Annotated in this window: 52 protein-coding genes and 3 pseudogenes (1 of these 55 cut by a window edge); 26 read left to right on the top strand and 29 right to left on the bottom strand. The window is 66.3% G+C overall.

What is annotated here, in order from left to right:
* Window positions 1-531 precede the first annotated feature (531 nt).
* Window positions 532-2,025 (bottom strand): CoA-acylating methylmalonate-semialdehyde dehydrogenase, encoded by a 1,494-nt coding sequence (locus ABZO33_RS24165; RefSeq protein WP_414538100.1) that lies wholly within the window; start codon window positions 2,023-2,025, stop codon window positions 532-534.
* Window positions 2,026-2,096: 71 nt separating this feature from the next.
* Window positions 2,097-3,443: an aspartate aminotransferase family protein gene (locus tag ABZO33_RS24170; protein ID WP_046854153.1), complete on the bottom strand. Its 1,347-nt coding sequence runs from the start codon at window positions 3,441-3,443 to the stop codon at window positions 2,097-2,099.
* Window positions 3,444-3,562: 119 nt separating this feature from the next.
* Between ABZO33_RS24170 and ABZO33_RS24175 the strand changes: the two genes are divergently transcribed.
* From ABZO33_RS24175 to ABZO33_RS24195, 5 genes are all read left to right on the top strand, one after another.
* Window positions 3,563-4,480, top strand: a complete 918-nt coding sequence (locus tag ABZO33_RS24175) for a LysR family transcriptional regulator (protein ID WP_414538101.1) — start codon at window positions 3,563-3,565, stop codon at window positions 4,478-4,480.
* Between the two features lie 85 nt (window positions 4,481-4,565).
* Window positions 4,566-5,228, top strand: a complete 663-nt coding sequence (locus ABZO33_RS24180) for a TetR/AcrR family transcriptional regulator (protein ID WP_414538102.1) — start codon at window positions 4,566-4,568, stop codon at window positions 5,226-5,228.
* 9 nt (window positions 5,229-5,237) lie between these two features.
* The gene (locus ABZO33_RS24185) at window positions 5,238-5,822 is read left to right on the top strand and encodes an IMPACT family protein (protein WP_414538103.1); all 585 of its coding nucleotides are present in this window, start codon (window positions 5,238-5,240) and stop codon (window positions 5,820-5,822) included.
* Window positions 5,823-6,269: 447 nt separating this feature from the next.
* Window positions 6,270-6,956, top strand: coding sequence for an SDR family oxidoreductase (locus ABZO33_RS24190; RefSeq protein WP_414538104.1), 687 nt, complete (start codon window positions 6,270-6,272; stop codon window positions 6,954-6,956).
* 87 nt (window positions 6,957-7,043) lie between these two features.
* Complete coding sequence (locus ABZO33_RS24195; RefSeq protein WP_414538105.1) at window positions 7,044-7,994, top strand: adenosine deaminase; 951 nt, start codon at window positions 7,044-7,046, stop codon at window positions 7,992-7,994.
* On the opposite strand, the gene ABZO33_RS24200 is transcribed toward ABZO33_RS24195, so the two are convergent.
* The 3 genes from ABZO33_RS24200 to ABZO33_RS24210 form a co-directional block, all read right to left on the bottom strand.
* Window positions 7,991-8,701 carry a transcriptional regulator gene (locus ABZO33_RS24200; protein ID WP_414538106.1) on the bottom strand — a complete coding sequence of 237 codons (711 nt, stop codon included), beginning with the start codon at window positions 8,699-8,701 and terminating at the stop codon, window positions 7,991-7,993. The genes ABZO33_RS24195 and ABZO33_RS24200 overlap by 4 nt on opposite strands.
* A 640-nt stretch (window positions 8,702-9,341) precedes the next feature.
* Window positions 9,342-10,523: a multidrug effflux MFS transporter gene (locus ABZO33_RS24205; RefSeq protein ID WP_414538107.1), complete on the bottom strand. Its 1,182-nt coding sequence runs from the start codon at window positions 10,521-10,523 to the stop codon at window positions 9,342-9,344.
* Between the two features lie 171 nt (window positions 10,524-10,694).
* On the bottom strand, window positions 10,695-10,892 hold the full coding sequence (locus tag ABZO33_RS24210) for a heavy-metal-associated domain-containing protein (RefSeq protein WP_414538108.1): 198 nt from the start codon (window positions 10,890-10,892) through the stop codon (window positions 10,695-10,697).
* 146 nt (window positions 10,893-11,038) lie between these two features.
* Between ABZO33_RS24210 and ABZO33_RS24215 the strand changes: the two genes are divergently transcribed.
* The 5 genes and pseudogenes from ABZO33_RS24215 (at window position 11,039) to ABZO33_RS24235 (ending at window position 16,422) form a co-directional block, all read left to right on the top strand.
* Window positions 11,039-11,425, top strand: coding sequence for a hypothetical protein (locus tag ABZO33_RS24215; protein WP_414538109.1), 387 nt, complete (start codon window positions 11,039-11,041; stop codon window positions 11,423-11,425).
* A gap of 54 nt (window positions 11,426-11,479) precedes the next feature.
* Window positions 11,480-13,879, top strand: coding sequence for a heavy metal translocating P-type ATPase (locus ABZO33_RS24220; protein WP_414538110.1), 2,400 nt, complete (start codon window positions 11,480-11,482; stop codon window positions 13,877-13,879).
* Window positions 13,876-14,280: a Cu(I)-responsive transcriptional regulator gene (cueR, locus tag ABZO33_RS24225; protein ID WP_023631307.1), complete on the top strand. Its 405-nt coding sequence runs from the start codon at window positions 13,876-13,878 to the stop codon at window positions 14,278-14,280. The genes ABZO33_RS24220 and cueR overlap by 4 nt, the downstream gene beginning before the upstream one ends.
* A gap of 351 nt (window positions 14,281-14,631) precedes the next feature.
* Window positions 14,632-15,564, top strand: a pseudogene (locus ABZO33_RS24230) (cache domain-containing protein); the annotation flags it as partial.
* Window positions 15,565-15,693: 129 nt separating this feature from the next.
* Window positions 15,694-16,422, top strand: coding sequence for a methyl-accepting chemotaxis protein (locus ABZO33_RS24235; protein ID WP_414538147.1), 729 nt, complete (start codon window positions 15,694-15,696; stop codon window positions 16,420-16,422).
* Window positions 16,423-16,488: 66 nt separating this feature from the next.
* Here the strand turns inward: ABZO33_RS24235 and ABZO33_RS24240 are convergent, their stop codons facing one another.
* Both ABZO33_RS24240 and ABZO33_RS24245 read right to left on the bottom strand, forming a co-directional pair.
* Window positions 16,489-17,265: an AraC family transcriptional regulator gene (locus ABZO33_RS24240; protein ID WP_414538111.1), complete on the bottom strand. Its 777-nt coding sequence runs from the start codon at window positions 17,263-17,265 to the stop codon at window positions 16,489-16,491.
* Between the two features lie 59 nt (window positions 17,266-17,324).
* Window positions 17,325-18,602: an acetyl-CoA C-acetyltransferase gene (locus tag ABZO33_RS24245; RefSeq protein WP_046854143.1), complete on the bottom strand. Its 1,278-nt coding sequence runs from the start codon at window positions 18,600-18,602 to the stop codon at window positions 17,325-17,327.
* 115 nt (window positions 18,603-18,717) lie between these two features.
* Here ABZO33_RS24245 and ABZO33_RS24250 point away from each other — a divergent pair, with 115 nt between their 5' ends.
* The 7 genes from ABZO33_RS24250 to ABZO33_RS24280 all read left to right on the top strand — a co-directional run bounded on the left by ABZO33_RS24250 (window position 18,718) and on the right by ABZO33_RS24280 (window position 25,370).
* Complete coding sequence (locus ABZO33_RS24250; RefSeq protein WP_414538112.1) at window positions 18,718-20,070, top strand: 3-oxoacyl-ACP reductase; 1,353 nt, start codon at window positions 18,718-18,720, stop codon at window positions 20,068-20,070.
* Window positions 20,071-20,072: 2 nt separating this feature from the next.
* Entirely contained in the window at window positions 20,073-20,924 is an 852-nt protein-coding gene (locus ABZO33_RS24255) for a MaoC family dehydratase (RefSeq protein ID WP_414538113.1), read from the top strand.
* A gap of 56 nt (window positions 20,925-20,980) precedes the next feature.
* The gene (locus tag ABZO33_RS24260; protein ID WP_186520977.1) at window positions 20,981-21,286 is read left to right on the top strand and encodes a MazG-like family protein; all 306 of its coding nucleotides are present in this window, start codon (window positions 20,981-20,983) and stop codon (window positions 21,284-21,286) included.
* Window positions 21,283-22,032: a methyltransferase domain-containing protein gene (locus tag ABZO33_RS24265; protein ID WP_401112006.1), complete on the top strand. Its 750-nt coding sequence runs from the start codon at window positions 21,283-21,285 to the stop codon at window positions 22,030-22,032. Before ABZO33_RS24260 ends, ABZO33_RS24265 begins: the two co-directional genes overlap by 4 nt.
* Before the next feature lie 20 nt (window positions 22,033-22,052).
* A complete protein-coding gene (locus ABZO33_RS24270) occupies window positions 22,053-22,685 on the top strand; it encodes a DUF4136 domain-containing protein (RefSeq protein ID WP_414538114.1) in 633 nt (210 codons plus the stop codon).
* A 19-nt stretch (window positions 22,686-22,704) separates the two neighbouring features.
* Complete coding sequence (locus ABZO33_RS24275) at window positions 22,705-23,265, top strand: DUF4136 domain-containing protein (protein ID WP_414538115.1); 561 nt, start codon at window positions 22,705-22,707, stop codon at window positions 23,263-23,265.
* 149 nt (window positions 23,266-23,414) lie between these two features.
* Entirely contained in the window at window positions 23,415-25,370 is a 1,956-nt protein-coding gene (locus ABZO33_RS24280; protein ID WP_414538116.1) for a pilus assembly protein TadG-related protein, read from the top strand.
* Here ABZO33_RS24280 and ABZO33_RS24285 read toward each other — a convergent pair.
* The gene (locus tag ABZO33_RS24285; RefSeq protein ID WP_414538117.1) at window positions 25,355-27,991 is read right to left on the bottom strand and encodes an ATP-binding protein; all 2,637 of its coding nucleotides are present in this window, start codon (window positions 27,989-27,991) and stop codon (window positions 25,355-25,357) included. The two genes, ABZO33_RS24280 and ABZO33_RS24285, sit on opposite strands and share 16 nt — an antisense overlap.
* The gene (locus tag ABZO33_RS24290) at window positions 27,988-28,431 is read right to left on the bottom strand and encodes a TadE/TadG family type IV pilus assembly protein (RefSeq protein ID WP_414538118.1); all 444 of its coding nucleotides are present in this window, start codon (window positions 28,429-28,431) and stop codon (window positions 27,988-27,990) included. Before ABZO33_RS24290 ends, ABZO33_RS24285 begins: the two co-directional genes overlap by 4 nt.
* 75 nt (window positions 28,432-28,506) lie before the next feature.
* Here ABZO33_RS24290 and ABZO33_RS24295 point away from each other — a divergent pair, with 75 nt between their 5' ends.
* Window positions 28,507-28,977 carry a prepilin peptidase gene (locus ABZO33_RS24295; RefSeq protein ID WP_414538119.1) on the top strand — a complete coding sequence of 157 codons (471 nt, stop codon included), beginning with the start codon at window positions 28,507-28,509 and terminating at the stop codon, window positions 28,975-28,977.
* A gap of 113 nt (window positions 28,978-29,090) precedes the next feature.
* On the top strand, window positions 29,091-29,873 hold the full coding sequence (locus ABZO33_RS24300; RefSeq protein ID WP_414538120.1) for a response regulator: 783 nt from the start codon (window positions 29,091-29,093) through the stop codon (window positions 29,871-29,873).
* Window positions 29,874-29,915: 42 nt separating this feature from the next.
* On the opposite strand, the gene ABZO33_RS24305 is transcribed toward ABZO33_RS24300, so the two are convergent.
* From ABZO33_RS24305 to cpaB, 8 genes are read right to left on the bottom strand one after another with little or no spacing between them, the layout of a single operon-like run.
* Window positions 29,916-30,176, bottom strand: a complete 261-nt coding sequence (locus ABZO33_RS24305) for a DUF3613 domain-containing protein (protein ID WP_414538121.1) — start codon at window positions 30,174-30,176, stop codon at window positions 29,916-29,918.
* A 12-nt stretch (window positions 30,177-30,188) separates the two neighbouring features.
* On the bottom strand, window positions 30,189-30,890 hold the full coding sequence (locus ABZO33_RS24310) for a tetratricopeptide repeat protein (protein ID WP_414538122.1): 702 nt from the start codon (window positions 30,888-30,890) through the stop codon (window positions 30,189-30,191).
* A gap of 39 nt (window positions 30,891-30,929) precedes the next feature.
* Window positions 30,930-31,817, bottom strand: a complete 888-nt coding sequence (locus ABZO33_RS24315; protein WP_414538123.1) for a type II secretion system F family protein — start codon at window positions 31,815-31,817, stop codon at window positions 30,930-30,932.
* A gap of 2 nt (window positions 31,818-31,819) precedes the next feature.
* The gene (locus ABZO33_RS24320; RefSeq protein WP_110605537.1) at window positions 31,820-32,701 is read right to left on the bottom strand and encodes a type II secretion system F family protein; all 882 of its coding nucleotides are present in this window, start codon (window positions 32,699-32,701) and stop codon (window positions 31,820-31,822) included.
* Complete coding sequence (locus tag ABZO33_RS24325) at window positions 32,698-33,954, bottom strand: CpaF family protein (RefSeq protein WP_038706838.1); 1,257 nt, start codon at window positions 33,952-33,954, stop codon at window positions 32,698-32,700. Before ABZO33_RS24325 ends, ABZO33_RS24320 begins: the two co-directional genes overlap by 4 nt.
* The gene (locus tag ABZO33_RS24330) at window positions 33,951-35,141 is read right to left on the bottom strand and encodes a pilus assembly protein (RefSeq protein WP_414538124.1); all 1,191 of its coding nucleotides are present in this window, start codon (window positions 35,139-35,141) and stop codon (window positions 33,951-33,953) included. Before ABZO33_RS24330 ends, ABZO33_RS24325 begins: the two co-directional genes overlap by 4 nt.
* On the bottom strand, window positions 35,138-36,430 hold the full coding sequence (locus tag ABZO33_RS24335; protein ID WP_414538125.1) for a type II and III secretion system protein family protein: 1,293 nt from the start codon (window positions 36,428-36,430) through the stop codon (window positions 35,138-35,140). The genes ABZO33_RS24330 and ABZO33_RS24335 overlap by 4 nt, the downstream gene beginning before the upstream one ends.
* A gap of 19 nt (window positions 36,431-36,449) precedes the next feature.
* Window positions 36,450-37,397 carry a Flp pilus assembly protein CpaB gene (gene cpaB, locus ABZO33_RS24340; protein WP_414538126.1) on the bottom strand — a complete coding sequence of 316 codons (948 nt, stop codon included), beginning with the start codon at window positions 37,395-37,397 and terminating at the stop codon, window positions 36,450-36,452.
* Between the two features lie 289 nt (window positions 37,398-37,686).
* Between cpaB and ABZO33_RS24345 the strand changes: the two genes are divergently transcribed.
* Window positions 37,687-37,869, top strand: coding sequence for a Flp family type IVb pilin (locus ABZO33_RS24345; protein ID WP_102684463.1), 183 nt, complete (start codon window positions 37,687-37,689; stop codon window positions 37,867-37,869).
* Between the two features lie 47 nt (window positions 37,870-37,916).
* Window positions 37,917-38,324: a response regulator gene (locus tag ABZO33_RS24350; RefSeq protein ID WP_046854132.1), complete on the top strand. Its 408-nt coding sequence runs from the start codon at window positions 37,917-37,919 to the stop codon at window positions 38,322-38,324.
* 38 nt (window positions 38,325-38,362) lie between these two features.
* Here ABZO33_RS24350 and ABZO33_RS24355 read toward each other — a convergent pair whose 3' ends face one another.
* The 4 genes from ABZO33_RS24355 to pcaH all read right to left on the bottom strand — a co-directional run bounded on the left by ABZO33_RS24355 (window position 38,363) and on the right by pcaH (window position 43,264).
* Complete coding sequence (locus ABZO33_RS24355; RefSeq protein ID WP_414538127.1) at window positions 38,363-40,033, bottom strand: ShlB/FhaC/HecB family hemolysin secretion/activation protein; 1,671 nt, start codon at window positions 40,031-40,033, stop codon at window positions 38,363-38,365.
* Between the two features lie 91 nt (window positions 40,034-40,124).
* Window positions 40,125-41,684 (bottom strand): collagen-like triple helix repeat-containing protein, encoded by a 1,560-nt coding sequence (locus ABZO33_RS24360; RefSeq protein WP_414538128.1) that lies wholly within the window; start codon window positions 41,682-41,684, stop codon window positions 40,125-40,127.
* A gap of 243 nt (window positions 41,685-41,927) precedes the next feature.
* A complete protein-coding gene (gene pcaG, locus ABZO33_RS24365) occupies window positions 41,928-42,533 on the bottom strand; it encodes a protocatechuate 3,4-dioxygenase subunit alpha (RefSeq protein ID WP_414538129.1) in 606 nt (201 codons plus the stop codon).
* Between the two features lie 11 nt (window positions 42,534-42,544).
* Complete coding sequence (pcaH, locus tag ABZO33_RS24370) at window positions 42,545-43,264, bottom strand: protocatechuate 3,4-dioxygenase subunit beta (RefSeq protein WP_414538130.1); 720 nt, start codon at window positions 43,262-43,264, stop codon at window positions 42,545-42,547.
* A 199-nt stretch (window positions 43,265-43,463) separates the two neighbouring features.
* Between pcaH and ABZO33_RS24375 the strand changes: the two genes are divergently transcribed.
* From ABZO33_RS24375 to ABZO33_RS24385, 3 genes and pseudogenes are all read left to right on the top strand, one after another.
* Window positions 43,464-44,348 carry a neutral zinc metallopeptidase gene (locus tag ABZO33_RS24375; RefSeq protein ID WP_414538131.1) on the top strand — a complete coding sequence of 295 codons (885 nt, stop codon included), beginning with the start codon at window positions 43,464-43,466 and terminating at the stop codon, window positions 44,346-44,348.
* A gap of 355 nt (window positions 44,349-44,703) precedes the next feature.
* A pseudogene (locus ABZO33_RS24380) lies at window positions 44,704-45,585 on the top strand (methyl-accepting chemotaxis protein); the annotation flags it as partial.
* Window positions 45,586-45,783: 198 nt separating this feature from the next.
* Window positions 45,784-46,488, top strand: a complete 705-nt coding sequence (locus ABZO33_RS24385; RefSeq protein WP_371918342.1) for a methyl-accepting chemotaxis protein — start codon at window positions 45,784-45,786, stop codon at window positions 46,486-46,488.
* Between the two features lie 80 nt (window positions 46,489-46,568).
* Here the strand turns inward: ABZO33_RS24385 and ggt are convergent, their stop codons facing one another.
* The 3 genes from ggt to ABZO33_RS24400 all read right to left on the bottom strand — a co-directional run bounded on the left by ggt (window position 46,569) and on the right by ABZO33_RS24400 (window position 49,984).
* Window positions 46,569-48,236, bottom strand: a complete 1,668-nt coding sequence (ggt, locus tag ABZO33_RS24390; protein ID WP_414538132.1) for a gamma-glutamyltransferase — start codon at window positions 48,234-48,236, stop codon at window positions 46,569-46,571.
* A 118-nt stretch (window positions 48,237-48,354) separates the two neighbouring features.
* Window positions 48,355-49,251: a LysR substrate-binding domain-containing protein gene (locus ABZO33_RS24395; RefSeq protein WP_414538133.1), complete on the bottom strand. Its 897-nt coding sequence runs from the start codon at window positions 49,249-49,251 to the stop codon at window positions 48,355-48,357.
* Window positions 49,252-49,393: 142 nt separating this feature from the next.
* Window positions 49,394-49,984 carry an NAD(P)H-dependent oxidoreductase gene (locus ABZO33_RS24400; protein ID WP_414538134.1) on the bottom strand — a complete coding sequence of 197 codons (591 nt, stop codon included), beginning with the start codon at window positions 49,982-49,984 and terminating at the stop codon, window positions 49,394-49,396.
* A 157-nt stretch (window positions 49,985-50,141) separates the two neighbouring features.
* Between ABZO33_RS24400 and ABZO33_RS24405 the strand changes: the two genes are divergently transcribed.
* Window positions 50,142-50,456: a putative quinol monooxygenase gene (locus tag ABZO33_RS24405; RefSeq protein ID WP_414538135.1), complete on the top strand. Its 315-nt coding sequence runs from the start codon at window positions 50,142-50,144 to the stop codon at window positions 50,454-50,456.
* Here ABZO33_RS24405 and ABZO33_RS24410 read toward each other — a convergent pair.
* Window positions 50,446-51,209: pseudogene (locus ABZO33_RS24410) on the bottom strand (sulfite exporter TauE/SafE family protein). The gene ABZO33_RS24405 and the pseudogene ABZO33_RS24410 sit on opposite strands and share 11 nt — an antisense overlap.
* Window positions 51,210-51,287: 78 nt before the next feature.
* On the opposite strand from ABZO33_RS24410, the gene ABZO33_RS24415 reads away from it, so the two are divergent.
* Entirely contained in the window at window positions 51,288-52,175 is an 888-nt protein-coding gene (locus ABZO33_RS24415; RefSeq protein ID WP_414538136.1) for a LysR substrate-binding domain-containing protein, read from the top strand.
* Window positions 52,176-52,273: 98 nt separating this feature from the next.
* On the opposite strand, the gene speA is transcribed toward ABZO33_RS24415, so the two are convergent.
* From speA to ABZO33_RS24435, 4 genes are all read right to left on the bottom strand, one after another.
* Entirely contained in the window at window positions 52,274-54,187 is a 1,914-nt protein-coding gene (speA, locus tag ABZO33_RS24420) for an arginine decarboxylase (protein WP_414538137.1), read from the bottom strand.
* Between the two features lie 152 nt (window positions 54,188-54,339).
* On the bottom strand, window positions 54,340-54,711 hold the full coding sequence (locus ABZO33_RS24425) for a translation initiation factor Sui1 (RefSeq protein ID WP_253095523.1): 372 nt from the start codon (window positions 54,709-54,711) through the stop codon (window positions 54,340-54,342).
* Window positions 54,712-54,965: 254 nt separating this feature from the next.
* Window positions 54,966-55,502 (bottom strand): NUDIX hydrolase, encoded by a 537-nt coding sequence (locus ABZO33_RS24430; protein ID WP_414538138.1) that lies wholly within the window; start codon window positions 55,500-55,502, stop codon window positions 54,966-54,968.
* Between the two features lies 1 nt (window position 55,503).
* Window positions 55,504-55,732 carry the 3' portion of a DUF2333 family protein gene (locus ABZO33_RS24435; RefSeq protein ID WP_414538139.1) on the bottom strand. The gene runs 839 nt beyond the window's last position, so the window shows 229 of its 1,068 coding nt (coding positions 840-1,068); the start codon falls outside the window, past its right edge — the gene reads right to left on this strand; the stop codon is at window positions 55,504-55,506.

Genomic DNA, 55,732 nt, shown 5'->3' on the forward strand with positions numbered 1-55,732 from the left:
AAGAAACCCTAAACTTGGCTCAGCAATCTCAAATGACTATGTGATTTCTCGCATGGCCACTTGTGATGCTGATAATCTTGGCGACTATCAGTCCATACTCACAAGCACCCACACGAATTGCTTGATTCAATTTGTTAAAGAGCGTTTGGCCAAGAGCTTTTCGTCTCAGCCGAGGCGCGCATTCTACGCTTCCCTCATTTCGTGTCAAGCGTTTATTTTGAAGTTTTTCGTTTCACTTCAAACACTTGACTCGCTGCGAACTCTCGTAGCGGGAGGCGAATCATACAGCGTTACAACCTGCTGTCAACTGCCTTTTTCACCGCTGCCGATCGTGAGAACGAAGCACCTCCGCAACCCTCTTCAACAATCAACTCATTGATATTCAAGGAGTTTTTCGTTCCGATGTCGCTGGAAGTGGGGCGCATTATAAGGGGATCTGAAACCCCGTCAACCTTTATTTCAGTTATATAAAGCAAAACCTCAAAACAAAGCGGGGCGGCCTTGCGGCCGCCCCGCTCTCACCTCTACCCCTTACAAGCTAGGGAAGGCAAACTGCGACGCCTCATGGCTGGCCCGCTGCGGCCAACGCTGGGTGATCGCCTTGCGACGGGTATAGAAACGCACACCGTCCGGCCCATAGGCATGCAGGTCACCAAACAGCGAACGCTTCCAGCCACCGAAGCTGTGATACGCCACCGGCACCGGCAGGGGCACGTTGACGCCGACCATGCCCACTTCGATCTCGTCGCAGAACAGCCGCGCCGCCTCACCGTCACGGGTGAAGATGCAAGTGCCGTTGCCGTACTCATGCTCGTTGATCAACTGCATGGCCTGCTCCAGGCTGCTCACCCGCACCACGCACAGTACCGGCCCGAAGATCTCTTCCTTATAGATGCGCATTTCGGGGGTGACCTTGTCGAACAAGGTGCCACCGACGAAATAGCCATCTTCGTTACCGGACACACGCAGACCGCGCCCATCGACCACCAGCCTGGCGCCAGCGGCAACGCCGTCGTCAATGTAACCCACCACCTTGTCACGGGCGGCCGCAGTCACCAGCGGGCCCATGTCCAGGCCGCAGGACGTACCGGCACCGATCTTCAGCGCCTTGATCTGCGGCTCCAGCTTGGCGATCAGCGCATCGGCCACCTGGTCGCCGACACACACCGCCACCGAAATGGCCATGCAGCGCTCGCCGCAAGAACCATAGGCCGCGCCCATCAGCGCGCTGACTGCGTTGTCCAGGTCGGCATCAGGCATCAGCACCGCATGGTTCTTCGCGCCGCCCAGGGCCTGGACGCGCTTGCCGCGCTTGGTGCCCTCGGCATAGATGTATTCGGCGATCGGCGTCGAACCGACAAAGCTCAGGGCCTTGACCTCTGGCGCCTCGATCAGCGCATCGACCGCTTCCTTGTCGCCATGCACGACGTTGAGGATGCCCTTCGGTAGGCCGGCTTCCAGCAGCAGCTGGGCGATGTACAGCGTCGAGCTCGGGTCACGCTCGGACGGCTTGAGGATGAAGGCGTTGCCGCAGGCGATGGCCAGCGGGTACATCCACAGCGGCACCATGGCCGGGAAGTTGAACGGGGTGATACCAGCGACGATGCCCAGCGGCTGGAAATCGGACCAGGCGTCGATGTTCGGGCCGACGTTGCGGCTGTACTCGCCCTTGAGCAGCTCCGGGGCGGCGCAGGCGAACTCGACGTTCTCGATACCGCGCTTGAGTTCGCCCGCAGCGTCCTCCACGGTCTTGCCGTGTTCCTCGCTGATCATCTGCGAGATTTTCGCTTCGTTCTGCTCAAGCAGTTGCTTGAAGCGGAACATCACCTGGGCGCGCTTGGCCGGCGGGGTATTGCGCCAGGCCGGGAAGGCGGCCTTGGCCGAATCGATGGCCTGCTGGATGGTGGCGCGGCTGGCCAGCTCGACCTTGCGCACGGCCTGGCCGGTCGACGGGTTGAAGACATCGGCGGTGCGCTCGCCCTTGCTGACCAGCTCGCCGTTGATCAGGTGCTGAACAATGCTCATGCATAACTCCAGATAAAGAAGGTAGAGACAGGCGCGTGGTACTCACGCGCCCGACGTCAGAATCGGAAAAATCAGTCGACCTTGTTCAGGGCTTCGCCCACGGCGTCGAACAGACGGTCCAGCTCTTGTGGCTGGGTGTTGAAGGTCGGCCCGAACTGCAGGGTGTCGCCACCGAAGCGTACATAGAAGCCGGCTTGCCACAGCTTCATGGCCGCCTCGTACGGACGAACGATGGCATCACCGTCGCGCGCGGCGATCTGGATCGCGCCGGCCAGGCCGTAGTTGCGGATGTCGACGACGTTCTTGGTGCCCTTGACGCCGTGCAGCAGCTTCTCGAAGTGCGGCGCCAGCTCGGCGGCGGACTGCACCAGGTTTTCCTTCTGCAGCAGGTCCAGCGCGGCGATACCAGCGGCGCAGGCGACCGGGTGCGCCGAGTAGGTGTAGCCGTGGGGGAATTCCACCGCGTACTCAGGGGTCGGCTGGTTCATGAAGGTCTGGTAGATCTCGCCGGTGGCGATCACCGCGCCCATCGGGATGGCGCCGTTGGTGACCTGCTTGGCGATGCACATCAGGTCCGGGGTCACGCCAAAGGCTTCGGCACCGGTCATGGCGCCCATGCGGCCGAAGCCGGTGATCACTTCATCGAAGATCAGCAGGATGTTGTGCTGGCTGCAGATCTCGCGCAGGCGCTTGAGGTAGCCCTTCGGCGGCGGCAGCACACCGGCGGAGCCGGCCAGCGGCTCGACGATGACCGCGGCGATGTTCGAGGCGTCATGCAGCTCGATCAGCTTGAGCATCTCGTCGGCCAGGGCGATACCGCCCTCTTCCGGCATGCCCTTGCTGAACACGTTGGCCGGCAGCACGGTGTGGGGCAGGTGGTCGACGTCCAGCAACTGACCGAACAGCTTGCGGTTGCCGTTGACGCCACCCAGGCTGGTGCCGGCGATGTTCACCCCGTGATAGCCACGGGCACGGCCGATGATCTTGGTCTTGGTGGCCTGGCCTTTCAGGCGCCAGTAGGCACGCACCATTTTCAGCGCGGTGTCGGCGCACTCGGAGCCGGAGTTGGTGAAGAACACGTGGTTCAGGTCGCCCGGCACCAGGTTGGCGATCTTCTCGGCCAGCTGGAACGACAGCGGATGGCCGAACTGGAAGGCCGGCGAATAGTCGAGGGTGGCGACCTGGCGGGCCACCGCCTCGCTGATCTCCTTGCGGGTATGCCCGGCGCCGCAGGTCCACAGGCCCGACAGGGCGTCGAACACCTTGCGGCCCTTGTCGTCGACCAGGTAGTTGCCTTCGGCCGCCACGATCAGCCGCGGGTCGCGCTGGAAGTTGCGGTTGGCGGTGTACGGCATCCAGTGGGCATCCAGCTTGAGCTGGCTGGCCAGACCGGCTTGAGCGGATTCGGGCATATTCATCGGGCGGTTCCTCGAAAGACGATTAGGCAACGATGGGTGTTGTTGCAGCTAAGTTGTCACGGCGATAAAGTTCGAAAAACCCAGCATTTCTAACCTTCAGTCAGCGGATAACTAAACTAATGAGCCGACGCCCCGATCCCCTCGCCCAAGTCAGCGATTTCGACATTCGCCTCTTGAAGATCTACCGCAGCGTGGTCGAGTGCGGCGGCTTTTCGGCGGCGGAAAATGTCCTGGGCATCGGCCGCTCGGCCATCAGCCAACAGATGAACGACCTCGAGCAACGCCTGGGCTTGCGCCTGTGCCAGCGTGGCCGGGCGGGGTTCTCGCTGACCGAGGAGGGGCGCGAGGTCTACCACTCGGCGCTGCAACTGCTCAGCGCCCTGGAGTCGTTCCGCACCGAGGTCAATGGCCTGCACCAGCACCTGCGCGGCGAGCTGAACATCGGCCTCACCGACAACCTGGTCACCCTGCCGCACATGCGCATTACCCACGCCCTGGCCGAACTCAAGGACCGCGGCCCCGACGTGCGCATCCAGATCCGCATGATCGCCCCCAGCCAGGTCGAGCAAGGTGTGCTCGACGGCAGCCTGCACGTGGGCGTGGTACCGCAGACCAGCCCGCTGTCGGGGCTTGAATACCAGCCGCTGTACAGCGAACGCTCGCTGCTTTACTGCGCTGTGGGCCACCCGCTGTTCTACGCCGACGACCAGCAGATCGATGACGATCGCCTCAACGGCCAGGATGCGATCGCCCCGACCTTCCGCCTGCCCGCTGACATCCAGGCGCACTACCAGGCCCTGCACTGCACCGCCAGCGCCTCGGACCGCGAAGGCATGGCCTTCCTGATCCTGACGGGCCGCTACATAGGCTACCTGCCCGACCACTACGCCAGCTTCTGGGTGCAGCAGGGCCGCCTGCGGGCGCTGAAGCCTGCCCAGCGCTTCTATGACCTGGGCCTGAGCTGGGTGACGCGCAAGGGTCGGCGGCCGAACCTGGTGCTGGAAAGCTTCCTCGAGAGCCTGGCTGCGACACGCTGATGCCTGTCCCTGACGCTAATGCTTGTCACTTCGCCACAGGCAGGTAATCTGTCGGACATCCGTAACGACCCGCCCGGAATCGTCCATGACCCTAGAAGTCCCTGCGCATCGCTCCCCCACCTCGGGCAAGCCCGCCGGCCGCATCCGCCAGAAGAACGAACAGGCCATCATCCAGGCCGCCGAGGACGAGTTCGCCCGCCACGGCTACAAGGGCACGAGCATGAACACCATCGCGCTCAAGGCCGGGTTGCCCAAGGCCAACCTGCATTATTACTTCACCAACAAGCTGGGCCTGTATATCGCGGTGCTGAGCAACATCATCGAGCTGTGGGACAGCACCTTCAACGCCCTGAGCGTGGAGGACGACCCGGCCGAGGCGCTCAGCCAGTACATCCGCACCAAGATGGAGTTCTCCCGGCGCAACCCGCAGGCCTCGCGGATCTTCGCCATGGAAGTGATCAGCGGCGGCGAGTGCCTGAGTGAGTACTTCAGCGCCGACTACCGCGAATGGTTCCGTGGCCGCGCCGCGGTGTTCCAGGCCTGGATGGACGCCGGCAAGATGGACCGGGTAGATCCGGTGCACCTGATCTTCCTGCTTTGGGGCAGCACCCAGCACTACGCCGACTTCGCCACCCAGATCTGCCAGGTCACCGGCCGCAGCCGCCTGACCAAACAGGACATGGAAGACGCCAGCAACAATCTTATCCACATCATTCTCAAAGGCTGCGGCATCACCACGCCCGCCTGACCCGGACTTATGCCTTCTACCCTGCTCGAGCTCTGCGAGTTCCGCGAAGAAATCCGCAAGAGCCGCTTCATCACCCTCGCCGGCCCGATCGGCAGCCCCGCCGAGGCCATGGCCTTCATCGAGCGCCACAGCGACCTGGCGGCCACCCACAACTGCTGGGCCTGGAAGCTCGGCGCCCAGTACCGCAGCAGCGATGACGGCGAACCGGGCGGCACGGCCGGGCGGCCGATCCTCGCCGCCATCGAAGCCCAGGACTGCGACCAGGTGGTGGTGTTGGTGATCCGCTGGTACGGCGGCATCCAGCTGGGCACCGGTGGCCTGGCCCGGGCCTACGGCGGCGGCGCCAACAAATGCCTGCAGCAGGCACCCAAGCGTGTGTTGGTGCAGCGCAGCGCGTTCAGTTGCAGTTGCACCTTCAGCGAACTGGCGCTACTCAAGCTGCGCCTGGCTGAGGTTGACGGCGTGGTGCTGGACGAGCAGTTCACCGCCAACGGCGTCGACCTGCGCATCGCCCTGGGTGAAAGCCACCTCGATGTACTGCAGCAGCAACTCGCCGACCTGAGCCGCGGTCGCATCCTGCTGGAAAGAGCGTGAACATTGCCCACAACTACTGTGGGCCTGCCTGTGGATAAGCTTGGGGCAAGCTGATACAGGCCTTGTGCGACAAGGCCTGCGAGGCATTGAGCATATTTTGATCACATTTGTGTGACACCGGCACAAGTGACTGAAAGACTGTGAGTTATCCCCAGCTTTCAATGTAAGCCCGCCACCAAACCGCCATTTTCAGTCCCGCTGCGCTTGCACACAATTACTGTGGAGCGGCTTGTGGATAACCCGTGAACTACAGCGCCTGGCCCAGCCATCACAGGCTTTCCAGGCAATCGATCGTTTTTTGATCAGCCTCCACAAGGCAAGCGCCAGGTACCTGGTTTATGCTCGTCACCCAGGCCTTTCCCGGTGGAGGGCAATCAGCCCGTTGTCGCGCGGCGAGCGAAACTATGCACAACAGCGCTCGCCCCGCCTTTGATATGGAGTATCGCAATGACCGCAAACAAGAACGCCCTGATCATCGGCGCCTCCCGAGGCCTTGGCCTGGGGCTGGTGCAACGCCTGCGCGAAGATGGCTGGAACGTCGTCGCCACCGTGCGTGACCCGCAACAGCCAGGCGCTCTGCGCGACGTTGCCGGTGTGCGTATCGAGCGTCTGGAGATGAACGACACCGCCCAGCTCGACGGGCTCAAGCAGCGCCTGCAAGGTGAAGTGTTCGACCTGGTGTTCGTCAACGCCGGCGTCATGGGCCCGCTGCCACAGGACCTGGAAAGCGTGCAGGTGCAGCAGATCGGCGAGCTGTTCATGACCAACGCCGTGGCGCCGATCCGCGTAGCCCGGCGCCTGGCCGAACTCATCCGCAAAGACAGCGGCGTGCTGGCCTTCATGAGCTCGATCCTGGGTAGCGTGACCATCCCCGACGGCGGCGAGATCTGCCTGTACAAGGCCAGCAAGGCCGCCCTCAACTCGATGATCAACAGCTTCGTGGTCGAGCTGCAGCGCCCCGACCTTGCCGTGCTGGCCATGCACCCGGGCTGGGTGAAGACCGACATGGGCGGCGAGAATGCCGAGATCGACGTGCTCACCAGCACCCGTGGCATGCTCGAGCAGATCAAGGCGCAAAGCGGCAACGGCGGCCTGCGCTTCATCAACTACAAGGGCGAGCCGCTCACCTGGTGATTCACGGCGTGACAGGCCTGGGTGGGCGCATTGCCCAGCCAGGCCCTGTAGAATGGCGGCCAACCGTACCTGATCGAGATTGCACACATGTATGACTGGCTGAACGCCTTGCCCAAGGCGGAACTGCACATGCACCTGGAGGGCTCGCTGGAGCCCGAACTGCTGTTCGCCCTGGCTGAACGCAACAAGATCGCGCTGCCCTGGGCCGATGTCGAAACCCTGCGCGGCGCCTATGCCTTCAACAACCTGCAGGAATTCCTCGACCTCTATTACCAGGGCGCCGATGTCCTGCGTACCGAGCAGGATTTCTACGACCTGACCTGGGCCTACCTGCAACGCTGCAAGGCGCAGAACGTTATCCACACCGAGCCGTTCTTCGACCCGCAGACCCACACCGACCGGGGCATCCCGTTCGAGGTGGTGCTCAATGGCATCACCCTGGCACTCAAGGATGGCCGTGAACAGCTTGGCATCTCCAGTGGTTTGATCCTCAGCTTCCTGCGCCACCTGAGCGAGGACGAGGCGCAGCAGACCCTCGACCAGGCCCTGCCCTTCCGTGACGCATTCATCGCCGTAGGCCTGGACAGCTCGGAAAAAGGCCATCCGCCCAGCAAGTTCCAGCGCGTCTTCGATCGTGCCCGCAGCGAAGGCTTCCTGACCGTGGCCCATGCCGGCGAGGAAGGCCCGCCCGAATACATCTGGGAGGCGCTCGACCTGCTGAAGATCCAGCGTATCGACCACGGCGTACGCGCCATCGAGGACGATCGCCTGATGCAGCGCATCATCGACGAGCAGATCCCGTTGACCGTCTGCCCGTTGTCCAACACCAAGCTGTGCGTGTTCGACCACATGAGCCAGCACAACATCCTCGACATGCTCGAGCGTGGCGTGAAGGTCACGGTCAACTCCGATGACCCGGCCTACTTCGGCGGCTACGTCACCGAGAACTTCCATGCCCTGCACGAGCATCTGGGCATGACCCAGGACCAGGCACGCCGCCTGGCGCAGAACAGCCTGGACGCACGCCTGGTGCGCTAACCGGCCTGGCGCGAGGGCAGGCAGGCGATCGCGTTGATCTGCTGCTGGCCGAGCGGTGTAAGGTGTACCGCCCGGCTGCCCTCCTGCTCACGCACCCAGCCCGACTGGGTGAACAACCTGAGCAACGCCTTGCCCAGGTAACCGCCCAGGTGCGGGCCCTGATCGTCCCACTTGCTGCAGTGGCAGATCACGCAGCCACGCCGGTCGGCGGCGGCCAGTGCGTCGATGAATACCCCCAGCGCCTCCAGTTGCCCCTTGCCCTCCTGGCTCACGGCCAGTTGCTGGTCGCTACCCTCCAACCAACCGGCCACATGCAGCCGATGCAGCAGCGCGGCAGCCACCTCGCCGCCCAGATGGTCGCCGCACAGGCGCGCCTTGCGCATCGACAGTGGGATTTGCAGCGAGGTGCCCTGGCCCCCGGCTGAGCGGCTTGCCAACTGGACGCTGGCAAGGGCCTCCACCGCGGTGCCGACCTCCGGCGTTGCCAGGCGGAAGAAGCGTTTGCGCCCACGCGCCTCGTGCCTGAGCAAGCCGGCACTGGACAGCAGCGACAGGTGCGCGCAGGCCGAGGAAGTGCTCAGGCCGGTGATCACGGCAAGCTCGTCCGCCGCACGCGGGGTGCCATCGATCAACGCCCACAACATGGCGCTGCGCTTGGGTTCGGCCATCAGGCTGGCGACCTGACTGATGCTGTGGACTGCGGTCATGAAACTGAAGCTCCCTGATGTATCTCGTCTGGCGGCGACAACCGCTGACGCCCTGCCGCCGGTGCGGGCAAGCACGGGATTGTTCGTGTGCCGGATGGTCAGCGCCAGGCCAGGAAAGATCTCACGCTGGCATTGGGCGCCGGAGGCAGTATAAGCCGCTGGAGGGGGCTCGCCTTGAGGGCGGCAGGCCCGGAATGGGTCGTCGCTGGTCCCCCGAGTACCGTTCTGGAAGATGTGTCTGTCAGTGCGCTACGCCGCAGACACGGCTCATGCCCCCGTTCTACTGTGGCTGCGCCAGCAACGTGGCTGATAGTGATGATCAAGAAGCTAGAAAAGTCCGATAGGCACGGTGAAAACTTCTGTCCTGCAAAACAGAAGGTCTCCCTACTTCAGGCCACCATGACCGTCAGTCAGGGGACTGATCCTGGTCATGGCGAGCGCCGGGGGCGGCGCTACACTAGTTCCGCTCCCGCTCACTGGAGGTGGATCGCGATGAAGATTGTCGTCAGTGCGTCGAACCGAAATCCCGCTTGCCCCTGGCAAGTCCAGCTCGATCAGCATGTAGTGAGTTTCCGCAACGAGGCCGAGGCGCGGTCATTCGTCGCCCTGCTCGAGGCGCGCCTGAACGCGCCCCACGCGCTCACGCAGGCCGGTTGGCCTGCAGCCGCCGGGTCAGCATTGCGACACTGACCACCAGCGCGCCGCACAGGCTGATCACCAGCGCCATGGGCACCGCGCTGCCATCGTGCAGCACCCCGACCAGCGCAGCCGCACCCGCGGCGACGCTGAACTGCAGGCAGCCCATCAGCGCCGAGGCGCTGCCTGCCCGCGCGCCCTGCCCGCTCATGGCGCAGGCCGAGGCGTTGGGGATGATGCAGCCGAGGCTGGCGATGCATACGAACAACGGCACCAGCAACGGCCACAACTGCGCTGGGCGCAGCGCCGCGACCACCAGCAGTGCCAGCGCCGCCACCAGGTACAGCCACACTGCCCGCGCCAGCAGGAACGCCGGGCCACGCTTGGCCAGCAGGCGCGCATTGACCTGGGCCATCAGGATGAAGCCTGCGGCATTGGTGCCGAACAGCCAGCCATAGTGCTCGGCGGGCACCCCGTACAACTTGATGAATACGAACGGTGAACCGGCGATGTAGGCAAACATCCCGGCGATGGCGACACCGCCGGTCAAGGCATGCCCGACAAACACCCGGTCACCGAACAGCCGCAGGTACTGGCGCAGCGCGCCCGACAAGGGCTGGCGCGGCACATGGGCCGGCAGACTCTCCGGCAGCCCCAGGCCGACGGCCACCAGGCAGGCCGCGCTGAACAGGCTCAGGGCGAGGAAGATCGACTGCCAACCGGACACATTGACCAGCACGCCACCGAGCATCGGTGCGAGGATCGGTGCCAGGCCCATCACCAGCATCAATTGCGAGAACACCTTGGCCGAAGCCACCGCGTCGCATTTGTCACTGACGATCGCCCGCGATAGCACCATGCCGGCGCAGCCGCCCAGGGCCTGGACGAAACGCGCCACGATCAGGCTGTCGAGGTTGGGGGCATAGGCACAGGCCAGGGAAGCCACGGTGAACAAGCCGACCCCGAACAGCAGCGGGATACGCCGGCCGAAGCGGTCGGCCACTGGGCCATAGGCAAGCTGGCCCAGGGACAGGCCGAGGAAGTAGGCGGCCAGGGTCGCCTGCACATGCTTTTCGTCGGTGGCAAAGGCATGCGCCATGGCCGGGAAGGCCGGCAGATAGAAGTCGATCGCCAAAGGCCCGAACGCACTGAGGGCGCCGAGAATCAGCAGGGTTCGCAGGTTCATGGAGAATCCATAGCAGGCTAAGCAAGTCGATTAGTCTACCTGAAAACCTTTGTATTGATTTTGTAGACGCACGACGGAAACCTTGCACCGTCTCTCAGACCGAGCGCCGCCCGCGCGGCGCTCGATCCAATAGGCGCCGCAAGGCTATCGCCATGCACACCGCGCGACAACTCAGGCCACCTCGGCCTGATACCCCTCTTCACGAATCGCCGCCAGGATCTGATCCGCCGCCAAGGCGCTATCCACGCGTACCTGCCGCGCCGCCAGGTCCACTTCCACCCGCGCCGCCGCGTCTTGCTCCTGCACCGCACGGGTCACGCCTTTCACGCAATGACCACAGGTCATGCCTTGTACATTGAACACTTGCATAGGGGTTGCCTCCTTGTGGGTTTTGCCCACTTTCAGCCTTGCCATCGGGGCAAGGTCAAGTTCCGCGTCAAACGGCCGGGCTGGAAATCCTTGCGCGGCTCGGCCAAGCTGCGCCTTTGACGATTTTGGCAAGCAGGAGATTCTTCATGATCAGGGCAGCAATGAGCCTAGTCGGACTGCTGGGCGCGCTGGCCGTGGTGCCACCGGCCAGCGCCGAAGGCAACTCGGACTACAGCGTGCTGATGATTTCCCGGGAACGCCTGGAAGTGGCCAGCAGTTGCGAGATCGGTATCTACCTCAACGATCAGTTGGCCGGCCGGCTGTTCCAGGAGCAATCGACCTCGTTCAACCTGCCACCGGGCCCTGTCGACGTACGCTTGCGCCTGCTCCCCGGGCAGACGCCCGGTTGCGCCCCAGGTATCGAGGACCAGCGCAGCACGCGCCTGACGTTGCAGGCGGGGCAGATCAAGAAGTACCGCATCGCCACAGGGCAAAAGGGCCTGGAATTGAGGCAAGCCAACCTGGGCTATTGACCTTGCCCGCATGGCAAGGTTGATGCTGAAGGCCTATCCACGGAGGAGAGAGCCATGCCCGCATCCACCACCTTCGACCTGCCGATCAGCGGCATGACCTGCGCCAGTTGCGCAGGTCGGGTCGAACGCGCCCTGCGCAAGGTCACCGGCACCGAACACGTCAGCGTCAACCTGGCCACCGAGCAGGCCCGGGTGCAGGCGCCGGCCGATAGCCTGCCGGCGTTGGTCGGCGCGGTGCGCGACGCCGGTTACAGCGTCCCCACCCGCACCCTCGAACTGCAGATCGCCGGCATGACCTGCGCCAGCTGCGCCGGCCGTGTCGAACGCGCCCTCGGCAAGTTGCCGGGGGTCGAGCAGGTCAGCGTCAACCTGGCCAGCGAGCGCGCCCACCTCGAAGTCCTGCAGGCCGTCGATGACGGCCTGTTGATCGCCGCGGTGGAAAAGGCCGGCTACAGCGCCAGCCTGCCGCGCACCGCCGACGATGACCAGGCCCTGGCCCAGCGTCGCCTGCGCAACGAACGCCTGGCGGTCGGCGCCGCCTTGCTGCTGGCCCTGCCATTGGTATTGCCGATGCTGGCGCAACCCTTCGGTGTGCACTGGATGCTGCCGGCCTGGGCGCAGTTCCTGCTGGCCACGCCAGTGCAGTTCATCCTCGGCGCACGCTTCTATGTCGCCGCCTGGAAAGCCGTGCGCGCCGGAGCCGGCAACATGGACCTGCTGGTCGCCCTGGGCACCAGTGCCGGCTACGGCCTGAGCCTGTACCAATGGGCCAATGCCCGTGCCGGCATGGAGCCGCACCTGTATTTCGAAGCTTCGGCGGTGGTCATCGCCCTGGTGCTGCTGGGCAAGTACCTGGAAAGCCGCGCCAAGCGCCAGACCGCCAGCGCCATCCGCGCCCTCGAAGCACTGCGCCCGGAGCGGGCGGTGCGGGTAGTCGATGGCCATGAAGAAGACGTGCCGATCATCCAGTTGCGCCTGGGCGACCTGGTGCTGGTCAAACCTGGCGAGCGCTTCCCGGTCGACGGCGAAGTACTCGAAGGCAGCAGCCATGCCGACGAAGCGCTGATCAGCGGCGAAAGCCTGCCCGTGCCAAAACAGCCCGGCGACGCGGTTACCGGCGGCGCCATCAACGGCGAAGGCCGGCTGCTGGTAAAAACCCTGGCCCTGGGCACCGAGACCGTGCTCGCGCGCATCATCCGCCTGGTCGAGGACGCCCAGGCGGCCAAGGCGCCCATCCAGAAGCTGGTCGACCGGGTCAGCCAGGTGTTCGTGCCGGCGGTACTGGTGCTGGCGCTGATCACCCTGATTGGCTGGTGGCTGGCCGGCGCGCCGCTGGAAACCGCCCTGATCAATGCCGTCGCCGTACTGGTGATCGCCTGCCCGTGCGCCCTCGGCCTGGCCACGCCCGCCGCGATCATGGCCGGCACCGGCGTCGCCGCCCGCCACGGCATCCTGATCAAGGACGCCGAGGCACTGGAGCGCGCCCATGCGGTGAACAGCGTGGTGTTCGACAAGACCGGCACGCTCACCTCGGGCAGCCCGCGCATCGTCCACAGCCGGGCCAGCAGCGGCGACAACGGCAAGTTGCTGCGCCTGGCCGGCGCCCTGCAACGCGGCAGCGAACACCCATTGGCCAAGGCGGTACTCGACGCCTGCGCCGAGCAAGGCCTGCACGTGCCGCAGGTCGCTGACAGCCAGTCCCTTACCGGTCGCGGCATCGCCGGCCAGGTGGATGGCCGTGAACTGGCATTGGGCAACCGCCGCCTGCTCGACGAAAACAACCTGCCGCCGGGCGGCCTGGCCGATAATGCGCAGGCCTGGGAAGCCGAGGGCCGCACGCTGTCCTGGTTGATCGAACTCGGCCAGCAGCCACGCGTGCTCGGCCTGTTCGCCTTCGGCGACAGCCTCAAGCCCGGCGCCGGCGCGGCCATCGACGCGTTGCATGCGCGTGGCATCAGCAGCCACCTGCTGACGGGCGACAACCGTGGCAGCGCCAAGGTGGTGGCCGACGCCCTGGGCATCGATGACGTGCATGCCGAAGTGCTGCCGGCGGACAAGGCGGCCACAGTCGCCGCGCTCAAGCAGCAAGGCGTGGTGGCCATGGTCGGCGACGGCATCAACGACGCCCCGGCACTGGCCGCCGCCGATATCGGCATCGCCATGGGCGGCGGCACCGACGTGGCCATGCAGGCCGCCGGCATCACCCTGATGCGCGGCGATCCGCGCCTGGTGCCTGCGGCTCTGGAAATCAGCCGCAAGACCTATGCGAAGATCCGCCAGAACCTGTTCTGGGCCTTCATCTACAACCTGGTCGGCATCCCCCTGGCCGCGTTCGGCTACCTCAACCCGGTACTGGCCGGCGCCGCCATGGCGTTGTCCAGCGTCAGCGTGGTCAGCAACGCCCTGTGGCTGAAAACCTGGAAACCCACCGCCATCGAACAGGAGGCGCCATGAACATCGGCCAGGCCGCCCGCCGCAGCGGGCTCAGCGCCAAGATGATCCGCTACTACGAGTCCATCGGCCTGTTGCGCCCCGCCACGCGCAGCGAAAGCGGCTATCGCCTGTACCAGCAGGAAGACCTGCACAGCCTCGCGTTCATCAAGCGCTCGCGGGACCTGGGCTTCTCCCTGGACGAAGTCGCCAAGCTGCTGACCCTGTGGCAGGACCGCCAGCGCGCCAGCGCCGACGTGAAGGCCCTGGCCATGCAGCATATCGACGCGCTGAACCAGCGCATCGAGGAGCTGGTGAGCCTGCGCGACACCCTCGGTGAGCTGGTGGCCCACTGCCAGGGCGATGACCGCCCGGACTGCCCGATCCTCAAGGACCTGGCCAATGGCAGCGGTTGCTGTCACTGAGGGCGACGCCTGCAGGAGCGCCAGTACGCCGCTCCTGCGGGCATTTTTGGTATGCCATATTAGCAAAGCCTGACCAATATCCCCTTGAATAGCCTTTTCACCCAATAAATACGGGTGTTCGCCTACATAAAACCCAGGCTTTGCCGATGCACTGTTACAGCCTCGTGCAACGACAAGAACAATCTGGGAGCGTGGATGAACATCAAGCAGAAACTCACCTGGGCCTTCGCCATCATCGCCGGCCTGCCCATCGTCCTGGTCGCCACCCTGGTGGTGCTCAACCTGCGCGGCGAAGCCCGCGACGATTTTCTCGACAACAGCAGCCGGGAGATTCGCCAGGTCGGCAACGCCATGGACATCTTCTTCCAGGGCATCACCCAGAACGTCGACTACCTGGCCGCGCAACCCCTGGTGGCGGCCAGCGCTGACAACGTCAAGAAGCACATCAGCGCCGATGCCGCCAACATCGCCCCCGGCGAGCAGGACAAGGCGCTGTTCGACCTGTTCAGCCGCCTGGCCCAGAGCCACCCGGACTACGCCTATGTGTCCTACGGCCTGAAGGACGGCGGCTACGCGTTCTGGCCGGGCGATCCGAAAATGGCCAACTACGACCCGCGCACCCGCCCCTGGTACCAGGCGGCCATGGCCAACCCCGGCAAGACCCTGCGCACCGCGCCCTACTATTGGGCCGGCGACGACGCCGTGCTGGTCAGCACCGTGCGCGCCGTGGCCAACACGCTGGGCAACCCGGGCGGCGTGGTCAACATCGATGTGTCGCTCAAGGGCCTGACCGAGATCGTCAAGCAGATCAAGCTGGGCGAGAGCGGCTACCTGATCCTCATGGAAAACAACGGCAACGTGATGGTCGATCCGCGCGATGCCAGCCACAACTTCAAACAGCTCGCCAGCCTGGGCGACGGCTACGCCGAGCTGGCCAAGGCCGGCAAGGGCCTGGCCGAAGTGCAATTGAACGGCGAGCGCTACATGGCCAACGTCTACCCCGACGAGAAACTTGGCTGGACCTTCATCGGCCTGATCCAGCATGACGAAGTGATGCAGACCACCACTCGCCTTACGTGGCTGATCGGCGTCGTCGCGTTGCTCCTGGCCGCCGTGTTCGCCGTGGTGGGCGCGGCGTTCGCCAAGCTCATCGTGCGCCCGATCAACAGCGTCACCAACGGCCTGGAGGGCATCGCCCAGGGCGAAGGCGACCTGACCCGCAACCTGGAGATCCGCGGCCGCGACGAAACCGCCCAGCTGGCCAGCTGGTTCAACCAGTTCCTCGGCGCCATCCGCAGCCTGATCCAGCACATCGGCGGTGCGGCGAGCAAGATCCTCAGCACCTCCAACAGCTCGACCCGCGTCTCCGGCGACATGGCCGAAGCCGCCGGGCGTCAGCGCGAGGCGGTGGACATGGTTTCCACGGCCTTCCATGAGATGGTCGCTACCGCCAACGAAGTGGCCCGCTCCTGCAGCCAGGCCGCGCAATCGGCCGACAGCGGCCAGCAGCAGGCCCGCGAAGGGCAGCAGCAGATCGACGCGGCGGTACAGAGCGTCGATCGCCTGAGCCAGGAAATCGAGCAGTCGGCGCAGTCGATCCAGCAACTGGAACGCGACAGCAATGCCATCCAGTCGATCCTCGGCACCATCCGCTCGATTGCCGAACAGACCAACCTGCTGGCGCTCAACGCCGCCATCGAGGCCGCCCGCGCCGGCGAGCAGGGCCGCGGCTTTGCCGTGGTCGCCGACGAAGTCCGCGCCTTGGCCAAGCGCACCGCCGACTCCACCGCCGAGATCGACGGCCTGCTGGGCAACCTGGCCAGCCGCACGGCCCAGGTGGCCGAGCAGATGCACGCCAGCATCGAGGTGTCGCAGCAGTCGGTCAGCCGTATCGGCCTGGCCCGCGACAGCTTTGGCCAGATCCGCGAATCGGTGGACGTCATCCGCGACATGAACACCCAGATCGCCACCGCCGCCGAGGAGCAGCACCAGGTGGCCGAGGACATCAACCGCCACATCAGCCAGATCCATGGCGATGCCCAACTGGTGGCGGAGCTGGCCCAGGCGGCGCGCCAGGACTCCGAGAGTTTGGCCGGGCTGTCCAGCGAGCTGGATGCGCTGGTGCGCCGGTTCAAGACTTGAACCTGCGTCGGCGGGCAAGCGCGCTCTTGTAGACGCGCGGTTGCCCCCCGACCGGCCTTTTACCGTCTACAGGCGAAGCTCCCCCGGCGTCGCCCCGAACAACTGCTTGAACGCGGCAATGTAGGCCGAGGTCGAGTCATAGCCGCAGCCCAGCGCCGCCTGGGTGACGCTCTCCCCCGCTTCCAGCAGCGCCAGCGACGTCAACAGGCGCATGCGCTGGCGCCAGTTGCGAAAGCTCAGCCCAGTCTCGCGCTGGAACAGGCGCATCAGGGTCTTTTCCGACACCCCCAGTTGCACGGCCCACTGCTGCAAGGTCTGCACCTGGTCGGGCGCGGCGATCAGCCCGTTGCACAGCGCCAGCAACCCCGGATGGCGCGGCAACGGCAGCGAGAAGCCCACCTGCGGCAGGGTGCGCAGCTGGTCCAGCAACACCGCCACCAGCCGCGCCTCGGCACTGTCATCTTCCGGATAGGCCACCGTGAAGGTGCAGAACTGCTTGATCAGCTCGCGCGCCAGCGGCGTGACCTCCAGCACCCGGCATTCGCTGGGCGACCATGGGCAGGCATCGCTGCGCACATACAAACTGCGCATCTCGGCCTGCATCGAGGTCACCACCTCGTGCTCGATGCCGGCCGGGATCCACACCCCCCATTGCGGTGGGGCGAAGTAGCTGCCGTCGCTGGTGTACACGCCAAGCACGCCGCTGATGGCGTAGGAGAACTGCACCCAGTCGTGGCGGTGGCGGGTGGTCCAGGAACCGGCGCCGAGGCTTTCGGCGCGGGCGTAGAGCGGCCTGGGCAGGTGGTCCAGCGTGGGGATGGGGCGCGGGCCGATAGTCGACATGATGGAGCCTGGTGTCTCGGGACGGACAAGGGTATCAGCCATCGCAGTCAACGCCGAACCTATCGTTCAATGATCGCCGTCACCCCCTGCCCGCCCGCCGCGCAGATGGAGATCAGGCCGCGCCCCTTGCCGCGCTCGCTGAGCAGCTTGGCCATGTTCGCCAGGATCCGCCCACCCGTCGCGGCGAAGGGATGCCCTGCGGCCAGCGAACTGCCCTTCACGTTCAGCCTGGTACGGTCAATCGCACCGAGCGGCGCATCGAGCCCCAGCCGTGTGCGGCAGTAATCGGCATCTTCCCAGGCCTTGAGGGTGCACAGCACCTGGGCGGCAAAGGCTTCGTGGATTTCGTAGAAATCGAAGTCCTGCAAGGTCAGGCCGTTGCGTGCCAACAGCCGCGGCACCGCGTACACCGGCGCCATCAGCAGGCCCTCCTGGCCATGGACGAAATCCACCGCCGCCGCCTCGCCGTCGACCAGGTAGGCCTGCACCTTGAGGCCATGCTCCTCGGCCCAGGCCTCGCTGCCAAGCAGCACCAGCGAGGCACCATCGGTCAGCGGCGTGGAGTTGCCCGGGGTGAGCGTGCCAAGGCCGCTGCGCTCGAACACCGGCTTGAGCTTGGCCAGCTGTTCCAGGGTGAGGTCGGCGCGCAGGTTGTTGTCGCGGGTCAGGCCCAGGTAAGGCGTGAGCAGGTCGTCGTGCCAGCCCTCGCGATAGGACGCCGCCAGGTGCTGATGGCTGAGCAGCGCCAACGCATCCTGGTCGCCGCGCTCGATCTGCCAGGTTTGCGCCATGCGCTCGCAATGCTCGCCCATCGACAGCCCCGTGCGCGGCTCGCCGTTGCGCGGCAGCTCGGGCTTGAGCAGGCCCGGACGCAACTTGAGGAAAGGTTTGAGGCGCTCGCCGAGACTCTTGCCACGGTTGGCCTGCAGCAGGATCTGGCGTAGCCCTTCGCTCACCGCGATGGGGGCATCCGAGGTGGTGTCGACGCCGCCGGCGATGCCGCTGTCGATCTGCCCCAGGGCGATCTTGTTGGCCACCAGCAACGCCGCCTCCAGCCCGGTACCGCAGGCCTGCTGGATATCGTAGGCCGGCGTCTGCGGCGACAACCGCGAGCCGAGCACGCACTCGCGGGTCAGGTTCATGTCACGCGAGTGCTTGAGCACCGCCCCCGCCGCGACCTCGCCCAGGCGCAGCCCGTGCAGGCGGTAACGCTCCACCAGGCCTTCGAGGGCGGCGGTGAGCATTGCCTGGTTGCTGGCCTTGGCGTAGGCGCCATTGGAGCGGGCGAAGGGAATCCGGTTGCCCCCCAGGATCGCGACCCGGCGAATTGACTGCATGCCTGTTCCTCCTGAAACAATTTGAGCCTTAAGACTAGGTTCTTTTCGGCTATTCGAACGACCCTGCCACAAAGTTGGTCCACACTTGCATGCTTGCCTTCAGGGAGAACCGTACATGAGCGACCGCTATCTGGGCTTTGCCAACTCCACCCTTGGCCGCAAACTGGTCGATGCCCTCGGCCTGCCGCGCCCGGTGCCGCTGGAGCGCTGGCAGGCCGGGCGCCTGCGCCCCATCGAGGGCGCGCTGGTGCTCGGTGGCGGCCCGCTGGCCAGCCAGGTCGCGGCAATCGCCCCACGCCTGACCGCCGATTGCTACGGCTTCGGTGCCGAAGCGCTCGACGCCCCCGCCTGGGTCGCGGGCCTGGGGCCGAAACTCAAGGCCGTGGTGTTCGATGCCAGTCACTTGTCCGACAGCGATGCGCTCAAGCAGTTGCGCGAATTCTTCCAGCCCTTGCTGCGCAGCCTGGCGCCCAGCGCCCATGTGGTGATCCTGGGGCGCGCCCCGGAAAGCCTGGACGATGCGCAAGCCAGTGTCGCCCAACGTGCCCTGGAGGGTTTCAGCCGTTCGCTGGCCAAGGAGTTGCGCAACGGCGCCACGGCCAACCTGTTGTATGTCGGTGACGGCGCCGAAGACCAGCTCGAAGGCGCGCTGCGCTTCTTCCTCTCGCCCAAGAGTGCTTTCGTTTCCGGCCAGGTCCTGCGCCTGTCGGCGTGCGCCGCCCAGGTCGAAGACTGGACCCGCCCGCTGGCCGGCCGCCACGCCCTGGTCACTGGCGCCGCGCGGGGTATCGGCGCAGCCATCGCCGAAACGCTGGCCCGCGATGGCGCCGAGGTGACCTTGCTCGACGTACCTCAGGCGCAGCGCGACCTCGACGCCCTCGCCGCGCGCCTGGGCGGCCGCGCCCTGGCCCTGGATATCTGCGCCGCCGATGCCGCCGCGCAGTTGCTCGAAGCCTTGCCGCAAGGCCTGGACATCGTGGTGCACAACGCCGGCATCACCCGCGACAAGACCCTTGCCAACATGACCCCGGAATACTGGGACGCGGTGCTGGCCGTCAACCTCAAGGCCCCGCAAGTGCTGACCCAGGCGCTGTTCGAGGGTGGCAAGCTGCACCGCGACGCCCGCATCACCCTGCTCGCCTCGGTCAGCGGCATCGCCGGCAACCGCGGCCAGTCCAACTACGCGGCGAGCAAGGCCGGGCTGATCGGTTTCGCCCAGGCCTGGGCGCCGCGCCTGGCCGCACAGGGCGCCAGCATCAACGCGGTGGCGCCGGGCTTTATCGAGACGCACATGACCGCAGCCATGCCCATGGGCCTGCGCGAGGCCGGCCGGCGCCTGAGCTCGCTCGGCCAGGGCGGCTTGCCGCAGGATGTCGCCGAAGCCATCGCCTGGCTCAGCCAGCCAGGTTCCGGCGCGGTAAACGGCCAGGCCCTGCGGGTCTGCGGCCAGGCCTTGATGGGAGCCTGACCATGACCCGACCCTGGCACGACCTGCACAGCCCCGACTCACGCCTGAACCTCTACCTGCGCGCCCTTGGCAGACGCAAGATCCGTGGCAGCCAGTTGCCGGAGACAGGCCTGCGCTGCTATCTGCGGGTGGATGGCGCCAACCTGGCGGCCTACCGCCGGCTCTGCCACTTCGCCGATGACGGCCGCCTGCCGGGCACCTACCCACACGTCATGGCCTTCAGCCTGCAATTGCAGCTGCTCACCGGCGACGACTTCCCCTTCCCCCTGCTCGGGCTGGTACACCTGCACAACAGCCTGCAGGTGCTGCGCCCGCTGGGCGGCATCGATGGGCTGCGCTTTGCGGTATCCGCCGACAACCTGCAGCCCCACGAGAAGGGCGGCACCTTCGACCTGGTGACCGAAGCCGAGGACGGGCTCGGGCTGCTCTGGCGCGAGACCAGCCGCATGCTGGTGCGCGGCCTCAAGCTCGAGCAACAGGCCACCAGCGCCACCGCAGAGGCGCCCGCCGCACTGCCCGAGGCCACCCGCTGGTACGCCGACAGCGACATCGGCCGGCGCTATGCCAGGGTCTGCGGCGACTACAACCCGATCCACCTGAGCAGCCTCAGCGCGCGGCTGTTCGGTTTCCCCAGGGCCATCGCCCACGGCATGTGGAGCAAGGCCATGGCGCTGGCGGCGCTGCAGGGGCACCTGCCAAAAGCCGGTTATGAATTCGCGGTGGATTTCCACAAACCGGTGCGCTTGCCGTCGGAGGTAGTGCTGAGCGCCAGCGAGGCGGGGCCGGCCGGCGAGCTGCGCCTGGATGGCCACGCTGGGCTGGTGCACATGCTCGGCAGCTGGCGCGCGCTCTGATCGGGCTTGCTTTGCAAGGAACCTCGCCGGAAGCTATGCGCCACGAGGAGATCCCGATGAACCTGCAAGAACTGACCGAACGCCTGCACCGCATCCGCGACACCAACGACTGGCGGGGTTTCCACAGCCCGAAGAACCTGGCCATGGCCGCCAGCGTCGAAATGGCCGAGCTGGTGGAGATCTTCCAGTGGCTGAGCGAAGACCAGTCGCGCCAGCTGCCCGCCGAGCAGCTTGCCCACGCCGGCCAGGAAGTGGGCGATATCGTCCTCTACCTGCTGCTGCTGTGCAGCGAGCTTGGCCTGGACATGAACGAGGTGGTGCGGGCCAAGCTCGCCGACAGCGAGAGGCGCTTCGCCAAATGAACGACCGTCATTTCGATGAGCTGGCCAGCCGCTTCGCCGAGAAGATCTATGGTGGTGCCAAGGGGGCGATCCGCCTGGCGGTGCTCCAGGCCGACCTGGCCGAAACGCTGCCCGACCGCCCGTTGCGGGTACTCGACATCGGCGCGGGCCTCGGCCACATGGCCCTGTGGCTGGCCCAGCGCGGTCACCAGCTGACCCTCGCCGAGCCCGCCGCGCCGATGCTCGACGGTGCCCGTGCGCGCTTCGCCGAGGCCGGGCAGCAGGCAACGTTCATCCAGGCGCCCTGGCAGGACCTGCTTGGCCAGCTCACTGAACCCTACGACCTGGTGCTGTGCCATGCCGTGCTCGAATGGCTGGCCGAACCCGAAAGCATCCTGCCGGTGCTGCACCAGCTGACCGCGCCCGGCGGCTGGCTGTCGCTGGCCTTCTACAACCGCGACGCGCTGGTCTACCGCAACCTGCTCAAGGGCCATTTCCGCAAGCTGCGGCACAACCGCCTGGCCGGCGAGAAGCAGAGCCTGACGCCACAGAAACCACTTGATCCACGCGAGCTCAAGGCGCAACTTGATCCCATGTGGCAGGTCGAAAGCGAAAGCGGCGTACGGGTGTTCCACGACTACATGCCCAAGGAATTCCAGGACAAGGCCGAGCTGCTCGACCTGCTGGAGATGGAATTGGCGCACCGCCGCCACCCCAGCTTTGCCGGCCTGGGCCGCTACCTGCACTGGATCTGCCGGCCCCACTGAACCGCTCGCCAGGAGGATACATGCCGTACCGTCTGCTCTGCCTGGCCCTGCTCCCCCTCGCCCTGGCCGCCTGCCAGGGCAGCAACCCCTATGTCGCCAGCGGCAAGCCGCTGCCACCGGCACCACCCCAGGCCGCCGGTACCTTCGACGCCAGCGCCTACCCCACGCCACCGCGCGACTATGGCCGTTACCGCAGCTGGAGCTGGCGCAACAGCCAGCCCCCCGGCGGCCTGGCGAACGCCACGCCGGGTCAGCTGGCCGACGCGGTGAGCGGTGCCCTCGACCAGCACGGCCTGCGCCCGGCCCGCAATGCGCCAGCCGACCTGCTGGTCAGCGCCGACGTGCGCCTGGAGCGGCGCCTGCGCCAGGTGCGCGACTACGACTACGATCCCTATTACGGCCCCTACCCCTACGGCAGCGTCGGCTACGGCGGCTACCGCAATGGTTATGGCGGCTACGCCAGCGTGCCGATCGTGCGCACCTACCAGGTCGAGGTGATGGTGGTGCGCATCGACCTGTTCGATGCCCGCAACGGCCAGCCGGTGTGGAGCGCCAGCGCCGAAAGCGGCAGCGACAAGGACTCGCCGCGTGAACGCGAAAGCGCCCTGCGCGAGTCGGTGAGCAAGGCGATGAGCGGCTATCCTCCCAGCTGACCCTTTACGGAGAACCATCATGTTGCGCCGTCTCGTACTTCTGTCCTTCGCCCTGCTGCTGGCGGCCTGTTCGAGTAACAATGTGCAGCAGGACTTCGATGCCAGCCGCGACTTCGCCGCCTACCGCAGTTGGGCCTGGCAGGAGCCGGCCCTGCAATATCGCCCGGACGATCCGCGGATCAAGAGCGACCTGACCGAGCAGCGCATCCGCCAGGCAGTCGCCGGCCAGCTCGACCAGCGTGGCCTGCGCCCGGCCCAGGGCGGTGCCCGGGCCGATGTGAAGGTGCGCGCCTACCTGATCGTCGAAGACCGCCAGCAGCAGATCACCACCAACTACGGCGGCGCCTGGGGCGGTTATTGGGGCGGCTACTGGGGCGGGCCGATGTACAACGAGACCCGCAGCGTCGACTACAAGGTGGCGACCATCCAGGTCGACCTGTTCGATGGGCGTGACGGCAAGCTGGTGTGGCGTGGCAGCGCCGAACAGATCATGAACAACTACCCACCCAGCCCGCAGGAACGCAACGCGGCGATCCAGAAGACCGTGACCCAGGTGCTGAGCAACTATCCGCCACAGTGAGCCCCTGATTGCGCGGCAAACCCGCTGCCCCGCCCCCGCGATGCGCCGCTGGGGCGGGGCACTTCGATCAAGGCAACTTGCCATCACCTTGACTACACTCCTTGCACCGCCGCCGCGCTGCCGGGCCACAGGCCGGCAAAGGAGTGCCCGTGGTTCCCCGTTCCGTTGTGCGCCAACGCGGCGCGATCGGCCTGATGGCCGCGCTGACCATGGGCCTGGCCCTGGTGTTCATGCTCCTGACCGTCGACAGCGGGCGCCTCTACCTCGAACAACGCAAGCTGCAACGCATCGCCGACATGGCCGCGCTGGAAGCCGCCGAACATGATGGCGCCTGCACCGGCAGCGGCCCGCAGGCATCCACCCTGGCCCGCACCGCCGCCACCCGCAACGGCCATTCGCCGCTCAACCCGCTGATCGCCAGCTGTGGCTACCTGCGCACCGGCAATGACAACCTGCGCACCTTCACTGCCGACAACCAGCGCAACGAGGCGATCAAGGTCGAGGTCAGCAATGTGGTGGTCACCAGCTTCGCCGGTGGCATCTACGCGCTGGTGCAGGGCGGTGCCATCGCCCGCACCACCACCCTGCGCGCCAGCGCGGTGGCCGCAAGCCCTGGGCCGCCCCAGGCAATGCTGAGCATTCGCAGCACACTGCTGCAGGTCAGTTCGATGCAGTCGGCCATTCTCAATGCGCTGTTGAAAGCCATCGGCGCCAGCACCCAACTCACCGTGGTGGGCTGGCAAGGCATCGCCGATACCCAGCTCAACCTGCTCGATTACCTCGACGCACTGTCCACCGACCTGCACCTGAACCTGGGCGACTACCAGCAACTGCTTAACCTCCAGACCACCGCCGACAAGCTGCTCGACGTCGCCGTCAAGGTACTGCAGCAAAGCGGCGCCGCCGTGGAGGTAACCGGCAATCTGCTCAAACTCGCCGCGGACCTGAAAGGGCCGATCACCGTTGGACAATTGCTCAACCTGCAGACAGGCACTGTCCAGGCCGGCCTGGACGCGAACGTGCAAGTGCTGCAACTGGTCCAGGCAATGATTCAGCTGGCGGCAAATCGACAAGCGGTGAATGCCGAGATCCCCATCAACGTGCTGGGCCTGATCAACGGCCGCGTATACCTGAAGGTGATCCAGCCCCCGCAGAACTCCGCCGTAGGCGACCCGCGCAGCGATGAGTTGCGCGTCCATACCGCGCAGATCCGCGCGCTGGTGTCACTGGACCTGCCCCTGCTCAGCGGCATCGCCGGGTTGCTCAACGCCGTGCTGGACCTGGCGGCGCCCTTGACCAACGTGCTCAACAACCTGCTCAGCCTGAACCTGCTGGGCACCGTGCAGTCGCTGACCTGCGCCCTGGGCATCCCGTGCAAGGTCAGCGACATCAAGCTGCTGGACAGCCAGGTGCACATCGACATCGGCATCGAAGTGGCCGAAGGCACCAGCCGCCTGCGCCCGGCGCCGCCCGACAACTACAGCTGCGCGCCCAAGAGCCTGACCACCCTCACCCAGCGCTCGGCGGCGAGGATCGCCATCGGCAAGTTCGACTCACCGGCCGACTTCCTCAGCAAGGGGCCTGACCTGGTCAAAGTGCAGGCCCTGCCGGTCATCGATATCGGCACCAATGTCTGCAGCCGCCTGCTGATCCTGCCGCCGTCCTGCGGTACACGGGTGCCCTATGCCGGCGGCGGTATCGGCCTGCGGGTGGACACCAAGCTGCTCGGCAGCGGCGCGACGGAAAAAACACTGGTCTTCGCCGGCGACCATGCCCCGCGCCCTATCGGCCAGGACCCGATGTTCCAGCCGATGGATAGCGACCAGGCCCAGGTGGTGGGCAGCCTGTCCGGCACGCTTGCCGGTGTTCATCTGGAAGCCTACAGGCCCACTGCCAACAGCGGCCTCGGCCAGGTGCTGGTGCTCACCGCCGGGCTGCTGGACGGGGTGAAGAACATCCTCGAGCCGATCATCAGGAACCTGCTCAGCCCCTTGCTCGATCCACTGGTCAACGGCTTGCTCAAGGTGCTGGGTATCGACCTGGCCAGCGCCGAGGTCGGCGCCAACCTCAGTTGCTCCAGCGGCCACGCTCAGCTGGTGCAGTGAACCGGCAGCGCGATGCAGAAGCACGCGCCCTCGGGTGAATTGCTCACCGTCAGCTCGCCGCCCATCTGGCTGACGATGCCGTGGCTGACCGATAGCCCCAGCCCGGTGCCGACACCGGCCGGCTTGGTGGTGAAGAAAGGTTCGAAGATCCGCTCGTGCAGCCGCGCATCGATGCCGCCGGCATTGTCCTCCACCAGCAGCCACAGCCGCTCGCCATGCAGCGCCTGGCGCACGCGGATCCAGGGCCGCGCCACCTGCTGCTCCAGCAAGGCGTCACGGGCGTTGACCATCAGGTTGATCAGCACCTGCTCCAGCTGGTCCTGATGCCCGAGCACCTGTGGCATCGCCTCGGGCGATTCCAGGTGTAGCGTCACGCCCTTGCCGCGCAGGCCCTCCTCCAGCAATGCATGGGCGCCCTGTACCGCGCCCCAGGCGGCGAAGCGCTCGCGCTCCACCGTCGAACGCCGGCCATACACGCGCATGTGCTCGACCAACCGGGCCGCGCGCTCTACCTGCGCCTCGATGCGACGCAACTTGTCCTCCAGGTAGGCCGGATCGGCGGCGCCGTTCTCCAGGCGTTTGAGCGCGTTGACCACCGCCATGCGCATCACGTTGAGCGGTTGGTTGATCTCGTGCAGCAGGCCGGTGGCCAACTCGCCGAGGGTGGCCATCTTGGCACCCTGCAACAGCTGCTGCTGGCTGCGCCGCACCTCGGTGTTGTCACGGCCCACGGCCTGGACCTCGAGCAGGCGGCCTTCACCGTCGAACAGGCCGCGGTCGGCCCAGACCCACCAGGCATGCTCACGGCCAGGCAACTGCAGGCAGATCTCCGCGCTGCTCAGCGGTTGCTCGGGCGTCAGTGCCCGCAGGCGCTGGACGAACCCCTCGCGCTGGTCGGCGGACAACCATTGCCCCAGGTCCGCGCCCTGCAACTGCTCGGGCGTGCAGCCGAGGTAATCGGCCAGCGGGCGATTGCCAAACAGCACGGTGAGGTCCGGGCGATAGCGGCAGATCATGGCCGGCGAGTCCTCCACCAACACCCGATAGCGTTCCTCGCTCTGGCGCATGCGCTCGGCGGCCTCGGTGGCTTCGCTGACGTCCAGCCATAGGCCGACCACTTCCAGCGGCTGGCCGAGGTCGTCACGCAGCAGGCGGGCCTCGTCGAGCATCCAGTGGTAGCCACCGAGGTGGTCGCGCAGGCGATAGCGGCAACGCACCAGGCCATCGCGCAGCAGGCTGCGGGTGCGCTCCAGCCACAGCGGGCGGTCGTCGGGGTGCACCGCCAGACCAGGCTGGCGGGCGAGTTCGCCGTCGGCCTCCCAGCCCAGCAACGGCGCCAGGCTGGCGCTGTAGAAATCGCTGTGCAGCGCGCCCTCGGCATACCGCTGGACGTAGATCACCGCAGGTGAGCGGGCAATCAGGTTCTCCAGCCGCGCCCGGGCCGCGCCGGCCTGTTGCTCCTGGGCCTTGAGGGCGCTTATATCGAGCAGGAAACCGCGCAGTTGGCCGCCCCGGCCCTGGCCGGCCCAATGGAACCAGCGCGGCGCCGCGAGCGGGTCACGGTCCAGCAGACGCACGCCCAGGCTCAACGCCTGCCCGTCACGAGCCTGGTCCAAGGCCAACTGCGCCGGTTCGCGGTCGGCCGGGTGCAGGCGGGCAAGCCATTGCGCCAGGCTGGTACGGCTGGCCAGCCCAAGGGTCGCGGCCAGGGCCGGGTCCAGTTGCAGGTCGCCGTGCGCCGGCCACTCCCACCACCCTGCGCCCAACTGCTGCTGCAGGTCGTCGAGGTGATGGGCCTGGTGCTGCAGTTGCTGGCGGCGATGACGTACCAGCAGCGGCTCGGTCAAGCTGCGCACCAGGGCCATGGCCATGTCGACCGCAGGCACCTGGTGCGCCCCGGCGCACAACAGCCAGGCCTCGGCCTCCAGCCCTTGCCGGTAGGGCACCAGGAACAGCGAGGCGCCTCCGCACAGGGCGAGCAGATCAGGGTCGTCGCACACTTCGATCAGGGTCTGGGCCGGCCACTGCTCCAGCCTGTCCCGTAACCGACGGTCATCGGGCCAGGGCCAGGTATCGTCGCTGCTGGCGAAGTGGCGCCAGCCGCCCGGCTCGCGCAGCACCAGGCGCAGCGCGGCGGCCTGCCAATGGTCAGCCAGGCTGCGCAACTGCTCACGCACCGTTTGCGCCAGACGCTCGGCGCCGCATTCGCGCAGGGCATGGCCGATCTCACCGAGCAGTGGCCGCTGGCGATCCCAGCGCTGTTCGCGGAGCAGGTCGCCGATATCGAACAGCTGCAACATCCAGCCCTGCTCGTGGCGTTGCAGCCAGCCACGGGTGTGCAGGGCGTGGCCCATGACCGTATGAAAGTCGAGGTCCAGTGGCTGCCCCTGCCAGTCGGCGGGGTGGCCCTCAAGCACCAGCCAGCTGTGTCGTTCAAGGTAGTCGTGCACCCGCGCGCCAGCCTGGCCGGGCAATGCCAGCAAGCTGCGCAGCGGGCCGGCCAGGCGCAGCACCCGCGCCTGGTCGTCAAGCCACAGCTGCAGGCCGACGGCGGGTGTCGCCTCGGGCGCCTGGGCGGGGGCCGGCGCGGCAAACCAGCGGTCGAACAGACCACCACTCACAGTTGCAGGCTCGCCTGGGCCTGCAGCCGCGCGGGCAACTTCGGCACATCACCGACCACGGGCAGCAACAGGATCGGCACCACGCGCTCAAGCCGCTCGCGCGGATAGTCGATCACCACCGTCAGCACCTTGTCCTCACCCACGGTGACCCGGGTATCGGTGTTCACGTTGAAGCCCAACGCATCGGGCATCCACGCCAGCTGCTGGCCGATCACCTGGCGGGCCAGCCCCTCCACGTCCAGCTCGTAGGTCTGGCTGCTCGGGTCCACGGCCACGCAACGGCGCACCGCCTCGCTGCTGGCCTGGTTGAACGACTGCAGCATGAGCATCGGCAAGGCGTAGCTGACCAGCCCGTAGAACACCGCGAAAAACACCATGAATACCGCGACAAACTCGATGGCAGCCGCGCCTTTTTGTTGTCCCGCCGGGCCTGCTTTCATGTTCGCGTCTACCCTGACTGTGAGACCTGTCTGAAAGCATAGAACCGTTCAACGAATAGGGATGGCATTTTGCCAATGCAAAGCATTGTTCTCCTGCTGTGGCTTGCCTTGTGCACCGAACAAGATGTCCGTGAACGGCAAATCTCCAACGCCCTGACCCTGGGCGTCGCGGCGTGCGCCCTGGCCTGGCTGTTCGCCACCGGACACAGCTGGATCGGCGCCGACGCCAGCGAGGCGGGCTGGGGCCTGGCCATCGTCATGCTGCTCACCCTGCCCGGCTACATGCTCGGCCGCTTCGGCGCCGGCGACGTGAAACTGATGGGCGCCCTGGCCCTGGCCACCAGCCCGCAGTACGTGCTCGGCACCTTCATCGGCGCCGGGGTCACCGTCCTGGCCTGGATGTTCGGCCGCCGGCGCCTGTGGACCCTGCTCAACCCCAAGGTGAAGAAGCGCCTGCAAGCGCTGGCCGAACAGGTCGGCGACAAGCAGCCCTTTGCCCCCTATGTGCTCGCGGGCTTTCTTCTGACAGCCGTATGGATCCAATAATCGACCGAGCGGTCGTAATCTGGAGTAGGACAAATGTACATAACGGCAAAGTGCGACTACTTTTCTAACTGCCAGAGCGTCTGGCCCGGGAGCAGGGCCGATACAACAGGGAGTTGATCGTGAACAAACCCGTCAGTGAGGTGAAAGTGCTGGTGGTCGACGACCAGCCAGTGATCGTCGAAGAGTTGTGCGAGTTCCTCGAAAGCGAGGGCTACCGTTGTGTCCCCGCCCACTCCACCGGCCAGGGCATCGACTGCTTCAAGGCGGACGAGACCATCGGCCTGATCCTGTGCGACCTGCACATGCCCGAGCGCGATGGCATCGAACTGGTGCGCACGTTGAAGCAGATCGCCGGGCCGCAGCGCATGTTCGAGGCGATCATGTTGACCGGCCGTGCCGACAAGCAGGACGTGATCCGCGCCCTGCGCGAGGGCTTCGCCGACTACTACCAGAAACCCATGGACCTGGGCGAACTGCTCGAAGGCGTTCGGCGCCAGGAAACCGCGCTGCTGGAGCGGCGGCGCAACTTCCGCGAACTGGGCAGCCTCAACCAGCGCCTGCAGGAGCTGGCCGAGTCCATCGACGACCTCTACCAGGACCTGGAAAAGGCCCGGGGCCAGGGCGCCCATCGGCGCGCCGGTGATAGCGAGGAAGGCGAGCCAGAGTTGCCGGCGGCGTTCGAGAAGCTGTCGCCGCGGCAACTGGAAGTCGCCCGGCTGGTGAGCAAGGGCAAGACCAACTACCAGATCGCCTGCGAACTGGGCATCACCGAGAACACGGTGAAGCTGTACGTGTCCCAGGTGCTGCGCCTGACCCACATGCACAATCGCACGCAACTGGCACTGGCGTTGACCCCACGCTCTTCGCCGGTGCATCAGCGCTTTACCACCCATTGACTGCCTTGATTCTGATCGCGGGGCCAGGCCGCGATCAGGCACTCAATTGTTCGACGAACTGATCTTGGTCCAGCGGTAGAAATCCGGGATCGGATACTTGTAGCTGTCCAGCCAGCGCTGCATGGCCTGGTCGCGTTCCTTGTCGGTCTGCACCTGGCGCACGCTGGAGGCCTGGCGGTTGCTCGCCTGCACCTGCAACAGGGCTTCGGTGGCGGTCTGCGGGCGCGGCTGGCGCGGCGGGTCCTCGGCCAGCGCCGACAGTGGCGTGGCCAGGCAGGCGAGGACGATCCAGGGTTTGAACATGTTCACCTCCGCTCAGTTGATGGCCGCGGCCGGGGATTCGGTGGCGGCCAGCGGGCCACGCCCGTTGACAAGAATGCGCTGCGCCCGGGCCTGGGCCTCGGCGAACTGCTCGGGCTTCAGGTGCAGGCGATTGACCAGGTCCTCCGCCTGGCGCCAGTTGTCCTGCACCAGCGACAGGGTCACCAGGTTGACGGCCGGCAGCGGGTTGTCGTCCTTGAGCTCGATGGCGGTGAGAAACTCGAAACGCGCCTGCTCGTGATTGCCCAGGTTCATCTGCACCACGCCCAGGTCGTTGCGCACCTTCTCGTCGGTGGGCGCCAGCCGCGCCGCGCGTTGCAGGTTGCGCAGGGCTTGGGCGTCGTCGCCGCGGGCCGAGGCCAGTTGCCCCAGGCCGTGCTCGCCTTCGGCGGCCAGGCAGCCGCCGAGCAGGCTGCGGTAGAGCGGTTCGGCCTCGGCGCGCCCAAGCAGGCGCAGCACCTTGGCCTTGCGCAAACGCACCTGGTCGAGCTGCTCGGGCAACTGCTCCAGGTGGGCGAGTCCTGCGTGCGGTCGGCCTTCGCTGATCATCTGGTCGGCCATGTCCAGGCTCAACTGCTGGTCGGCGTCGGGCTTGCCACAGGTACCGCCACCCAACAGGCGCGTCAGGCCTTCGGGGGACTGCCCGGCGCAGCCGCCGAGCAGCAGCAGGCTGATGAACGTCAGGATGGCTTTCATTGCGCGTCTCCCCCTATCAATGCCCGAATGTTCCGGCGCTCATGAGCCCAAGGCCCGCGCCAGGGCGGAAAACCCCGGCCCGGCCAGGACGATGAGCAAGGCCGGGAACAGGAACACCATCATCACCGCCGACATCTTCGCCGACATTTTCGACACCCGCTCCTGCAGGCCGGTCAGGCGGCGGTCATCAAGCAGTTCCTTGAGCGCCAGCAGCGACTTCATCGAGCCACTGCCCTGCACCAGCAGTTGCTGGAGGATGACGCAGGTGTCGATGAACTCGTCCACCGCCAGCAGGCGCGCGGTCTTTTCCAGCTCCGCGCCCAGGGCCAGGCCGGAGTCGACCCGCTGCAACACCAGGCGCAACTCTTCGCTGATGTTCGGCACCAGGCTACGGCCTTCCTGGGCCAGCACGCGCAGGGCCTGCTCCACCGCCAGCCCGGTTTCGAAGAGGATGCGCAGCAACGGAATGAACAGGCTCACTTCCTCGGCGATTCGTCGCTGGCGCCGGGCCGCCGCCACGACCAGCAGGCGCTTGGGCAACAGGTAGCCCGCGCCCAGCGCACAGAGCACCAGCACGCCCCAGTGCCCGCGGTTTTCCCCGGGCAGGCCATGGGCCAACAGCAGCGCCATGCCCACTGCCAGCACCGGCAGGCCCAATTGCACGGCGGCGAACAGTGCGCGTTGCCGGCTGCGCCGCCAGCCCAGGCGGTCAAGCAGCGCCTGGGTCTCGCCGTCCAGCCGTTGCAGGCGCCGCCCCCACGGGCTGCTGCCCAGCCACTGCAACCAGTCGCCAAGGCGCTCGTCGCGGTCCAGTCGCCCCTGCAGGCGCCGCGCCACGCGCTGGCGAGCGCGCCACTGGCGGATGGCCTGCGCGGCCAGCAGGGCGAACGCGGCGAACAGGCACAGGGCGCTGAGCATCAAGGCCATGGTCACAGGCTCCTCATCATGCGCCACAGCACCAGGCAGCCGACTGCCTGCATGACAAAGGCGAACAGCAGCATCATCTGGCCGCTGGCGTCACGCCACATGGCCAGCAGGTAGGTGGGGTTGGCGAACAGGAAGTAGCCGACCATCACCAGCGGCAGCGCGCCGAGGATCCACGCGGTGATGCGGGTTTCGCCGGTCATGGCGCGCAGTTGCCGGTCGCCCTGCTCGTGTTCGCGGATCAGCTTGATCAGGTTTTCCATCAGTTCGCTGGCGTTGCCGCCGTGGCGCTGGTTGATGCGCAACCCCAGGGCGAACATGCGCAGCTCGGCCTGGCCGTAGAGTTCGGCGAACTCGCTGACGGCATCCTCCAGCGGCACACCGAGCTGCACGTTGCGGCGCACCCGCAGCATCGCCGAGCGCAACGGCTCGCGGGTGCTGTCGACACCGCCGAGCACCGCCTCGTTGAGGGTGCGTCCGGCCTTGAGGCTGCGCACGCTGTAATCGAGCAGGCCGGGCAATTGCTGGACGATCTGCTGCAGGCGCCGTCGGCAGCGCCAACTCAGGTACAGGTGGCCGAGCAGAGGCAGGCCCGCCAGCACCATCAGTGCCGCCACCCAGCCGGCCAGCAGGCCGGCGAGCAGGGTCAGCGCCAGCCAGCCCAGCAGCCAGGGGCGCGGGGAAAAATCGGCATGGGCAAGGCCGGCACGCTGCAGCAACGGGTCGAGCCAATCGCGCCGTGCCGTGCCGCTGCGCACGGCACGGTAGGCCCGGCCCAGGCGTTCGAGGATGCGCTCTTCGCCGCGCTTGTACAGGCCCAGGCGCCACAGCAGCAAGGCCATGCCCAGGCACAGGGGCGACAGCGCCAGCAGCAACGGGCCCATCACAGCACCCCTTCGTGGCGCAGCTTGCCGCCGGCGGGGTTCGGCGCCTCGCGCAGAAAACCTTCGCCACTGCGCCGGTCCAGGCGGAACAAGGTGTTGGTGACATACACATCGTCACGCACCCCGACCACTTCGAGCACCTCGCTGACGCAGCGCCGACCATCGGCCAGACGGGTCAGCTGGATCACTACGTCCAGCGCGGCGCAGATCATCTGCCGCAAGGTCTTCTCGGCAATCTGCCGCCCCGTTAGGCCGACCAGGGTTTCCAGGCGCAGCAGGGCGTCCTGGGCGGTGTTGGCGTGCACCGTGCTCATCGAACCGTCGTGGCCGGTGTTCATCGCGGTCATCACATCGAGCACCTCGGCGCCGCGGATCTCACCGAGGATGATGCGGTCGGGGCGCATGCGCAGGGCGTTGCGGATCAGCTCGCTGGCCTTGATCTCGCCGTGGCCCTCGGCATTCGGCGGGCGGGTTTCCAGGCGCACCACGTGGGGATGGTGCAATTGCAGTTCGGCCACGTCCTCGATGGTCACCAGGCGCTCCTGGGGCGCGATCATCTGGCTGAGGATATTGAGCAGGGTGGTCTTGCCGGTGCCGGTGCCGCCACTGACCAGGATGTTGCAGCGCCGGCCCACGGCGCGTTCGAGAAAGTCGTAGATGGGCTGGTCGATGGCCCGGGTGGCCAGCAGGTCGGCGCTCTTGAGCATGTCCTGGCGGAACTTGCGGATCGACAGGCACGGCCCGTCCAGGGCCACCGGCGGGATGATCGCGTTGACCCGGCTGCCATCGGGCATGCGCGCATCGACCATCGGCGACGACTCGTCCAGGCGTCGGCCCAGGGGCGCGAGGATGCGTTGCATGACCCGCTCGACATGGTGCGCGTCGATGAAGCGCAGGTCAGTCTGCTGCAGCAGGCCGGAGCGCTCGACGAACACCCGGTACGGGCCGTTGACCAGGATCTCGGTGACGCTCGGGTCGCGCAGCAGCACCTCCAGCGGACCATAACCGGTGAGCTCGTCGACGATCTCCTCGGCCAGGCGTTCCATCTCGTAGCGCGACAGGGCCAGGCGCAGGCGCGCCACATAGTCGCCCACCTGCTCGAGGACGAACTGCGCCAGCACCGGCCGCGCGCCCTCCAGCAGGTTGCGGCCGCTGTCCTCGATGGCATCGATGACATGCCGGTGCAGGGCGCGCTTGAGCGCCTGCGGGTCACTGGCCGCGTGACGTGGGCCGCCAAAGGGTTCTTCGCTGATCATCGGTTGCCCCACAGCCGGCGCAGCCAGGTCTGGCCCGGCGGCGCGAGGTTTTCCGAGCGCCGCGCCAGGCGCTCGCCGAGGCCGCGCAGGGCCTGGGTCAGGCCTTCACGCGGGGCCAGCTCGAACAGGCTCAGGCCCTGGTTCTTGGCGTTCAGGCGTACCTCCGGGCTGTACGGCATGACCTTGAGCAAGGGCAGCCCGTAGCGCTTGGCCAGGGCCTCGGCATCCGGCGCCACCTGGCGCAGGTAGCGGTCCACCAGCAGGCTGGCGTGATCGAGCTTGATGCCCCGATCGCGCCACTGCTCGAGTACGTCGAGGTTGCGCCGGCAGTCGAGGATGTTCTGGTCGGTGTAGACGATCAGCTTGTCGCAGTGGCTGACGAGGGTGCGCAGCGCCTCGCTGTCGGCCTGCCCGGTGAGGTTCACGACGATGTGCTGGAAGTGCTGGCGCAGGGCGCCGAGGAGCATGTGCAGCTCAGCGGCGCTGGACTGTTGCAGGGCCTCGTCGTTGTCGGCATAGGCGAGGATGCGCAGGCCGCCCTTGTCGCGGGTGAAGGCGCTGTCGATCAGGGTGGTGTCGAGCCGGCGCAGATGGCGCAGGGCATCGCCGAAATGGAACGACGCCTCAAGGCCGAGCAAGGCCAGGCTGTCGCCGCGGGGCAGGCCGAGGTCGAGCAGCAGGGTCTGCTGCCCGCTCTCCTGCACCACCCGCGCCAGGTGGGTGGTGAGCAGCGCGCCATCGGCGCCGCGCTGGGCACCGTAGAGCACGGTGAGGCCGCCCAGGCTGGGGTTGCTGGTGGCCGTCGGCAAGCGCTTGCCCAGGCGCCGCACCAGCCCCGCCACCTCGCTGGCGCGCGAGCCGTAGGCGACGAAGTCACGGGCGCCGGCGCGCATGGCGTGCAGCACCAGTTGGTTGTCCATGCCGTCGCCGAGGGCGACGATGGCCAGCATCGGCTTGGCTTCCAGCAGGCCTTCGATCAACGCGCACTGGCCGATCAGCTGTTCGCGGTCCAGGCCGATGAACACCAGGTTGCTGAAGGTCATGTCGACCAGCGCCAGCAACTCGTCGAGGTTCGGGCTGCTGGCACCGATCACCTGCCCCAGCGGCGCCAACGCGCCCTGCAGCCAGTGCAGGTCCTCGTCGTTGCGGGTCAGGGCCAGGTAGGTCTGGTTCAGGCTTTCGCTCATTGGGACAACCCGCCACGGCCTTCGAAGTTGCCGTTTTCCATGAAGAACAGGCGGCCCCAGCTGGGGTCGTAGGTACGCAGCGCCTCGCCCGGCAGCTCCGGCAGGCGCGCATTGGCGGCCAGTGGCTGGACCAGGTGCGGGGTGACGATCATCAGCAGCTCGGTCTCTTCGCGGTTGAGCGCCGACTGGCGGAAGAACGCACCGATGATCGGCAGGTTGCCCAAGCCCGGCATCTTGTCCACGGCCGAGCGCACGTTGCTGCTGATCAGCCCGCTGATGATGAAGCTCTCGCCATCGGCCAGCGAGATGCTGGTGTCGGTGCGGCGTACGCTCAGGCCCGGCACTTGGGTGCCGGCAATGACCACCGCGTTGTTGTAGTCGAGTTCGCTGACCTCGGGCGCCACCTTGAGGGTGATGCGGTTGCGGCTGACCACGGTCGGGGTCAATGCCAGGCGCACGCCGAACTCCTTGTATTCGATCGACACATTGTCGCTGCCGCTGCTGGGCACCGGGATGGGGATCTCGCCACCGGCCAGGAAGCTCGCGGTCAGGCCGCTGAGCACGGTCAGGCTGGGGCGGGCCAGGGTGTAGGCGAAGCCGCTGTTCTCCAGGGCGTTGATCATCGCCAGGAAGCGGCTGCTGCCACCGCCCCAGACGATGTTGAAGACGTCGTTGTCGAGCGGGATGCCGGGCCGCACATCGGCGTAGGTCACCGGGTTGGTGCCGGTGGCGATGCCCGGCACGTAGCCGGGGCGCACCACGGTGTTGGGCACGGTATTGGGCGAGCCGATCAGGCTGTTGTTCGAGCCCTTGAAGAACAACCGCGCACCGGCCTCCTTGTACTTCAGGCGGCGCACCTCGACGAAGCGGATATCGGCCTGAACCTGCACGGGCAGGTCCTCCTGGGCCGTGGGCTGTTGCGCGGCCTCTGCCATGTCGGCGCTGGCCCGGCCCTTGACGAACAGCATGGCGCGGTGCGGCTGGGCGGCGCAGTCGGTCCACAACATCAGGCTGGTGGTGCCCTGCCCCACCGCCGTGAGCAGCACGGCCCGCTCGCCGCTGGGCTGGACATCGGCCACCTTGGGCTCGCCGACCGCCGCCCGGGTGATGGCCACTGGCAGACGTAACTCCTGTTGCAGGCCCTGGTCCATCTCGATAACCGAGGGCAGTTGGCCGAAGGCCGCGCAACCCTTGGCGGCCGCCTGCGCCGTCGGTGCGAGCAAGGCCAGGGCCAGCAGCGCCGGGGCCAGCCAGTTGCCTCGTGGAGTAACACGCAAAGAACTACGCATGGATCGCATCCTTGCCGGTTCAGGGAGTCTTGTTGTTGTCGCCGTTCTGCGCGCCGCGGATGATCTGCATGGTCGGCGCGCCCGCCGCCGCGGCCGCCGCCTGGCTGGCCAGAGGCACCTGGGACAGCTGGCTGAAGCGGTAGAGGTCGCGGTTGGCCGTCTCCAGTTGCGGGCTGGCATCCTGGCCGGACCAGTACCCGGCCAGCAGCGGCTCGTCGGCACTGCGCACCGCCAGGCGCAGGGTCCCGGCCTGGGCCGCCAGCATCAGCCGGCTGGCCAGGGCCTCGGGCACGGCCAGGCCCACGGTGCGCACAGGGTTGCTGGCGATGGACTGCTGGTCGCGGCGGGCCTTCTGCTCTTCGGCGCTCTGGGCCGGGCGCCCATCGTTGGCCAGGCCCGTCTGCTGGTCGACACTGAGCACGCGCAAGGCCGGCAACACCACCTGGGCGGAGGATTGCGGGTTGTTGTTTTCTTCACGCAGGAACAGCAGCACGTCGACATAATCGCCTGGGCGCAGTTGCCCGGCGGCACCGATCACATCGTCGATGGCCACCGCGACCGCTCGTTCGTGGGCGCGAATCATCCGCGCCAGGGGGCCGCCGGCCTGGAAACTCGACTCGTCCAGCCAACTGCCGGCAGCCAGGGGCCGAGCGCTGCTGCGCCCGAGCACCTGGTCAAGTTGCTGGAAAGCACCGGCCGGCACTACCTGCAGGCGCTCGAGAAGCACATCATCCTCGCTCAAGGGGGTGTTGGCCGCGACTGCCCTGCGCAGGACCACTATGGGCGAGCGTGGTGGTTCCGGGGGTGCAGCGGGTACGGCAGCGGCCGGGATGGCGGCCTCGCTGGGTGGCGTGAGGGGTGCCGGCGCAGGCTCGGGCGGACGGCTAAGGCGCAGGCCCCAGTACCCCGCGAGCAAGGCCGCGAGCAGGAACAGGCCGGCGAGGATCATGGTCAGGCGACTGCTCATCTGCGCTCTCCCTTACGCCCGGGACCAATGATGGCAAAAAGTAACTATTTCGCTATTGGACGGTAGCTGAGGCGCAATCTTTCGCCATTACCTGTGCTGGTTTTTTCGAGCCACGAAATTGACGCACCAACAAAACAAAAACTTAGCGCCGCCAATTCAAACCAATACTTTTGGATTAATGCTTTTTTACATTTGCAGGCCGCCACGGCTTGGCGATGCTCTGATGGCAAAGGGGTATCATTTATCAAGCCCCTCCGACCGGCGCCCATCGAGCGCAAGGAGACGTGCCATGCTGCTGCAACAGATCCTCCTCCACGTGAAGACTTTCCTCCTGCGCAAGGACGGCGCCTCCGGTATCGAATACGCGGTGATCGCGGCCATGGTCGCGGTGGTACTGGCTGGCTTCGTCACACCCATCTCCACCGAAGTGTCGGAGATCATGACCAAGATCCAGACCGCGATCACCCAGTGACCGCACCGCGCCAGCGAGACGTGTAGTCCAACCGCCCGGAGCCAAGCATGCCGACCTCTTCCTTGCGTCAACAGATCCTGCTGGTGGACGACGAGGAGGAGGCCTTGCTGGAGCTGGCCGAGCTGCTGGAAAACGAAGGTTTCTGTTGTCACACCGCCACCTCGGTCAGGTCAGCCCTGCAACAGCTGACCCGCCACCCCGATGTCGCCCTGGTGATCACCGACCTGCGCATGCCCGAGGAAAGCGGCCTGGGCCTGGTCCAGCGCCTGCGCGAACATACCGCGCGCCAGCATTTGCCGGTGATCGTCATGTCCGGGCATGCCGACATGGACGATGTCAGCGACCTGCTGCGCCTGCAGGTGCTCGACCTGTTCCGCAAGCCGATCTATCACGCCCGCCTGCTCGAGACGCTGGAGAACCTGTTTCCCAAGCCGTTGATGCAGGCGGTGAAATAACGCCCTCCCACAACGCGCCCTGCCAGCAACGTGATCGCCTACAATTGATAACTGAAACTCAGATTCAGCCGTGGCCTCCGGTTGAAGCTGTCCAGCGCCATGTCCGACATCGGCTTGGCCACCTCCACCGCGATGTTGTAGTAGCGCATATCGCCAAAGCGCAGCCCCAGCGCCGCCGACGACATCTTCGAGTCGCGCACGTCCAGCGCGTTGAACCAGGCCCGCGCGGTGTCGAGCGCCACGTACGGCTGCACGACCTTGAGCCAGCCAGCGTCGCGCCGGAAGCTGTAGTTGAGCTCGTAGGCCAGCCCCCAGCCCTTGTCACCGGAACCCTGGTCGCTGGGGTAGCCGCGCCCGAAGTTCTGCCCGCCGAACACCGCCCGCTCGCTGTCGGGCAGGCTGTCGTTGCTCCAGTAGGCCGCCGCCGATGCCACGCCCTGCCAGTTGTCGCTGAAGTTGTCGCTCTGCACGCCCGAAACCCGCAGGCGCAGGAAGTCCAGGTCGTAGTCGGCATTGGTGTTGGCGCCAAGGCGGTCCAAGCCCTGGTAGACACCGGCACTGATAATGCGCAGGCGGCGCACCTCGGCCTTGCGCCAGTCGCCCTCGAAGGACAGCGCGCGGATATCGGTCTCGCTGTCCAGGCGCAGGGGGAAACCCACCACCTGGTAATCGATGCGGTCGTTGACCACGTAGAAGCGCCCGACCACCTCCAGCCATTCACTGGGCGAGGCGATCAGCGATTGGCTGATGCCCACCGAGTAGCGTTCGTTCTCACGGTGCTGGGTCAGGTCGATGCCGTTGTCCAGACGAATGCGCGCCTTGGGGTCGCTGCGGTAGCGCGAAGCCGACAACAACAGCTTCGAGCCTTCGGCATCGAGGAACTGGCTGTAGTCGAGGCGGTAGTAATGCTCCTTGTCCTCGCCGGGCGGTACCAGCACGCTGGCGCTCAATTGTTCGGCGAAGCGGGTCTGCGCGTTGCTGCTGGCGCCCAGCAGTGCCTGCAGGTCGTCGCGGCTGCCGTCGTTGAGGCTCAAGGTGGTGGTCACCGGCTTGCGCGACACCTGGGCGAGCAGGCGGGTCGCGCCGTCGGTGGTCGCCGGTGGCGGCACTTGGGCCTGGAACGTCACCCCGGGGATGCGCCCGGCCAGGCTGGTATAGCGCTCGAAGCTTTCGCGGGTCAACGGACGCTCGGCCTTGAGCCGGTCCAGCAGTTGCACCAGATAAGCCCGCGCCGCGCCGATGTCGCCCTCGATCCGATAGTCGTGGATGTAGCCTTCCACCAGCACCACCCGCACCCGGCCATCGGCGAAGTCCTGGGGCGGCAGGTAGGCGTATGACAGCAGGTAGCCGTCCTGCTGGTAGCGCTGGGTGAGGCGGCGGGTGGTCTCGATCAGCTCGGCGAGCGTGACCTCGCGCCCGATCACCGGTTGGAAATGCTCGCGCAGGTCGCTCAGGGGGTAGACGGTGCCGCCCTCGAAACGCACCTTGCGCACCGCCACCCGGGTATTCATCAGCAACGGTGGTTGCCGCGCGGTGTCCACGCTGGGCACGCGCAAGCCGGGCTGGTCGGGCCGGTAGGCATCCACCGGCAGGTTGGGCGTGGGCAGGCGCCATTCGGTTTCGTTGCTGTTGAGGAAACTCGGCAGGGGTTCACCCCGGGCCAGGCAGGCTGCGGACAGCCCCAGCATCGTCAGCAGCAATCGGCGCATTCGGACACTCCATGATCCACGGGTGGCGGGGTGACCGACCGGCGAACGGCGCGCCGGTCGGCCTCACTCACCTTGAGCGTAGCCCGTGGCGTCAGCGCTGCCCGCCTGCCAGAGCCCCTGACACACCGTTCAGCGCACCACCAAGACCACTGGCCGGGGCGCCGCCGTTGACCAAGGTGCCGGCCTGGCCGAGCGTTGTACCGACGGCGGTCACTGTCGCGCCAGCCTGGCTGACAACCGGGTTGCCTGTGGTCCCGGCCAGTTGCGTACCGGCAGCGCCCACCGCGCCACCGACCTGGTTCAGCAACCCCGCCACGGGGGCGCCGACGCCGGTACTGGCGCCGACTTGCTGGGTCACACTGGAGACACCGGTGACCACCGGGTTGAGGCCGCTGCCCACCTGCTGGGTCAGCGCCGCGACCGGCGCCCCGGCAGCACTGTTGGCCACGCCGTTGCCACCGAGCACCGTGCCCAGGCTGGCAACGGTATTGCCCGTCTGCACCGAAGTGCCGCCGATACCGCTCACGGTCGGGCTGACGGTGCTCGCCGTCAGCCCGCTGCCGGCACCGGCCACCACGCCGCCGACGGTTTCCAGCAGGCCGCTGCGTGGGCCGCCGCTAACAGGGGCCAGCCCGCTCGCCGTGCTGACTGTGGTGCCGGTATTGGCCAGCGCCTGCCCGAGCGTGTTGCTCAGGGGGTTGCCGTTGCCCGCTCCCGCCAGTTGCTGGCCGGCCTGGTTCAGGGCACTACCGGACTGGTTCAGCGTTTGGTTCAACGGGCCGGCGAGCCCGGTCTGCCGCGTGGCATTGGCCGCCGTGTTTTCCACCAGCGAGACCACCGGCACCAAGGCATCGCTCACCCCTTGGGTCGCCCCGGCGAGCGGACCGCTGGTGCCGACCGGCGACAGGGTGTCGCCAAGCATGGTCACGGCCTGGCCGACCCGGTCGACGCCTTGACCGGCCCCGGCAACCAGTTGGTTGACCACCGGCACCTGCTCGACCGGGCCACTGCTGGCCAGCCCGGCCACGCCCTGGCCAAGGCCGGAGACACCGCCGCCCAGGTCGGCAGTGGCCGCACCGACCACGCCGACCGTGGTGCCCACGGCATTGTTGCCGGTACCCAGTTGCCCCAGGCCCTCGCTCAGGCCGCCGCCGACGCTGTTCACCGCGTTGCCGGCGGAGGACACCAGCGTGCCCACGCCACCGCTCAGCGAGGTATTACCGGCAATGGGCAGCGCACCGATCACCTGGCCGAGATTGCTCACGCCGTCACCGACCCCGGACACGGTGTTGCCCAACTGATCGACCACCTGGCCGGTGACCAGGGCGGTAGGTGTGGTGCCACCGCCCGTGCCGCCGTCACCGCCACCAGGCGTGCTGCCGCCGCCCGTACCACCACCGCCGCCGCCGCCACCGGTACCGGCGCTGCCATCACCCGGGGTCGTGGTGCCACCGCTACCGCCGCCACCACTGCCGCCCGCACCATCGCCCCCGCTACCACCGGCTCCGGCACCCGCGCCAGCGCCGCCATCGGACGACGAACCATCGACCTCGCTGTGATGCCCGCCGCCGCCGCTGCTGCAACCGGCAAGGCCCAGGCTCACGGCCATCGTCAGCGCCGTTGCCGCCTTGATCCACGCTTGAGTGTTCATGGAAGGACTCCCGCTGCTGCTGATTGTTTTGCTCACAACAGCAGTGAAAGCGCACGGCGCCGAATCGGGTAGCTCACAACTTGGTGTTAGTACCTGTGGCAGGGGGCAGCGAGGGCGGGAAAAAGACGCGAATTTCAGTGGCTTGACGACGCGCACAGCGATGCGCCACGAAAGGATTAGTCGTAACTCATTAGTACAAGCGGCAAGCCTGGCCCGTGTTGCCGGGCTTGCCGACCGGGGGCGTCAGAAATCGAAGAACACCGTCTCCCCGTCGCCCTGGATACGGATGTCGAAGCGGTACGCCGTCTTGCCGTCCACTTCACAGCGCCGGGCGATCAAGGTCTCGCGCCGCTGCGGCTGCTCGATCAGGTTCAGCACCGGACACCTGGCATTCGCCTCGGCTTCGTCATCGAAATACAGCCGGGTGTGCAGGTGGATATTGATGCCCCGGGCAAACAGGCTGAGGTTGATATGCGGAGCCATCGGCACGCCCGCGGCGTTGTTCACCACCCCCGGTTTGACCGTGTGCAGGGTCCACTCGCCGGCATCGAAGGTGGTCGCGGTACGGCCGAAGCTGTTGAAGGCATTCTCGAGGTGGTACTCGTCCTGGTAGCGGCCCTCGGCGTCGGCCTGCCACACCTCCAGGAACGAGTCGCGCACCAGGTGGCCATTGCCGTCGTACACCTGGCCGATCAGCACTATGTGCTCGCCCGATGCCTCAAGCCGGGCCAAGCGGTTCCAGATCTCTTGGTCACGGGTCGGGTTGCCGGCCGCTTCCAGGGCCAGGCCGATGTGCACATAGGGGCCGGCGGTCTGCGAAGGAGTTTCCGGCAGCAGTTCGATAGGCATGACGGGGCTCCTTAGCGGTTTTCGAAGTGGGTCTGGCGCTGGCCGCGCAGGACGATGTCGAAGCGGTAGGCCAGGCAATCCATGGGGTTGGCGTGGCTCATGTCGAGCCTGGCGATCAGCCGTTGGACGGCATCCGGGTTGGCGATCGACTTGACGATCGGGCACAGCGGGATCAGCGGGTCGCCCTCGAAGTACAGCTGGGTGATCAGCTTGGTGGCGATCGACGGGCCGCTGATGGAGAAGTGGATATGCGCCGGGCGCCAGTCGTTGGGGCCGTTGCGCCAGGGGTACGGGCCGGGCTTGATGGTGCGGAAGCTGTAGTAGCCGTCGCGGTCGGTCAGGCAGCGGCCGACACCGCCGAAGTTCGGGTCGAGCGGCGCCAGGTAGCGGTCGTTCTTGTGCCGGTAACGGCCACCGGCATTGGCCTGCCACATTTCCACCAGGGTGTTGGGCACCGGCTTGCCATACTGGTCGACCACCCGCCCGGCAACGATGATGCGCTCGCCGATGGGCAGGCCGCCCTGGTTGAAGTTGAGCAGCAGGTCGTGGTCGTGCTCGCCGAAGCGCAGGTGGGAAAAGTCCGGGCCGGTGCTTTCGCTGATCGACTGCGGGATGCTGACCAGCGCCTGGCGCGGGGAGCGCGCCACCGAGGTCTTGTAGTCGGGGGTGAAAGCCTTGGGGTGCCAGTTGCGATCACGGATCACGAAGCGGCTGGTGTCCTGGGCGGGCATGCCGGTTTCCTCTCTTGGAATTATCGAACGCCTGGGCGTGGCAGGCGGACTTGCAGTTTCCGGCAGGCCCATCGGGATGAATATTGAATTCAGCGGTCTTAGCCATAACCATTTGGTTATGCATTAGCGACTGGGGCGACACCGAAGACAGCGCTGAACTAATCTTTGACTTCATGTTTCACAAACCGGAGAGCTCTACATGGAATGGCGAAAAGGCCGACGCAGCGACAACGTGGTCGATGCCCGCGGCGAAGGCGGTGGCGGCGGCATGCGCTTCGGCGGCGGCAAGGGCCTTGGGCTCGGCGCCATCCTGCTGATCGTCGGCATCGGCTGGCTCACCGGGCAGGACCCGCTGCAGATCCTCGGCCAGCTGGCCGGGCAGATGGAGCAGCAACAGACCGCCCCGGCCAATGTCGGCAGCAAGGCGCCGCCGGCCAACGACGAGCAGGCCGAATTCGTCGCCTCGATCCTCGGCGACACCGAGGACACCTGGAAGGCACTGTTCGCCCAGGCCGGCAAACAGTACCGCGACCCCAAGCTGGTGCTGTTCAGTGGCCAGGTCAACTCCGCCTGCGGCTTCGCCTCCTCGGCGGTCGGGCCGTTCTATTGCCCCGGCGACCAGCGCGTGTACCTGGACATGACCTTCTTCCGCGAAATGGAAACCCGCTTCAAGGCCGCCGGCGACTTCGCCCAGGCCTATGTGATCGCTCACGAGATCGGCCACCACGTGCAGACCCTGCTCGGCGTCTCGGCCAAGGTCGACGCGGCGCGCCGCAATGGCCAGCGCATGGAGGGCGACAATGGCCTGCTGGTACGCCAGGAACTGCAGGCTGACTGCCTGGCCGGGGTCTGGGCCTACCAGGCGCAAAAACGCCTGAACTGGCTGGAGCCGGGGGATGTCGAGGAGGCGCTGAATGCCGCCAACGCCATCGGTGATGATCGGCTGCAACAGCAGGGCCAGGGCCGCGTGGTGCCCGACTCGTTCACCCATGGCACCTCGCAGCAGCGCGTACGCTGGTTCAAGGCCGGCTTCTCCAGCGGCGACCTGAACCAGTGCGATACGTTCAGCGCGCGTAGCCTCTGAAATTGCCCTCGCCAAGCCGGTTCCTGCTGCGGAGCCGGCTTACCCGCAAATGGCAACGTCAAAAAATCAAACATATTCAACAAGTTACAAATTTGCTGAAAAAGCGTTTCAGCTTCTCCCCTCTTTGCCGATAAGTCCTACACAAATCTGCGGGCTACCTGACAACAACAACGCCCAGCTTTTGATCAAGTGAGCGAAATCATTCTCTGGGAGAGCGTGCATGAACAGTTGGTTCGCCAATATCAGCGTCAACCTCAAACTCGGCCTGGGCTTCGGCCTGGTCCTGGTCCTGACCGGCCTGCTGGCCCTGACCGGCTGGAACAGCCTGGGCAGTCTTATCGACCGCAGCAACTGGATGAGCGACATCACCCAGCTCAACAGTGACCTGACCAACCTGCGCGTGGCCCGCCTGCAGTGGATGCTGACCAACGGCGACGACGCCTCGGCGGCCAATGTCCAGGCCAAGCTCGACGCCTTTGGCAGCCAGCAGCAGCACCTGGTCAACACCTTCAAGAGCCCCGAGAACCTCAAGCTGCTGCGCGAGCAGGGCCAGAGCATCAGCGAGTACCGCGTCTCGCTGGAGAAGATGCGCCAAGGCTACAAGACCACCCTCGCCGCCCGCGAATCGATGAACCAGGCCGCGGCCCGCGCCAACGACGCCATCGAAGCGATCAGCGGCGCCGTGCTGTCCAGCAGCGAAAGCGATGCCAGCCGCCTGGCCCAGTACCTGCTGATCAGCAAGGCCAAGCAGCAGCTGGTGCAGGTACGCCTGGACGTGCGCAGCTACATCGCCGACCTGACCAGCGAAGCCGAGCAGGCCGCCCTGCGCCAGCTGGAAAACGCCCTCAACGAAATCGACAGCCTCAAGCGCCAACTGCCGGCCGAAGCCTCGCGCATCCAGCAGTTCGAAAGCGCCGTGCTGGCCTACCGTGACGCCGTGCGTCAGTTCCGCGACGCCACCGCCGCCATTGGCGTGGCCCGTGCCGAAATGACCGTGCAGGGCGCCGATATCGTCAAGCGCAGCGACGAGCTGTACAAGATCCAGATCGAGCGTCGTGACGACGAAAGCGTCCAGGCCCGCAGCCTGCAGACTTCCGCCACTCTCCTGGCGCTGCTGGTCGGCGTGCTCGCCGCGTTCATCATCACCCGCCAGATCACCCGTCCGCTGCGCGAGACCATGGACGTGGTCAACCGCATCGCCAGCGGCGACCTCACCCAGCAACTGCGCGTCACCCGCCGCGACGAACTGGGCGCCCTGCAGCAAGGCATCGCGCGCATGGGCACCACCCTGCGTGACCTGATCACCGGCATCCGCGACGGCGTGACCCAGATCGCCAGCGCCGCCGAAGAGCTGTCGGCGGTGACCGAGCAGACCAGCGCCGGCGCCAACAGCCAAAAGGTCGAGACCGACCAGGTGGCCACCGCGATGCACGAGATGGCCGCCACCGTGCAGGAAGTCGCGCGCAATGCCGAGCAAGCTTCCCACGCCGCGACCAACGCCGACGACGAAGCCCGTGTCGGCGACAAGGTGGTGGGTGAAGCCATCAGCCAGATCGAGCGCCTGGCCCACGAAGTGCACCGCTCCACCGAGGCCATGACCTTGCTGCAGCAGGAAAGCCAGAAGATCGGCAGCGTCATGGACGTGATCAAGTCGGTGGCCGAGCAGACCAACCTGCTGGCGCTCAACGCGGCCATCGAAGCAGCGCGTGCCGGTGAGGCCGGGCGTGGTTTCGCCGTGGTCGCCGACGAGGTGCGTGGCCTGGCCCAGCGCACCCAGCAGTCCACCGAGGAAATCGAAGGCCTGATCGCCAGCCTGCAGCACGGCACCCAGCAGGTCGCCGAGGTGATGAACGGCAGCCGCAACCTGACCGACAGCAGTGTCGAGCTGGCGCGCAAGGCCGGTGGTTCGCTGGAGAGCATCACCCGCACGGTGTCGAACATCCAGTCGATGAACCAGCAGATCGCCGCTGCCGCCGAGCAGCAGAGCGCGGTGGCCGAAGAGATCAGCCGCAGCATCCTCAACGTGCGCGACGTGTCGGAGCAGACCGCCGCAGCCAGCGACGAGACCGCCGCCTCCAGCGTCGAGCTGGCGCGCCTGGGTGGTCACCTGCAGACCCTGGTCAGCCAGTTCCGCGTCTGACCCTGTAAAGCATCGCGGGGCAAGCCCGCTCCCACAAACTAGTGGGAGCGGGCTTGCCCCGCGTTCATTTGCGCCTCGGGTTACTTGACGATCATCCCCACCCCACGCCCACGCGGGTCAGACGCTGTCTCCAGCTTCTCGCCGGTCACCCGGATCGCCTGGATGTCGCCCATCTCCCAGCCCTGATCCTCCAACACGTAGCCCATCTTCTTCAGGTCGTCAGCCACTTGCCCCTTGAGCGGCGCATAGCTGTCGAAGTAGATGGTGTCCTTGGGCAGCAACTGGTGATGCACGCGCTGCGCCGCCACGGCCTTCTCCAGCGGCATGCCAAAGTCGTACAGGTTGTTCATCACCTGGAAGATCGAGGTGAAGATCCGCGAACCGCCCGGGGTGCCCAGCACCAGCACCACCTTGCCGTCACGCGCCATCAGGCTCGGGCTCATCGACGAGAGCATGCGCTTGCCCGGCGCGATGGCATTGGCGTCGCCGCCGACCACGCCAAAGGCGTTGGCCGCGCCCGGCTTGGCACTGAAGTCGTCCATCTCGTCGTTGAGCAGGAAGCCCGCGCCCTTGACCACCACGCCGCTGCCGTAGTCGAGGTTGAGGGTGTAGGTGTTGCTCACCGCGTTGCCCTGTTTGTCGACGATGGAGAAGTGTGTGGTCTGGTGCGGCTCCAACCCCGGCTTGACCTGATCGGTCGCGGAAATCGCGTTCGGGTTGACCTGGGCGGCACGCTTGGCCAGGTAGTCCTTGGCCACCAGCTGGTCGACCGGGACCTTGGTGAAAGCCGGATCGCCGAGGTAGTCGGCACGGTCGGCGAACACGCGTTTCTCGATCTCGGCCAGCAGGTGGATGTACTTGGCCGAGTTGTGCTCGACGCCCTTGAAGTCCGCCGAGCGGTCTTCCTTGATGCCCAGCAGCTGGGCCAGGGCGACGCCTCCGGAACTTGGCGGCGGCGCGGTGTAGACCACGTTGCCGCGCCAGTTGATGGCGATCGGGTCACGCCACACGGCCTTGTAGTCCTTGAGGTCTTCCTTGCTGATCAGGCCCTTGTCGGCCTGCATCTGCGCCACCAGCAAGTCGGCGGTCTTGCCCTGGTAGAACTCGCTGACGCCCTTGTCGGCAATGCGCTCGAGGGTCTGCGCCAGCTCCGGCTGCTTGAACAGCTCGCCGACTTTCATGCTGCCGAAGTAGTCGTTGAAGTTGGTGGCGGTCTTGAACAGGCCCTGGGCATCGTCACGGTATTGGTACTGCTTCTGGGCAATCTTGAAACCGTTCTGCGCGTAGCCGATGGCCGGGGTCAGCAGCTCGCTCCACTTGAGCTTGCCGAACTTCTGATGCGCCTCCCACAGCCCCATCACCGTGCCCGGCACACCGGCGGCGCGCACGCCGACCAGGCTGAGGTTCTCGATCACCTCGCCCTTGTCGTCCAGGTACATGGTCTTGGTCGCGGCCTTGGGCGCCACTTCGCGGTAGTCGAGGAAGTAGGGCTTGCCGTCGACGAACAGGGTCATGAAGCCACCGCCGCCGATGTTGCCGGCCTCGGGGTAGGTCACGGCCAGGGTGAAGGCGGTGGCGACGGCGGCGTCCACCGCGTTGCCGCCCTTCTTGAGGATGTCGGCGGCCACCTGTGCGCCATATTGATCAGGTGCGGCCACCGCGCCGCCTTCCAGCGTCACGGCAAAGGCGGAGGAGCAGCTCAGGATCGCGGCCCCGAGGGCCAGGGGCTGGAACATGACGATACGCATGCGCACTTCCTTGGTGTTGTTTTTGTTGATCAGTCATTAAGGCCGAAGCCCTGTAACTAAGCAAACACCCCGGTCGTTTCGCGCCGCCGACGGGCAGACCCTGTCGCGTTCAGGCAACTCAGCAGGCGTAGGCTGCCAGCTTTTTCTGAATGAAATCGAGAAAGCACTGGATGCGCAGGGCCAGCTGAGTGTTGCGGTAGTAGACCGCGTGGATCGGCTGGCGATAACCGTTGTGGTGTTCGCCCAGGACGACCTGCAGGCGCCCGGCGCGAATATCCTCGTGGGTCATGAAGTGCGACAGGCTGACGATGCCCTCGCCGGCGATGGCTAGCTGGCGCAGGGTCTCGCCGCTCGAGGCGACCAGCTGCGGGCGGATCGCCCAGCGGTCGCCCTGGGCATGGCGCAGTGGCCACTGGTTGAGCGACTCCAGCGAACTGAAGCCGAGCAGGCAATGGCCTTCGAGGTCCTCGACCCGCTCCGGCGTGCCATGCCGGGCCAGGTAGTCGGGGCTGGCAAGCACCTGCACCGGGCTGCAGCCGAGCGAACGCGCATGCAGGCTGGAGTCGGCCAGTTCGCCAATGCGGATGGCCACGTCGGTGCTTTGCTCCAGTAGGTCGATGATCAGGTCGTCGGTGTTCAGTTCCAGCTCGATGCCGGGGTACTGCTGGCGGAACTCGCCGATCCACGGCAGGATCGCGTGCAGCATGAACGGCGCGGCGGCGTTGATGCGCAGGCGCCCGGTCGGGGTCTGGCGGTTCAGCGACAGGCGCTCTTCCATGTCGTCCATCTGCTCGAGAATCGCCCGGGCGCGCTCCAGGAAGAAACGCCCTTCCTCGGTCAGGTCCATGCGCCGCGTGGTGCGGTTGACCAGCGTGGTGCCGAGTTTGCCCTCCAGGCGCGACAAGGTGCGGCTGACCGCGGAGGGCGTCTGGCCGATCTGCTCCGCGGCGGCGGAGATCGAGCCGCTGTCGATGACGGCGACGAATACCTGGAGTTCTTCGGAGCGAGTTTTCACGCGTGGGGACCTGAATGGGGGATGCCGTGATTGATAGCTGTTGAGCCTGGCATGCGCAAGCAGTAAGTCCATCGCGGGGCAAGCCCGCTCCCTCTAGAATCAGGGCTTCGTGGGAGCGGCTTGCCCCGCGATGGATCGCGACTCAATGACCCTTGCCGAACACCTCATCCAGGTGCTGCTGATACGCCGCCAGCGCCGCCGGCACATCCGGGCGCTTCATCACATCCACGGCCAGGTAGGTCGGCAGGCCCGTCATGCCGAGGAACTGGTTGGCCTTGTGGAACGGGAAGTACACCGCGTCCACGCCCTTGCCCTCGAAGAAATCGCTGGGGTCATCGAACGCCTGCTGCGGCGCGTTCCAGGTCAGCGCCAGCATGTATTGCTTGCCCTGCACCAGGCCGCCGCTGCCGTACTTCTGCGAAGCGTCGGAGCGGGTACGGCCATCGTTGGCGTACAGGCTGCCGTGGCCGGCGGTGAACACATCGTCGATGTACTTCTTCACGGTCCAGGGCGCGCCCATCCACCACCCCGGCATCTGGTAGATCACCACGTCCGCCCAGAGGAATTTCTCTACCTCGGCCTGGACGTCATACCCACCGTCGATGAAGGTCTCCCGCACATCGAAACCGGCGCGGTCCAGATGAGCCAATGCAGCATCGTGCAGGGTCTGGTTGAGACGGCCGTCGGAATGGGCGAAGCGTTTACCGCCGTTGATCAGGAGAATCTTTTTCATGGGAGGGTCAGCCCTGTAAGTGAAGTTGCCGGCAGGTTAGGCAACCGAGCGCCGGGGAAACAGCCAGGGCTGGGCAAAATTCTTTTGCCTGCAAATCACGAATGGCAAACATATTGTTGATTTAGAATTTGCTCACTCCCCTTACAGAGCGTTTCCCATGAACGAGCAATACGCCTTCATTCTCAAGGCCAAGACCCGCCCGGAGCAGGCCGAGGCCTTCGAACAGCTGTTCCGTCCTTACGTAGAGCCGAGCCGCCAGGAGCCGGGCTGCATCGAGTACCACATGCTGCGCGACAAGGCAGACCCGAGCCTGTTCGTGTTTTTCGAGGTGTGGGCCAGCAAGGACGCGCTGGATGTGCATTCGGCACTGCCGCATATGCGTGCCTTCTTCGAAAGACGCATGGATTACCTGGAGCGCGATTTCGATATCCAGATGATCGACATGCTCAGCGCTTCGTCCGCTAGCCGTTGACCAGCAGGTGCCCGCCCAGCAGCGCAAGGCCGATGAAGAAGCAGCGCTTGAACAGCGCTGCGCTGATCCGTCCGCGCAGCCACTGGCCGGCGAACATGCCCAGCAACGCCGGCGCCAGCACCAGCAGTGAAGCCCCCAGCGCCTGGCCACCCAGGGCGCCCTGCCCGGCCAGGCCGACCGCCAGGGCCAGGGTCGAAACGGTGAACGACAGGCCCAGCGCCTGGACCAGCTCGTCGCGGCTCAGGCCCAGGCCTTGCAGGTAGGGCACCGCAGGCATGACGAACACGCCGGTGGCGGCCGTCACCACACCCGTAAGCAACCCGCAGAGCGGCCCCAGCCAACGCTCCCTTGCCGGCGCCACGCGCAGCCCTGGGCCGACCAGCCCATAGAGGGCATAGACCAGCAACGCGGCGCCCAGGCCATGGGCCGCCCACGGACCGCTGTCGATCCCCAGCCAAGCACTGCCCAGCAAGGTGCCGATGAAGATCATCGCGAGCATCCCGCCCAGGCGGCGCAGCAGCGCGAGCAGGTGGCCGCCAGCGCCAGCTGCCAGAGGTTGGTCAAGATCGATGGCACGATCAGCAGCGCCGCTGCCTGTGCCGGGGGCATAGCCAGGCCGAGCAAGCCCATGGCGACGGTCGGCAACCCGAGGCCGATGACACCCTTCACCGCGCCAGCCAGGAAGAAGGTCATGATCACCAGCAATGTCAGCGCCGGGCCAATGTTCTGATAAAGCGCCAGGAAGGTATTCATGGCCACCATCCTGCCGTGCGGCCAGCGCGCTGAAAATCTGCCATATACTCAGGCAGACTCTTGCCAGGACAGAGGCAGATGCATTTCGACCTGATCGACCTCAAGCTGTTCCAGCACACCCTCGAAAGCGGCAACATCACCGCCGGCGCCCGGCGCAGCCACCTTTCGCTGCCGGCCGCCAGTGCGCGTATTCGCGCCATGGAAGCCTCGCTGGGCATTCCCCTGCTCGAGCGCAACCGCCGCGGCGTGCTGCCCACGCCCGCCGGCCAGGCCCTGCTGCAGCATGCGCGGCTGATCGCGCAGCAGGTCGAGCGCCTGCAGTTCGACCTCGGGCAGTACGCCCACGGCCTGCAAGGCCAGGTGCGCCTGCTGTGCAACACGGCGGCACTGACCGAGTACCTGCCGGAGCTGCTGGCCAGCTACCTGGCCGAGCATCCGGGGGTGAGCGTGGATATCCAGGAACTGCCCAGCCTGCACATCGTCCAGGCGATCAGCCAGGGCATGGCGGACCTGGGCATCGTCTCGAATGCCGCGCCCTGCGCAACCCTGCAGACGCGACCGTTTCGCGACGATCCGCTGGTACTGGTGATGCCGCGCGAGCACCCACTGGCGGCCAGCGACCGGGCAGACTTCAACGCCAGCCTTGGCCATGGGCATGTGGGGCTGGGTGCCGATAGCGCCCTGGCGCTGCATCTGGAGGAGCAGGCCCTGCGCCTGGGAAGACGGATGCAGGTGCGCGTACGCGCCGAAGGATTCGATGGGGTGATCAGGATGGTCGGAGGTGGCGCGGGGGTGGCCGTGGTCCCGTTGACCTCGGTGCGCCGCTGGGAGCACAGCTTGCCGCTGCGTTGGGTCGCCTTGCAGGACGCCTGGGCGAAGCGCAGCTTGCTGCTGTGCGCGCGGGACTTCAGTGCCTTGCCTGGCTACGCCGCCTTACTTGTCGAGCGCCTGGGCAGCACCGCCTGACGGCTGCCGCCACAGGTGATCACCCGTGGCGGCAGCGGTGTGCCAAAGGGCCGCACGGCGGCACTTATGCCAAAGGGCCGCAGGGCGGCCCGGCACGATCAGGACGACAGGTACGAGGAGCGGGTCAGCCCCAGGCGCAGCGCGTCGAGGTACTGGGTACGCTCGCGGGCGGTGATCCTGGCGCTGGCGACCTTGTCGCGGTAGTGGGTCATCAACTCCTCCGGCGACAGGTGCACGTAGCGCAGCATGTCCTCGATGGTGTCGTGGGTCTCGATACCGGCGTGGTACACGCTGCCGTCAGCGTTCTGGTAGATGTTCACCGAGTCGGTGTCACCGAACAGGTTGTGCATGTCGCCGAGGATTTCCTGGTAGGCGCCGACCAGGAACACGCCGAGCAGGTAGTCCTCGCCTTCCTTGACCGCGTGCACCGGCATGCTGGTCTCGATGCTCTGCTCATCGACGTACTGGTTGATCTTGCCGTCGGAGTCGCAGGTCAGGTCCTGCAGCACGGCGCGGCGCAGCGGCTCTTCGTCCAGGCGGTGCAGCGGGATGATCGGCAGTACCTGGCCGATGGCCCAGGTGTCGGGCAGGCTCTGGAACACCGAGAAATTGCAGATGTACTTGTCGGCCAGCTTGTCGTTGAGTTCGTCCAGCACCTGGCGGTGCGAGCGCTGACGCGCCTTGAGCGAGTTGTGCAGGCGACGGCACACGGCGAAGTAGCACTGCTCGGCCAGGGCTTTCTCGGCCAGGGTCAGCTTGCCGTCGGCGTACTGCGCGGCCACGTCACCCATGTAGTGGGTGGCGCGCCAGTAGGTCTCGGTGACCATCTCGATATCAGTCGGACCGAGCAGGTCGGCCAGCCACTGCACGGTCTCGGGCAGCGACTCCTTGTTCTCGATGGTCGGCATCTCGTCGTTGTGGCTTTCGACGTCGGTCACCTGAATCACCAGCATGGCGTGGTGCGCGGTGAGCGAGCGGCCGCTCTCGGAGAAGATGTGCGGGTGCGGCAGGCCCTGCGCGTCGCAGAACTCCTTGAGCATCCCGACCACCACGCCGGCGTAGTCGTCCATGTCGTAGTTGATCGAGCTGGCGTTGCGCGAGTGGGTGCCGTCGTAGTCGACGCCCAGGCCGCCGCCGACATCGATGTGATCGACCGGCAGGCCCAAGGCGCGCAGCTCGCCGTAATAACGGATGGCTTCCTTGAAACCGTGCTGGTAGTCGGCCAGGTTGGCGATCTGCGAGCCCATGTGGAAGTGCAGCAGGCGGATGCCCTGGTCGAGCCCGGCGTCACGGAAACGCTGCACCACCGAGATCAGCTGGGCGGCAGACAGGCCGAACTTGGACTTCTCGCCCCCGGTGTCGGCCCACTTGCTCGAGGCCAGCGACGACAGGCGTACGCGCAGGCCGACCTGTGGCTTGACCTTCAGCTCGGCGGCTTCCTCGATCACCAGGGCGACCTCGGACTCCTTCTCGATCACGATGAACACGTTGTGGCCAAGCTTCTGGCCCATCAGTGCAAGGCGAATGAACTCGCGGTCCTTGTAGCCGTTGCAGACGATGGTGCCGCCCTTCGGCGCCAGCGCCAGCACCGCCAGCAGCTCGGGCTTGGAGCCGGCTTCCAGGCCGATGGAGACGTTCTGGGTGGCGATGATGTTCTCGACCACCGCTTCTTGCTGGTTGACCTTGATCGGGTACAGCGCGGTGTACTGGCTCTGGTACTCAAGGCGCGCGATGTTGGCATCGAAGGCGCCGGTCAGCTGGCGCACGCGGTCCTGCAGGATGTCGGGGAAACGCACCAGCAGCGGCAGCGACAAGCCGCTCTGGCGCAGCTCCTGGACCTGTTCGAAGAGGTCGATCGGCGCGCTGTCCGGGCCGTTGGGGCGCACTTCGACGCGCCCGGCGTCATTGATGGCGAAATAACCGGCGCCCCAATGGCGGATGCCATAAACACTGCGGCTGTCGGCCACGGTCCACTGGCTACCATCGTCTTTGCGTGTGCGTCGTACGGACATTCAAGTCCCCTGTATGAAAAGTCGAAACACTGCCCCACCTCGGGGCGCTGGCAGTGTAGATACTGAAAATGACGATTCTTCCGTGTCAGGCATAGACCCTGGCCACGGGAACGAGTTTAGAAAGCGCTGGGCAAAAAATCGCGCGGCTGCACTCAGCCGCCGGATTTCTTCGCCTTGAAACCCTGCTTGATCAGCTCGGCGAGCAACAGCTCGACGTGATCGCCCTGGATTTCAATGACCCCGTCCTTGAGCGCGCCGCCGGTGCCGCAACGACGCTTGAGCGTGCTGGCGAGCTCCTTGAGCGGCTCCAGGGCCAGGGGGACGCCCGTGATGGTGGTCACGGTCTTGCCGCCACGGCCTTTGCTTTCACGGCGCACGCGGGCAATGCCATCCCCCTCGGGGATGACCTGCTGCTTGCAGATACAGTCATCCACCGGTTTGCCGCAGTCGGGACAGTGCCGACCGGCATCGGTGGAAAAGACGAGACCGCCAAGGGCGGAAAAGGAAGAAGCTTTCTTGGCCACTTTTGTTCCTCGGTGCTGAGGACAAAAACTGGTCGACGGGTGTCGACCGCGAAGCCCCACTCTGGCAGGGGCGGCGCTACTGCCGCAAGGTTGTGCGACAGCCCGAAAAGGGCGCGCAGTGTAACGATAAATCTGGCTGTTGCTAAGTACAGGATTGCGCCATTTTACGAAAGTTTTGCGACCTTTTGGCCACTGGTGCTGCTACGCAGCCCTTTCGCGGCGCAAGGCCGCTCCCACAGGGTCAGCGCAGCCCATCAGATCAGGCCAGCCTGGTAGCGCTGCAACGCCAGCAACGAGTCGGGGCAGTACGGCAGTTTTGCGCTTTGTGCCAGGGCCTGCTCGACGCTGATGAACCGTGCCTCGATGACTTCCTCGGGCTGCAAGCGCAGCGCCCCGTCCCACACCGCCGAATACACCGCGCCCCACAGTCGATTGCCCGGCAGCTCGAAAAAGAACGTCTCGTGAAAGCGCAGTTCGACGCCCGCCACCCCAAGCTCTTCCTCCAGCTCCCGGGCCGCCGATTCGGCATAGGCCTCGTGCACCCCGACCATCCCCCCCGCCGCCACATCCCAGTAACCGGGATACAGCGCCTTGCTCAGGGTGCGCCGATGCACGCACAGCTCGCCCGCGCTATTGAACAGCAGGATGAAGGTGCAACGCCCGATCAGGCCGCGCTCGCGCAATTCGGCCCGTGGCAGGGCGCCGAGCGGATGGTCATGCTCGTCGACCCAGGCCACCAGCTCGGCGTCGGAGGCCGCGCGGTGCGCGACCTCGGCAGGATTGACCGGCATCTCAGCCCTGGGACAACAGTTGGCGCAGGTCGATGACCGCGGCGTTGGCCCGGGAGATGTAGTTGGCCATCACCAGCGAATGGTTGGCCCACATGCCGAAGCCGCTGCCATTGAGCACCATCGGGCTCCACAGCGCTTCCTGCGAGGCTTCCAGCTCACGGATGATCTGCCGCACGCTGACCGTGGCGTTCTTCTTCGCCAGCACGTCGGCGAAGTCGACTTCGATGGCG

This window comes from Pseudomonas sp. CAM1A, from assembly GCF_047501685.1.
Taxonomy (GTDB): Bacteria; Pseudomonadota; Gammaproteobacteria; order Pseudomonadales; family Pseudomonadaceae; genus Aquipseudomonas.

Coding starts and splice junctions, on each gene's coding strand:
- ABZO33_RS24265 (WP_401112006.1), top strand. CDS start 21,283: ATGAACGACCGTCATTTCGATGAGCTGGCCAGCCGCTTCGCCGAGAAG.
- ABZO33_RS24335 (WP_414538125.1), bottom strand. CDS start 36,430: ATGCGTAGTTCTTTGCGTGTTACTCCACGAGGCAACTGGCTGGCCCCG.
- ggt (WP_414538132.1), bottom strand. CDS start 48,236: ATGCGTATCGTCATGTTCCAGCCCCTGGCCCTCGGGGCCGCGATCCTG.
- ABZO33_RS24375 (WP_414538131.1), top strand. CDS start 43,464: ATGGAATGGCGAAAAGGCCGACGCAGCGACAACGTGGTCGATGCCCGC.
- ABZO33_RS24290 (WP_414538118.1), bottom strand. CDS start 28,431: ATGAAAGCAGGCCCGGCGGGACAACAAAAAGGCGCGGCTGCCATCGAG.
- ABZO33_RS24355 (WP_414538127.1), bottom strand. CDS start 40,033: ATGCGCCGATTGCTGCTGACGATGCTGGGGCTGTCCGCAGCCTGCCTG.
- pcaG (WP_414538129.1), bottom strand. CDS start 42,533: ATGCCTATCGAACTGCTGCCGGAAACTCCTTCGCAGACCGCCGGCCCC.
- ABZO33_RS24200 (WP_414538106.1), bottom strand. CDS start 8,701: ATGACCGCAGTCCACAGCATCAGTCAGGTCGCCAGCCTGATGGCCGAA.
- ABZO33_RS24235 (WP_414538147.1), top strand. CDS start 15,694: ATGGTTTCCACGGCCTTCCATGAGATGGTCGCTACCGCCAACGAAGTG.
- ABZO33_RS24305 (WP_414538121.1), bottom strand. CDS start 30,176: ATGTTCAAACCCTGGATCGTCCTCGCCTGCCTGGCCACGCCACTGTCG.
- ABZO33_RS24195 (WP_414538105.1), top strand. CDS start 7,044: ATGTATGACTGGCTGAACGCCTTGCCCAAGGCGGAACTGCACATGCAC.
- ABZO33_RS24385 (WP_371918342.1), top strand. CDS start 45,784: ATGGCCGCCACCGTGCAGGAAGTCGCGCGCAATGCCGAGCAAGCTTCC.
- ABZO33_RS24165 (WP_414538100.1), bottom strand. CDS start 2,025: ATGAGCATTGTTCAGCACCTGATCAACGGCGAGCTGGTCAGCAAGGGC.
- ABZO33_RS24185 (WP_414538103.1), top strand. CDS start 5,238: ATGCCTTCTACCCTGCTCGAGCTCTGCGAGTTCCGCGAAGAAATCCGC.
- ABZO33_RS24275 (WP_414538115.1), top strand. CDS start 22,705: ATGTTGCGCCGTCTCGTACTTCTGTCCTTCGCCCTGCTGCTGGCGGCC.
- ABZO33_RS24260 (WP_186520977.1), top strand. CDS start 20,981: ATGAACCTGCAAGAACTGACCGAACGCCTGCACCGCATCCGCGACACC.
- ABZO33_RS24255 (WP_414538113.1), top strand. CDS start 20,073: ATGACCCGACCCTGGCACGACCTGCACAGCCCCGACTCACGCCTGAAC.
- ABZO33_RS24345 (WP_102684463.1), top strand. CDS start 37,687: ATGCTGCTGCAACAGATCCTCCTCCACGTGAAGACTTTCCTCCTGCGC.
- ABZO33_RS24325 (WP_038706838.1), bottom strand. CDS start 33,954: ATGATCAGCGAAGAACCCTTTGGCGGCCCACGTCACGCGGCCAGTGAC.
- ABZO33_RS24190 (WP_414538104.1), top strand. CDS start 6,270: ATGACCGCAAACAAGAACGCCCTGATCATCGGCGCCTCCCGAGGCCTT.
- ABZO33_RS24350 (WP_046854132.1), top strand. CDS start 37,917: ATGCCGACCTCTTCCTTGCGTCAACAGATCCTGCTGGTGGACGACGAG.
- ABZO33_RS24310 (WP_414538122.1), bottom strand. CDS start 30,890: ATGAAAGCCATCCTGACGTTCATCAGCCTGCTGCTGCTCGGCGGCTGC.
- ABZO33_RS24205 (WP_414538107.1), bottom strand. CDS start 10,523: ATGAACCTGCGAACCCTGCTGATTCTCGGCGCCCTCAGTGCGTTCGGG.
- ABZO33_RS24240 (WP_414538111.1), bottom strand. CDS start 17,265: ATGTCGACTATCGGCCCGCGCCCCATCCCCACGCTGGACCACCTGCCC.
- ABZO33_RS24430 (WP_414538138.1), bottom strand. CDS start 55,502: ATGCCGGTCAATCCTGCCGAGGTCGCGCACCGCGCGGCCTCCGACGCC.
- ABZO33_RS24330 (WP_414538124.1), bottom strand. CDS start 35,141: ATGAGCGAAAGCCTGAACCAGACCTACCTGGCCCTGACCCGCAACGAC.
- ABZO33_RS24415 (WP_414538136.1), top strand. CDS start 51,288: ATGCATTTCGACCTGATCGACCTCAAGCTGTTCCAGCACACCCTCGAA.
- cpaB (WP_414538126.1), bottom strand. CDS start 37,397: ATGAGCAGTCGCCTGACCATGATCCTCGCCGGCCTGTTCCTGCTCGCG.
- pcaH (WP_414538130.1), bottom strand. CDS start 43,264: ATGCCCGCCCAGGACACCAGCCGCTTCGTGATCCGTGATCGCAACTGG.
- ABZO33_RS24170 (WP_046854153.1), bottom strand. CDS start 3,443: ATGAATATGCCCGAATCCGCTCAAGCCGGTCTGGCCAGCCAGCTCAAG.
- ABZO33_RS24215 (WP_414538109.1), top strand. CDS start 11,039: ATGATCAGGGCAGCAATGAGCCTAGTCGGACTGCTGGGCGCGCTGGCC.
- ABZO33_RS24220 (WP_414538110.1), top strand. CDS start 11,480: ATGCCCGCATCCACCACCTTCGACCTGCCGATCAGCGGCATGACCTGC.
- ABZO33_RS24210 (WP_414538108.1), bottom strand. CDS start 10,892: ATGCAAGTGTTCAATGTACAAGGCATGACCTGTGGTCATTGCGTGAAA.
- ABZO33_RS24245 (WP_046854143.1), bottom strand. CDS start 18,602: ATGCAGTCAATTCGCCGGGTCGCGATCCTGGGGGGCAACCGGATTCCC.
- ABZO33_RS24360 (WP_414538128.1), bottom strand. CDS start 41,684: ATGAACACTCAAGCGTGGATCAAGGCGGCAACGGCGCTGACGATGGCC.
- ABZO33_RS24175 (WP_414538101.1), top strand. CDS start 3,563: ATGAGCCGACGCCCCGATCCCCTCGCCCAAGTCAGCGATTTCGACATT.
- ABZO33_RS24405 (WP_414538135.1), top strand. CDS start 50,142: ATGAACGAGCAATACGCCTTCATTCTCAAGGCCAAGACCCGCCCGGAG.
- ABZO33_RS24295 (WP_414538119.1), top strand. CDS start 28,507: ATGCAAAGCATTGTTCTCCTGCTGTGGCTTGCCTTGTGCACCGAACAA.
- ABZO33_RS24400 (WP_414538134.1), bottom strand. CDS start 49,984: ATGAAAAAGATTCTCCTGATCAACGGCGGTAAACGCTTCGCCCATTCC.
- cueR (WP_023631307.1), top strand. CDS start 13,876: ATGAACATCGGCCAGGCCGCCCGCCGCAGCGGGCTCAGCGCCAAGATG.
- ABZO33_RS24250 (WP_414538112.1), top strand. CDS start 18,718: ATGAGCGACCGCTATCTGGGCTTTGCCAACTCCACCCTTGGCCGCAAA.
- ABZO33_RS24270 (WP_414538114.1), top strand. CDS start 22,053: ATGCCGTACCGTCTGCTCTGCCTGGCCCTGCTCCCCCTCGCCCTGGCC.
- ABZO33_RS24180 (WP_414538102.1), top strand. CDS start 4,566: ATGACCCTAGAAGTCCCTGCGCATCGCTCCCCCACCTCGGGCAAGCCC.
- speA (WP_414538137.1), bottom strand. CDS start 54,187: ATGTCCGTACGACGCACACGCAAAGACGATGGTAGCCAGTGGACCGTG.
- ABZO33_RS24315 (WP_414538123.1), bottom strand. CDS start 31,817: ATGGCCTTGATGCTCAGCGCCCTGTGCCTGTTCGCCGCGTTCGCCCTG.